The 57,671-nt window shown below is 60.0% G+C and carries 48 protein-coding genes and 1 tRNA gene; 12 read left to right on the top strand and 37 right to left on the bottom strand.

Going from position 1 to position 57,671, the window contains the following annotated elements:
- Positions 1-54 precede the first annotated feature (54 nt).
- A complete protein-coding gene (locus AC07V8_RS18280; protein WP_494679757.1) occupies positions 55-942 on the top strand; it encodes a Dyp-type peroxidase in 888 nt (295 codons plus the stop codon).
- A gap of 12 nt (positions 943-954) precedes the next feature.
- The gene (locus AC07V8_RS18275; RefSeq protein WP_494679756.1) at positions 955-2,175 is read left to right on the top strand and encodes a winged helix-turn-helix domain-containing protein; all 1,221 of its coding nucleotides are present in this window, start codon (positions 955-957) and stop codon (positions 2,173-2,175) included.
- A gap of 37 nt (positions 2,176-2,212) precedes the next feature.
- Here the strand turns inward: AC07V8_RS18275 and AC07V8_RS18270 are convergent, their stop codons facing one another.
- Positions 2,213-4,996: an EAL domain-containing protein gene (locus AC07V8_RS18270; protein ID WP_494679755.1), complete on the bottom strand. Its 2,784-nt coding sequence runs from the start codon at positions 4,994-4,996 to the stop codon at positions 2,213-2,215.
- Between the two features lie 343 nt (positions 4,997-5,339).
- Between AC07V8_RS18270 and AC07V8_RS18265 the strand changes: the two genes are divergently transcribed.
- On the top strand, positions 5,340-9,380 hold the full coding sequence (locus tag AC07V8_RS18265; RefSeq protein ID WP_494679754.1) for a Pls/PosA family non-ribosomal peptide synthetase: 4,041 nt from the start codon (positions 5,340-5,342) through the stop codon (positions 9,378-9,380).
- 134 nt (positions 9,381-9,514) lie between these two features.
- Here the strand turns inward: AC07V8_RS18265 and AC07V8_RS18260 are convergent.
- From AC07V8_RS18260 to AC07V8_RS18225, 8 genes are all read right to left on the bottom strand, one after another.
- Positions 9,515-9,599 (bottom strand) — tRNA-Leu (locus AC07V8_RS18260).
- 168 nt (positions 9,600-9,767) lie between these two features.
- A complete protein-coding gene (gene iolB, locus AC07V8_RS18255) occupies positions 9,768-10,562 on the bottom strand; it encodes a 5-deoxy-glucuronate isomerase (protein WP_494679753.1) in 795 nt (264 codons plus the stop codon).
- Entirely contained in the window at positions 10,559-11,485 is a 927-nt protein-coding gene (iolE, locus tag AC07V8_RS18250; RefSeq protein ID WP_494679752.1) for a myo-inosose-2 dehydratase, read from the bottom strand. The genes iolB and iolE overlap by 4 nt, the downstream gene beginning before the upstream one ends.
- A gap of 33 nt (positions 11,486-11,518) precedes the next feature.
- The gene (gene iolD / locus AC07V8_RS18245; protein WP_494679751.1) at positions 11,519-13,390 is read right to left on the bottom strand and encodes a 3D-(3,5/4)-trihydroxycyclohexane-1,2-dione acylhydrolase (decyclizing); all 1,872 of its coding nucleotides are present in this window, start codon (positions 13,388-13,390) and stop codon (positions 11,519-11,521) included.
- Complete coding sequence (locus AC07V8_RS18240; protein WP_494679750.1) at positions 13,387-15,360, bottom strand: bifunctional 5-dehydro-2-deoxygluconokinase/5-dehydro-2-deoxyphosphogluconate aldolase; 1,974 nt, start codon at positions 15,358-15,360, stop codon at positions 13,387-13,389. Before AC07V8_RS18240 ends, iolD begins: the two co-directional genes overlap by 4 nt.
- Before the next feature lie 11 nt (positions 15,361-15,371).
- Positions 15,372-16,154: an ATP-binding cassette domain-containing protein gene (locus tag AC07V8_RS18235; protein WP_211441122.1), complete on the bottom strand. Its 783-nt coding sequence runs from the start codon at positions 16,152-16,154 to the stop codon at positions 15,372-15,374.
- A gap of 2 nt (positions 16,155-16,156) precedes the next feature.
- Positions 16,157-17,302 carry an ABC transporter permease gene (locus tag AC07V8_RS18230; protein ID WP_494679749.1) on the bottom strand — a complete coding sequence of 382 codons (1,146 nt, stop codon included), beginning with the start codon at positions 17,300-17,302 and terminating at the stop codon, positions 16,157-16,159.
- Between the two features lie 138 nt (positions 17,303-17,440).
- Positions 17,441-18,484: a sugar ABC transporter substrate-binding protein gene (locus AC07V8_RS18225; RefSeq protein WP_494679748.1), complete on the bottom strand. Its 1,044-nt coding sequence runs from the start codon at positions 18,482-18,484 to the stop codon at positions 17,441-17,443.
- Between the two features lie 207 nt (positions 18,485-18,691).
- On the opposite strand from AC07V8_RS18225, the gene AC07V8_RS18220 reads away from it, so the two are divergent.
- On the top strand, positions 18,692-19,558 hold the full coding sequence (locus tag AC07V8_RS18220; RefSeq protein WP_098497175.1) for a MurR/RpiR family transcriptional regulator: 867 nt from the start codon (positions 18,692-18,694) through the stop codon (positions 19,556-19,558).
- 125 nt (positions 19,559-19,683) lie between these two features.
- Here the strand turns inward: AC07V8_RS18220 and AC07V8_RS18215 are convergent, their stop codons facing one another.
- The 3 genes from AC07V8_RS18215 to AC07V8_RS18205 form a co-directional block, all read right to left on the bottom strand.
- On the bottom strand, positions 19,684-20,706 hold the full coding sequence (locus AC07V8_RS18215) for a Gfo/Idh/MocA family oxidoreductase (RefSeq protein ID WP_494679747.1): 1,023 nt from the start codon (positions 20,704-20,706) through the stop codon (positions 19,684-19,686).
- Positions 20,703-21,695, bottom strand: a complete 993-nt coding sequence (gene iolG / locus AC07V8_RS18210) for an inositol 2-dehydrogenase (RefSeq protein ID WP_494679746.1) — start codon at positions 21,693-21,695, stop codon at positions 20,703-20,705. The genes AC07V8_RS18215 and iolG overlap by 4 nt, the downstream gene beginning before the upstream one ends.
- Before the next feature lie 187 nt (positions 21,696-21,882).
- Positions 21,883-23,172 (bottom strand): MFS transporter, encoded by a 1,290-nt coding sequence (locus tag AC07V8_RS18205; protein ID WP_494679745.1) that lies wholly within the window; start codon positions 23,170-23,172, stop codon positions 21,883-21,885.
- Between the two features lie 234 nt (positions 23,173-23,406).
- On the opposite strand from AC07V8_RS18205, the gene AC07V8_RS18200 reads away from it, so the two are divergent.
- From AC07V8_RS18200 to AC07V8_RS18175, 6 genes are all read left to right on the top strand, one after another.
- Positions 23,407-24,414 carry a LacI family DNA-binding transcriptional regulator gene (locus AC07V8_RS18200; RefSeq protein WP_494679744.1) on the top strand — a complete coding sequence of 336 codons (1,008 nt, stop codon included), beginning with the start codon at positions 23,407-23,409 and terminating at the stop codon, positions 24,412-24,414.
- A 2-nt stretch (positions 24,415-24,416) separates the two neighbouring features.
- Entirely contained in the window at positions 24,417-25,925 is a 1,509-nt protein-coding gene (locus AC07V8_RS18195) for a sugar ABC transporter ATP-binding protein (RefSeq protein ID WP_494679743.1), read from the top strand.
- A complete protein-coding gene (locus AC07V8_RS18190; RefSeq protein ID WP_494679742.1) occupies positions 25,906-26,910 on the top strand; it encodes an ABC transporter permease in 1,005 nt (334 codons plus the stop codon). The genes AC07V8_RS18195 and AC07V8_RS18190 overlap by 20 nt, the downstream gene beginning before the upstream one ends.
- An 81-nt stretch (positions 26,911-26,991) precedes the next feature.
- Positions 26,992-27,969: a substrate-binding domain-containing protein gene (locus AC07V8_RS18185; RefSeq protein WP_494679741.1), complete on the top strand. Its 978-nt coding sequence runs from the start codon at positions 26,992-26,994 to the stop codon at positions 27,967-27,969.
- Positions 27,970-28,036: 67 nt separating this feature from the next.
- Positions 28,037-29,089 (top strand): sugar phosphate isomerase/epimerase family protein, encoded by a 1,053-nt coding sequence (locus AC07V8_RS18180; protein WP_494679740.1) that lies wholly within the window; start codon positions 28,037-28,039, stop codon positions 29,087-29,089.
- A 2-nt stretch (positions 29,090-29,091) separates the two neighbouring features.
- Positions 29,092-30,300, top strand: a complete 1,209-nt coding sequence (locus tag AC07V8_RS18175) for a Gfo/Idh/MocA family protein (protein ID WP_494679739.1) — start codon at positions 29,092-29,094, stop codon at positions 30,298-30,300.
- Positions 30,301-30,360: 60 nt separating this feature from the next.
- Here AC07V8_RS18175 and AC07V8_RS18170 read toward each other — a convergent pair whose 3' ends face one another.
- The 16 genes from AC07V8_RS18170 to ndk form a co-directional block, all read right to left on the bottom strand.
- The gene (locus tag AC07V8_RS18170; RefSeq protein ID WP_494679738.1) at positions 30,361-30,897 is read right to left on the bottom strand and encodes a phosphoribosyltransferase; all 537 of its coding nucleotides are present in this window, start codon (positions 30,895-30,897) and stop codon (positions 30,361-30,363) included.
- 7 nt (positions 30,898-30,904) lie between these two features.
- Complete coding sequence (locus AC07V8_RS18165) at positions 30,905-32,218, bottom strand: adenylosuccinate synthase (RefSeq protein WP_494679737.1); 1,314 nt, start codon at positions 32,216-32,218, stop codon at positions 30,905-30,907.
- A gap of 3 nt (positions 32,219-32,221) precedes the next feature.
- Positions 32,222-33,370: an ATP phosphoribosyltransferase regulatory subunit gene (locus tag AC07V8_RS18160; RefSeq protein WP_494679736.1), complete on the bottom strand. Its 1,149-nt coding sequence runs from the start codon at positions 33,368-33,370 to the stop codon at positions 32,222-32,224.
- A 204-nt stretch (positions 33,371-33,574) separates the two neighbouring features.
- Positions 33,575-34,471 (bottom strand): protease modulator HflC, encoded by an 897-nt coding sequence (gene hflC / locus AC07V8_RS18155; protein WP_494679735.1) that lies wholly within the window; start codon positions 34,469-34,471, stop codon positions 33,575-33,577.
- Complete coding sequence (gene hflK, locus AC07V8_RS18150) at positions 34,471-35,775, bottom strand: FtsH protease activity modulator HflK (protein WP_494679734.1); 1,305 nt, start codon at positions 35,773-35,775, stop codon at positions 34,471-34,473. The genes hflC and hflK overlap by 1 nt, the downstream gene beginning before the upstream one ends.
- 133 nt (positions 35,776-35,908) lie before the next feature.
- On the bottom strand, positions 35,909-37,039 hold the full coding sequence (hflX, locus tag AC07V8_RS18145) for a GTPase HflX (RefSeq protein ID WP_494679733.1): 1,131 nt from the start codon (positions 37,037-37,039) through the stop codon (positions 35,909-35,911).
- A 51-nt stretch (positions 37,040-37,090) separates the two neighbouring features.
- Positions 37,091-37,327 carry an RNA chaperone Hfq gene (gene hfq, locus AC07V8_RS18140; protein ID WP_019141241.1) on the bottom strand — a complete coding sequence of 79 codons (237 nt, stop codon included), beginning with the start codon at positions 37,325-37,327 and terminating at the stop codon, positions 37,091-37,093.
- A 147-nt stretch (positions 37,328-37,474) separates the two neighbouring features.
- Positions 37,475-38,821: a ribosome biogenesis GTPase Der gene (der, locus tag AC07V8_RS18135; RefSeq protein WP_211441107.1), complete on the bottom strand. Its 1,347-nt coding sequence runs from the start codon at positions 38,819-38,821 to the stop codon at positions 37,475-37,477.
- A gap of 7 nt (positions 38,822-38,828) precedes the next feature.
- A complete protein-coding gene (gene bamB / locus AC07V8_RS18130; RefSeq protein WP_494679732.1) occupies positions 38,829-39,971 on the bottom strand; it encodes an outer membrane protein assembly factor BamB in 1,143 nt (380 codons plus the stop codon).
- A 19-nt stretch (positions 39,972-39,990) separates the two neighbouring features.
- Positions 39,991-40,641, bottom strand: coding sequence for a YfgM family protein (locus tag AC07V8_RS18125; protein ID WP_211474226.1), 651 nt, complete (start codon positions 40,639-40,641; stop codon positions 39,991-39,993).
- 20 nt (positions 40,642-40,661) lie between these two features.
- Positions 40,662-42,059 (bottom strand): histidine--tRNA ligase, encoded by a 1,398-nt coding sequence (gene hisS / locus AC07V8_RS18120; RefSeq protein WP_494679731.1) that lies wholly within the window; start codon positions 42,057-42,059, stop codon positions 40,662-40,664.
- A 79-nt stretch (positions 42,060-42,138) separates the two neighbouring features.
- Positions 42,139-43,395 (bottom strand): flavodoxin-dependent (E)-4-hydroxy-3-methylbut-2-enyl-diphosphate synthase, encoded by a 1,257-nt coding sequence (gene ispG, locus AC07V8_RS18115; RefSeq protein ID WP_494679730.1) that lies wholly within the window; start codon positions 43,393-43,395, stop codon positions 42,139-42,141.
- Between the two features lie 19 nt (positions 43,396-43,414).
- On the bottom strand, positions 43,415-44,401 hold the full coding sequence (locus AC07V8_RS18110) for a helix-turn-helix domain-containing protein (RefSeq protein ID WP_494679729.1): 987 nt from the start codon (positions 44,399-44,401) through the stop codon (positions 43,415-43,417).
- A complete protein-coding gene (gene pilW, locus AC07V8_RS18105) occupies positions 44,394-45,236 on the bottom strand; it encodes a type IV pilus biogenesis/stability protein PilW (protein WP_494679728.1) in 843 nt (280 codons plus the stop codon). The genes AC07V8_RS18110 and pilW overlap by 8 nt, the downstream gene beginning before the upstream one ends.
- The gene (gene rlmN / locus AC07V8_RS18100; RefSeq protein WP_098497192.1) at positions 45,233-46,408 is read right to left on the bottom strand and encodes a dual-specificity RNA methyltransferase RlmN; all 1,176 of its coding nucleotides are present in this window, start codon (positions 46,406-46,408) and stop codon (positions 45,233-45,235) included. Before rlmN ends, pilW begins: the two co-directional genes overlap by 4 nt.
- Before the next feature lie 93 nt (positions 46,409-46,501).
- Positions 46,502-46,912, bottom strand: a complete 411-nt coding sequence (ndk, locus tag AC07V8_RS18095; RefSeq protein ID WP_211441100.1) for a nucleoside-diphosphate kinase — start codon at positions 46,910-46,912, stop codon at positions 46,502-46,504.
- A gap of 294 nt (positions 46,913-47,206) precedes the next feature.
- On the opposite strand from ndk, the gene AC07V8_RS18090 reads away from it, so the two are divergent.
- Positions 47,207-47,902, top strand: a complete 696-nt coding sequence (locus tag AC07V8_RS18090) for a Bax inhibitor-1/YccA family protein (protein ID WP_494679727.1) — start codon at positions 47,207-47,209, stop codon at positions 47,900-47,902.
- 95 nt (positions 47,903-47,997) lie between these two features.
- Here AC07V8_RS18090 and rlmD read toward each other — a convergent pair whose 3' ends face one another.
- The 5 genes from rlmD to surE form a co-directional block, all read right to left on the bottom strand.
- Positions 47,998-49,347 (bottom strand): 23S rRNA (uracil(1939)-C(5))-methyltransferase RlmD, encoded by a 1,350-nt coding sequence (rlmD, locus tag AC07V8_RS18085; protein WP_494679726.1) that lies wholly within the window; start codon positions 49,345-49,347, stop codon positions 47,998-48,000.
- A 119-nt stretch (positions 49,348-49,466) separates the two neighbouring features.
- Positions 49,467-50,498, bottom strand: coding sequence for an RNA polymerase sigma factor RpoS (gene rpoS, locus AC07V8_RS18080; RefSeq protein WP_211441097.1), 1,032 nt, complete (start codon positions 50,496-50,498; stop codon positions 49,467-49,469).
- A gap of 11 nt (positions 50,499-50,509) precedes the next feature.
- Complete coding sequence (locus tag AC07V8_RS18075) at positions 50,510-51,496, bottom strand: peptidoglycan DD-metalloendopeptidase family protein (protein WP_494679725.1); 987 nt, start codon at positions 51,494-51,496, stop codon at positions 50,510-50,512.
- A 95-nt stretch (positions 51,497-51,591) separates the two neighbouring features.
- A complete protein-coding gene (locus tag AC07V8_RS18070) occupies positions 51,592-52,485 on the bottom strand; it encodes a protein-L-isoaspartate(D-aspartate) O-methyltransferase (protein WP_494679724.1) in 894 nt (297 codons plus the stop codon).
- Entirely contained in the window at positions 52,482-53,219 is a 738-nt protein-coding gene (surE, locus tag AC07V8_RS18065) for a 5'/3'-nucleotidase SurE (RefSeq protein ID WP_494679723.1), read from the bottom strand. Before surE ends, AC07V8_RS18070 begins: the two co-directional genes overlap by 4 nt.
- Before the next feature lie 251 nt (positions 53,220-53,470).
- On the opposite strand from surE, the gene AC07V8_RS18060 reads away from it, so the two are divergent.
- The gene (locus AC07V8_RS18060; RefSeq protein WP_494679722.1) at positions 53,471-53,995 is read left to right on the top strand and encodes a polyhydroxyalkanoate granule-associated phasin; all 525 of its coding nucleotides are present in this window, start codon (positions 53,471-53,473) and stop codon (positions 53,993-53,995) included.
- A 102-nt stretch (positions 53,996-54,097) separates the two neighbouring features.
- Here AC07V8_RS18060 and AC07V8_RS18055 read toward each other — a convergent pair whose 3' ends face one another.
- The 4 genes from AC07V8_RS18055 to AC07V8_RS18040 all read right to left on the bottom strand — a co-directional run.
- The gene (locus AC07V8_RS18055) at positions 54,098-55,021 is read right to left on the bottom strand and encodes a hypothetical protein (protein ID WP_494679721.1); all 924 of its coding nucleotides are present in this window, start codon (positions 55,019-55,021) and stop codon (positions 54,098-54,100) included.
- A gap of 146 nt (positions 55,022-55,167) precedes the next feature.
- Positions 55,168-56,073 carry a hypothetical protein gene (locus AC07V8_RS18050; protein WP_494679720.1) on the bottom strand — a complete coding sequence of 302 codons (906 nt, stop codon included), beginning with the start codon at positions 56,071-56,073 and terminating at the stop codon, positions 55,168-55,170.
- Positions 56,070-57,050 (bottom strand): DUF2515 family protein, encoded by a 981-nt coding sequence (locus AC07V8_RS18045; RefSeq protein ID WP_494679719.1) that lies wholly within the window; start codon positions 57,048-57,050, stop codon positions 56,070-56,072. Before AC07V8_RS18045 ends, AC07V8_RS18050 begins: the two co-directional genes overlap by 4 nt.
- The coding region (locus tag AC07V8_RS18040; RefSeq protein WP_494679718.1) for a DUF2345 domain-containing protein at positions 57,043-57,671 on the bottom strand (629 nt) is incomplete at its 5' end. The genes AC07V8_RS18040 and AC07V8_RS18045, both read right to left, overlap by 8 nt.

The raw sequence follows: 57,671 nt of genomic DNA, 5'->3' as shown, positions 1-57,671 counted from the left end.
CCGGAATCCGCTAATATCAACTCCCTCCTCCCTTCCATCGCTCAAGGAAAAGCAATGCCCGCAACTGCAGATCTCGCCCAACCCGGCATCCTACAGCCGCTTCCGCCACTCGGCCGTTCGCTCACATTTCGCCTGGCCGGCCCCGATCCGCGGGCCGCGCTGCTGCGCTTGCGCGACGCCTTCGAGGCTGACTGGGGCATCGTCGGGCTGGGTTTGCCGCTGATCCAGGCCTTGGATCAGCATGTCGCAGGCTTGCGGGCCTTCCCCGCGCTTGACGGCGTCGGCTGCAGCGCGCCCTCGACCCAGCAGGCGCTGTGGATCCTGCTGCGCGGCGACGACCGCAGCACGCTGTTCGAACGCAGCGCCCAGCTGGTCGCCCTGCTGGCCGGCGCACTGGTGCTGGACAATAGCCAGGACACCTTCCGCTATCGCGACGGCCGCGACCTAACCGGCTATGAAGACGGCACCGAAAATCCGCAGGACAATGCCGCCGCAGAGGCGGCCTTGGTGGCGGAAGGCGCCGGCCGCCAGGGCGCCAGTTTTGTCGCGGTACAGCGCTGGATCCACGATCTGTCGCGTTTCCGCGGGTTTCCGGCAGCGCAGCGCGACGCCACCATCGGCCGCCGCATCGAAGACAATGAAGAAATCGAGGACGCGCCGGAATCGGCCCATGTCAAGCGCAGCGCGCAGGAGAGTTTTACCCCGGAAGCTTATATGGTGAGGCATTCCATGCCTTGGGATAACGGCATGCAGCAAGGCACCGAATTCATCGCTTTCGGCGAATCCAGCGATCGCTATGAAAGCGTCTTGCGCCGCATGCTCGGCCATGAAGACAATATCGTCGACGCCCTGTTCAGCTTTTCGCAGCCGGTGACCGGCGGCTACTACTGGTGCCCGCCGCGCCAGGGCCAGCGCCTCGACCTGCAAGCGCTGGCGATCTAAGGCCGCGCCGGCATGGACGCCATCCAGCTCTCGCTGCCGGCGGCGCGCGCCCTGCAGCTGGCGGCGCAAGGCTTGCTGAATCCGCCGCGCAGGAAAGCCGTCAAGCAGGACGTGCTGGCCGCCATCCGCCAGATGGGCGTATTGCAGATCGATACCATCCACGTGGTGGCGCGCAGCCCCTACCTGGTGCTGTGGAGCCGCCTCGGCAGCTACCCGCAGAACTGGCTGGAAGAATTGCTGGAAGAGCGCCAGCTGTTCGAATACTGGGCGCATGAAGCCAGCTTCCTGCCGATCGAGGATTACGGCCTGTTCCGGCATCGCATGATCGACCCCGGCTCGATGGGCTGGAAATATTCGGCCAAGTGGATGGACGAGCATCGCGCCACCATTGAAAAACTGCTGCTGCACATCCGCGAGAACGGCCCGGTGCGCTCCGCCGATTTCAAGCGCACCGACGGCAAGGGCGGCGGCTGGTGGGAATGGAAACCGGAAAAACGTTCGCTCGAAGTGCTGTTTACCGCCGGCCGGCTGATGATCGCCAAGCGCCATAATTTTCATCGCATCTACGACCTCGCCGAGCGTATCCTGCCGGACTGGGACGATGCCCGCATGCCATCGAACGCCGACACCCTGCGCACGCTGCAGTTGAAAGCGGTACAGGCGCTGGGCCTGGCCAGAGCCAGCTGGATAGGCGATTATTTTCGCACCGCCAAGAGCCGCCCAGATCCGGATCCGGAAACGCTGGTGGCGGACGGCAGCCTGCTGAAAGCCGCCGTGGAAGGCTGGCAGCAGCCTGTCTACATCCACCCGGCCCATCGCCAGCTGGCCCTGGACGCCGCCGCCGGCTTGCTGAAACCGACCGCCACCAGCCTGCTGTCGCCATTCGATCCGCTGGTATGGGACCGCAAGCGGGCGCTGGAACTGTTCGGTTTCGATTACCGGCTGGAATGCTATACGCCCGAGGCCAAGCGCAGCTACGGTTACTTCACGCTGCCGATCCTGCATCGCGGCGCGCTGGCGGGGCGGCTCGACGCCAAAGCGCACCGCAGCCAGGGCATATTCGAAGTCAAGGCGCTGTACCTGGAAACCGATACGCGGCAAACCCAGCGGCTGGCCAGCGAGCTGGCGGCGACCTTGCAGCGCTTCGCCGCCTGGCACGGCACGCCGCAGGTGGCGATAGGCAAATGCACCCCGCGCACGTTCCGCAGCATGCTGAAAGCTGCGCTGGACTAGCGCCCGTTAGCAGGCCTTACGTTTTCATTGCCAATGGCTAGCCGGCTTTCAACAGATTCCTGTCGGTGTCTATGCCGAAGGCCTGCGGCCGGCCGATGCCGTAGCCCTGGGCAAAATCGACGCCGATCTCAGTGAGCGTGGCGATGATCCGCTCATTGACGGCAAATTCCGCAATGGTCTGCTTGCCCATCAAATGGCCGATCTTGTTGATCGCCTCGACCATCGCATAGTCGGTCGGGCTGTTCAGCATGTCTTTCACAAAGCCGCCGTCGATCTTGATGAAGTCGACCGGCAGGTTTTTCAGGTAAGCGAACGAAGACATGCCGGCGCCGAAATCGTCCAGCGCAAAACGATAGCCGACGCTTCTCAGTTCCTGGATGAAGTGGGCAGCCTTGGCGAAATTGGCGATGGCGCTGGTCTCGGTAATTTCAAAGCAGATGATTTCCGGCGCAATCCCGAATTTCACATGCTGCTCCTGCACGAAATGCAGGAAATTGTTGTCGCCTATGCTGGTGCCGGACAGGTTGATGGCGCAGGTCTGTATATCCAGCCCCTGCCCCTGTTTTGTCATCTTCGCCAGCGTCGCGAAGACGGTGGCGACTACCCAGCGGTCGATGGCCGGCATCAGGTTGTAGCGCTCGGCGGCAGGAATGAAGACCATCGGCAGCACCAGGTTGTCATCCTTGTCCAGCATCCGCAACAGGATCTCGAAATGCACGCCGTCGCTGGATTTCTGGCCCAGGGCCACGATTTCTTGCGAGAACAGGCAGAATCTCTCGTGCGTGAGGGCTTCGTTGATGCGCGTGATCCATTCCATCTCGCCATGCCGTATCGACAGCTCGCTATCGTCCAGGCGGTACTCGTGCACCCGGTTGCGGCCCTTTTCCTTGGCCAGGTAGCAGGCGGCGTCGACCGCGCTCATGATCTGCCCTAGCGTATGCATTTCACCGGCCAGGTTGATCAGGCCGATGCTGACGCCGATGCTGAACGGCTTGTTGGACCAGACAAACTGGAAATCGGCGACGGTCTGCCGCAAGCCTTCGGCAATCCGCAGGGAATGTTCGACCGGGCAGTTCTCCAGCAAGACGCCGAACTCGTCGCCGCCCAGGCGCGCGATGGTGTCGGTATCGCGCAAGCGCTGCTTCAGCAAGACGCTGACCTGGCGGATCAGCTCGTCGCCGGCGGCATGGCCGCAGGTATCGTTGACCACCTTGAACTGGTCCAGGTCGAGGTACAGCACGGCATGCTGGCGCTGCTGGTCGCGCGAGGTGATCATCGCCACCGTCAGGCGGCGCTCGAACTCGCGGCGATTGATGAGGCCGGTCAGTTCGTCATGACTGGCCTGATAAGACAGCTGCGCCGCATATTCGCGGTCCTTGCTGACGTCATGCAGCACCAGCACGGTGCCGATGGTCTCGCCGCTCAGGTTGCGGATCGGTTCGGCCGACAGGTTGACCGCGACTTCGCTGCCGTCGTCGCACACCAGCAGCAGGTTGGAGGCGTTTTCGACCGGCATGCTGTTGTCGAGGATCTGGTGGATCAGGTCCGGCACCCGGTTGCCGGAGGCTTCGCCCACCACGTTCAGGATGTTTTCCAGCGGCAGGCCGCGCGCCGACGCTAAAGTCCACCTGGTGAGTATTTCAGCGGTCGGGTTCAGGTATTCGACCAGGCCGTCGGTGCTGAGCGTGATCACCGCGTCGCCTATCGATTCCAGCGTGACCTGGGCCCGCTCCTTGGCTGCGTACAACTGCTCTTCGGCGCGCTTGCGGGCGGTAATGTCGGTAAACGAACCAGCCATGCGCACCGGCTTGCCGGCGGAATTGCTGGTCGACTGCGCACAGGAACGGACCCAGCGCAATTCGCCGGACTTGGTCACCACGCGAAACTCGATGTCGCACGGCGAATTGTCGTACAGATGCGAAGTCAGCTTGGCGCGCACCGCATCCAGGTCCGAAGGATAGATGCAGTTCAGGAATTGCAGCGGCGTCGGCTCGTCGTCTTCCAGCGTATAGCCCAGCAACTCCTTCAGGCGCGGCGAATAGTAGATGTTGTCAGCCTGGATATCCCAGTCCCACAAGCCGTCGTTGCTGCCCAGCATGGCCAGCTGCAGCCGCTCTTCGCTGACCTTCAGCGCCTCCTTGAACTGGTCGCTCTTGATCAGGATAAAGCGCGAAATCCAGCTGCCGAAAATCATCAGTCCGATGGCGATCGCCAGTGTTGCATACAGCAGCAGGCTCTGCACCCGGCGCGATGATTCGCCCAGGCTGGCGGAAAAGCGCAGTTCCAGCGGCGTCAGGCGGGCGTCGATATCACGGATGCGGGCGATGCTGGCGTTCATCGCCACCGGATCGGGATTGCCGGCCGCGATAGCGGCGTGCAGGCTCTGGGCTTCGAGATTGAGTTGCTTGATCAGGCCGTCGCCGGTCTTCCAGTTGGCCAGCGGTTCGCTCAGCAGGCTGAAATTCTTGAAGTGACGATACAGGCTGACGATGCCGTCGATATCGTCGGGATGATTGCCGCCATCGAGAAAACCCTGGCGCACTACCTGCATGTCCGGCCTGGGCTTGTCCAGTTCATTGCGCGCGCGCTGATCGCCCATCGGCACAGCCAGCGCCTTCAAGACTTTCTGATAGTCGGCGTCGGCCTGGGTCACCGCGTACTGGTTCAGGTGGAATACCGCCTCCTTCTGCGCTTTCGACCAAAGGCTCTCGCCACCGACAAAAGCCCGTACCGAAGACAGGACATTCATGCTGAACGCCAGTAGCCCCACCATCAGGGCGACAATCGCCAGGAAAGGCAGGGTCACCTTGATCCAGCGCATGCCGCTATCCAACGTCAAAAATTTCTTCAATCGCTGCATTGCAAGACCTCGCTGTAACAGTTAAACCGTTAGAAAGCTTGAGCCGAATGAGAGACCATGCAAAAAAAGAAACTACTTGCTTATCTTGGTATGAATACCCCATCATACGGCCAATAGTTTCCGATTAGCAAGTTGATCGTGAGGCAGCATGAAATGCGTCTTATGGCCAACTGTAAACACGGTAAAGCGTCGCTAAAATAAAACGGCTCGCAACAACCTTTGCACCAGCACAAAATTGACTGAACGTTACCTATATGCTCCGTGCTAACATCAATGGTTTGCCATCTTTCATCCAGATTCCTCCATGACCCAGTCTTTGCTCGTCGATAGTGTGGCCGCCAGCAGTTTTTCTACTCACCCCGACATCCTGCACGGGGCCGCACAAGCCGAACTGATACGCAATGAAGTACTGGCCGATTTGCTGGAGGCCACCGCCGCGCGCCTGCCGCACCAGGCTGCCCTGATATTCGGCGAGCGCCAGCTGTCTTATCAAGAACTTAACCAGCGCGCCGACCAGGTTGCATCCGGCCTGATCAGCGCCGGGGTGGTTCCCGGCCAGATCGTCGGACTCTGGCTGCCGCGCGGCATCGATCTGCTGGTCATGCAGGCCGGCATCGCCAAGGCCGGCGCCGCCTGGCTGCCGCTGGACGCCGATACGCCGGTCGAACGCATCGCCGTTTGCCTGGAAGACGCCAATTCGCCGGGCATCGTCAGCTGCGCGCAATTCGCGCCGCGCCTGGCCAATCTTGCATGCAAGGTATGGACCGCGGAGCAGCTGCTGGCGCCATCGGCCACGCCGCTGCTGCGCCGCCAGGGAGTTCAACGCAGCGATCCGGCCTATGTGATCTATACCTCCGGCTCGACCGGCAAGCCGAAGGGCATCGCCATCACCCAGGGCGCCATCTGCCATTTCCTGCGCAGCGAGAATTCGGTGCTGGGCGTGAGCGATCGCGATCGCGTCTATCAGGGATTTTCAGTCGCCTTCGACATGTCGTTCGAAGAAATCTGGATCAGTTATCTGGTGGGCGCAACGCTGTGGATCGCGCCGAAGGAGATCGCTTCCGATCCGGAAGCCTTGCCGCTGGCGCTGGCGGCCAACGGCGTCACCGTGCTGCACGCGGTGCCGACGCTGCTGGCCTTGTTCAACCAGGACGTGCCGAGCTTGCGCATCATCAACCTGGGCGGCGAAATGTGCCCGGAATCGCTGGTCAGCCGCTGGGCCAGGCCGGAGGCAGGCCGTCATATATTCAACACCTACGGCCCGACCGAAGCCACGGTATCGGCCAGCCTGGCGGAATTGCGCGCAGGCGAGCCGGTCACCATCGGCCGGCCTTTGCCCAACTACGGCCTGCTGGTGATCAACCCGGCCGTCGAGCACGGCCTGACCTTGCTGCCGCGCGGCGAAGTCGGCGAGCTGTGCATTACCGGCCCCGGCGTCGCCGAAGGCTATCTCGGCCGCCCGGAGCTGAGCGCCGAGAAATTCCTGGCCAATCCATGGTCCGCCAGCGAGCATGACCGCCGCCTGTACCGTACCGGCGACCTGGCGCGGATCGAAGCCGACGGCCGCGTCCAGTGCCTGGGGCGCACCGACGATCAGGTCAAGATCCGCGGCTTCCGCGTCGAACTGGGTGAAATCGAAGAAGTGCTGGCGCGCCAGCCGGGCGTCGGCACCGTCGCCGTGGTGCTGCGCCAGGAAGACGGCATCGACCAGCTGATCGCATTCATCGTGCCGGAAAGCGGCGCTGACGTGGCGCCTGCCGCCTTGCGCGCGGCCCTCGGCGCGCGCCTGCCGCCCTATATGGTGCCGGGCTTCTTTGAAGCGATGACGGAAATGCCGCGCCTGACCTCCGGCAAGATCGACCGCAAGGCGCTCAAGGCAAGGCCGCTGGCCGCCCCTCTGGCAGCGGGCGGCGACGCCGACGTTCCCGAAACGCCGGCCGAAATCGCCCTGTTCGCAGCATTGAACAAGCTCTTCCCCGGCCAGCCCATCCTGCGCAGCGCCGATTTTTTCAACGATCTTGGCGGCCACTCGCTGTTCGCGGCCAAGCTCGCCTCCGCCCTGCGCGCCGATCCGGCCTTCGCCCATGTGACGGTGCGCGACATCTACATGAACCGCACCATCGGCCGCATCGCCCAGGTACTGGCGGAGCCGCCGCTGGCCGGCATCGGCGTCGACACCAGCTGGGCCGCGCCCTCCGATTTCAAGCGCTGGGTCTGTGGCGCGGCGCAAGCCGCCGCCGTGCCCTGGCTGGTGGCGATGCGCATGATGCAATGGCTGGCGCCATTCTTTACCTATCACTTCTTCACCGGCGATCCGGGCGATTCGATCGCGCGCGCGATTGCGGTGTCGGTGCTGGTGTTCCTGCTGGCGACCTTGTTCGAATTCGGCATTGCGATCGCCGCCAAATGGCTGATCGCCGGCCGCCTGAAACCCGGCCGCTATCCGCTCTGGGGCATGACCTACTACCGCTGGTGGCTGGCGGACCGCCTGATCGAAGCCGCGCCGGCCTACCTGCTGAGCGGCTCGACGCTATACAGCTGGTGGCTGCGCGCACTGGGCGCGAAGATTGGTTCGGAAGTCATCATCGGTTCCATGACCTTGCGCGCCCATGACCTGCTGGTGATCGAGGACGGCGTCAGCGTCGGCAATGCTGTCAATTTTGAAAACGCCCGGGTCGAACACGGCGAGCTGCTGCTCGGCAGCATCACCCTGGAACGGGAAAGCTGCATCGGTTCCTATGTGGTGCTGGAAGGCGATACCCGGGTCGGCGCTTTCGGCCACCTGGAAGGCCAGACCGCCCTGAGCGAAGGCCAGTCGGTACCCGCCAGGCGCATCTGGACCGGCTCGCCGGCGCGCGATGCCGGCGCCTTCGATCCGGACAGCAAACAGCCGCGGCCGCCGGTCACGCGCCTGCGCCAGATGGGCGAGTCGGCCTTCTTCCTGTTCGGCGCCCTGCTGATCACTACCCTGTTCTTCATGCCGGTATTCCCCAGCTTCATCCTGATCGACTGGCTGGACGATACCGAGATGTTCCCCTGGCTGCAAAGCAACAATGTCGCCTTCCAGCTGGCCAAATACTTTGTGCTGGCGTTCCCGGCGACCGCCATCCTGATCGTCTGCACCGCCCTGCTCTCGGCCGGCATCCGCTGGACCCTGCTGCCGCGCATGCGCGCCGGCAGCTGGCCGGTGCGCAGCAATGTGTATTGCAGCAAATGGCTGGTCAACCAGATCCAGGAATCCAGCCTGAGCGTATTGCACGGCGTGTATGCGACCGTGTACGCGCCGCTCTGGTACCGCCTGCTGGGCGCGAAAATCGGCCGCCATGCCGAAATCTCGACCGCGCTCGGCGTGGTGCCTGACATGCTGACGCTGGGCGACGATACGTTCATCGCCGACGCCGTCTTGCTGGGCGACGAACAGATCGACGGCGGCTGGATCACCATGAAGCCCACCGTGATCTCGCGCCGCAGCTTCGTCGGCAACGGCGCCTACGTGCCGGATGGCACCATCCTGCCGGAAAACGTCCTGATCGGGGTGCACTCGCGGGTGCCGGACAACAACCGCATGCAGCCGGGGGACACCTGGCTCGGTTCTCCGCCGATCAATCTGCCGGCGCGCGAGGAAACCAGCGGCTTCCCCGAGCACCTGACTTTCCGGCCGTCGCGCCGGCGGCGCCTGGGACGCGCGCTGGTCGAGGGTTTCCGCATTGTTTCGCCGCATGCCATCGTGATCGCGGTCGGCTATACCGTGGTGCTGAACCTGATGCCGCTGGCCGGCGCCGGCCAGTGGGGCGAAGTCATTTCATTGCTGACCAGCGCCGGGCTGCTGTACGGCATCGGCACGTTCATCTTCATCGCCGCCCTCAAGTGGCTGCTGCTGGGACGCTACAAGAAACGCAGCGTGCCGATGTGGACGCCGTTCGTCTGGCTGTCGGAAGGCGTGACCAATCTGTATGAAGGGATTGCGATTCCCAATTTCATGAACTATCTGCGCGGCACGCCATGGCTGCCGCTGGCGTTCAACCTGCTGGGCTGCCGCATCGGCCGCGGCGTGTACATGAACACCACCGACATTACTGAATTCGATTGCGTCAGCATCGGCGACTACAGCGAGCTCAATGCCCAGGCCTGCCCGCAGACCCACCTGTTCGAAGACCGGGTCATGAAAATCGACCACGTCGACATCGGCAGCCGCGTCTACATGGGCCCGCGCAGCTTTGTACTGTACGGCGCCACCGTGGGCGACAACGCCAAGCTGGGGGCGCTGACCCTGGTCATGAAGGGCGAAGCCATCCCGCCAGGATCCAACTGGCGCGGCTGCCCGGCGGCGCCGGCCCGGATCTGACCCGGCGGTAGAGGCCATGTCCGCCAGCTTCGGCCGGCGGCATCCTGTACCCGGAATCCAGTGCCCGGAAAACAAAAAAACCGCATAAACATGACTGTTTATGCGGTTTCTCTACACTTCTCACACCAGTTACCTGGTGCCCACGGAGGGACTCGAACCCCCACACCTTGCGGCACATGGACCTGAACCATGCGCGTCTACCAATTCCGCCACGTGGGCTTAACTGCGAAGCCCCGTAAGACTTGCTGCAATCGCGAAGACAGAATCATAAGGCAACTTGATAGCTTTGGTCAATCAAAGTTTGCAAATTTATTTGACGACAGCAATAAAATAATTGGGGTCGGAGTCAAATTATGGCAAGCTCTCCCGCCGGCCCCGCTCCGCTCTTCATTTGCTCAACATCCATTCATGCGCCGGGTCGTTTTTGAAATGCCATTCACGCTTGGGGCCGGCCATCACGTTCAGGTAATAGCTGTCGTAGCCGTGCGGCGCCACCACCGGATGGTAACCGCGCGGCACCATGACCACATCGTGATTCTCGACCGCCATCGCTTCGTCCAGCGAACGGTCATCGGTATAGACCCGCTGGAAGGCGAATCCTTGCGACGGATTGAGGCGATGGTAGTAAGTCTCTTCGAGGAAGCTTTCCTGCGGCAGGTTGTCGGTATCGTGCTTGTGCGGCGGATAGCTGGAGGAATGTCCTGCCGGCGTCACCACTTCCACCACCAGCAAATGATCGGCCGCCGCGGTTTGCGGCAGGATATCGCAGACATAGCGCGTGTTGCTGCCGCGTCCACGCACTGAACGCGTCGCCATGGCCGGCTCGATCAGGCGCGCGTCCAGGCCGCTGTGTCCCGGCGCGCTGCAGACAGCGATTTCGGCATCCTTATGGGCCGCGATAGTGACCGCGTGATGGTGCGGCACGTACACCGAATAAGGGGAAACCTGATCGAACACGCTGTCGCGCTCGCCGATCTCCTTCCAGGTGTGGCCGGCTGCCTGCACGCTGACGACGCCACGCAGCACCACGATACAGATTTCGCGCTCGGCGGTGTCAAAACGGATACGCTCTTCCGGCGCCAGCCGGTAGGCAGCGAAGCCGACGAATTTCCAGTTCGCCGATTGCGGCGTGACGCTGACGATTTCCCGCCCTTGCGCTTGCCCCTTGACCAGCAGTCTCATGCGGCCTCCTGCCGCCGTCCGGCGCCGGTTTCGATCTCGCGCACCAGCGCGGCCAGATGGCGATAGCCCATGTCGGCGTATTGATAGCTTGGCGCTACCGCCGGATCCTGCTCTGCCTCCACCACCAGCCAGCCTTGATAATCATGCCGATGCAGCACGCGCAACAGGCCGTCGAAATCGATGGCGCCATCGCCCGGCACCGTGAAGGCGCCGTTGATCACGGCTTGCAAAAAGCTCCAGTTGCCGTTGCGCGCCATCTTCACCACTGCCGGCCGCACATCCTTGCAATGCACATGCGACACGCGATCTATATGTTTTTCCAAGACTGCCAGCGGGTCGCCGCCGGCAAAGGTGATGTGGCCGCTGTCGAACAGCAAGCCGACCTCAGGACCGGTCAGCGCCATCAAACGATCGACGTCGGCAGGCGTCTCGACGTAGGCGCCCATGTGGTGGTGGTAGGACAGGCGCACCCCGTGCGACAGGGTAAAGCGCGCGAACGCCGTCAGCTTGTCGGCATATTGCTGCCACTCCGACTCACTGAGGAAGCGCGGGCGCTTGTACAGCGGGTCCGGCCGCCCCTGGATGGCGTTGGCGACCTCGCCATACACCATCACCTTGGAACCGTTTTCCGCCAGCAGCCGCAGATGCGGCCCGACCGCGGCGATTTCATCTTGCACCGTGCCGGTCGCCAGGCGGCCGGAATACCAGCCTGAAATGCAGTCCAGATTATATTTCCCCAGCACCGCGGCCAATGCCGCCGGCTCCTTGGGAAACTTGTTGCCCAGTTCGAAGCCGCGATAGCCGATCTGCGCGCCCTCGGACAAGGCGGTTTCCAGCGGCGTCTCGCCGCCCAGCGAAGGCAAATCGTCGTTCATCCAGGAAATCGGGTTGATGCCGATCTTTACGTTAAATGGTTTTGTCATCGTCTTCTTTCGCTGATCGCTACACTTTTACTGCTACACTTTTTGCCGCTGCCGGGCCTGCTCGTACTCCGCCCGCGCCGCTTGCACCTGCTGGCGCTGCGACACTTCCGGCACCGCCACTTCCCACCAGCAGCCGCCTTCTTCGGTGGTACGCGTGGGATCGGTATCGATGCACACCAGGTAGGTGCGGTCGGCGGCGCGCGCCCTTTGCATGGCGGCCTCCAGCTGGGCGATGGTCTTGACGTTTTCAGCCAGCGCCCCGAGCGAACGGGCGTGCGCGGCGAAATCGATGGCCGGCGCACCGAGCGGGCCTTGCAGGCAATCTTCCAGCATATTGTTGAACGGCGCGCCGCCGCAGGCTTGCTGCAGCCGGTTGATGCAGCCGTAGCCGCGGTTGTCCAGCACCACGATGATCAGCTTGCGGTCCAGCATGACCGAAGTGGCGATTTCCGAATTCATCATCAGGTAGCTGCCGTCGCCCACCATCACGATCACATCGCGGTCCGGCTGCGCCAGCTTGACGCCGAGGCCGCCGGCGATTTCATAACCCATGCAGGAATAGCCGTACTCGACGTGATAGCCGCCCGGCGTCGAAGTGCGCCACAGCTTGTGCAGTTCGGCCGGCAAGGTGCCGGCAGCGCACACCACGATGTCATGCACGGTAGAGTCGATGCTGGAACGCTGCACCGCGCCGATCACCTCGCCGTCATACGGCAGCGCAGGCGCGCTGACTTCGCGCTGGCTGGTGATCCAGTCGACCGTGCTGCGCCAGTTGTTGGCCTGTTCCAGCGCCAGCGCATGCCAGGCGGTGCTGGCGCGCCAGTCCTGCAAACCTTGCGACAAGGCCGCCAGACCCAGGCGGGCATCCGACAGCATCGGCGTGCCTTGCCACTTGATGGCGTCCACCGCATTGACATTGATGCTGAGCAGTTTCGCCTGGCCGAACAGCGAGTGCGAGCCGGTGGTGAAATCCTGCAGCCGCGTGCCTATTGCGATCACCACATCGGCCTTGCCGGCCAGCAGATTGGCCGCCGGCGAGCCGGTCACGCCAAGCGCGCCCAGCTGCAAGGGATGGCGCCAGGCCAGAGCGCCCTTGCCGGCCTGGGTTTCCGCCACTGGCACCGCATGTTTTTCCGCAAAGCTGCGCAACGCTTCCGTTGCTTCGCCGTACAGCACGCCGCCGCCGGCGACGATCAGCGGCTGGCGGGCGTTCTTCAACAGCGCCAGCGCAGCCTGCAGCTCGTCTGCCGCCGGTGGCTGGGCACGAAACTTGACAGTCTGCGGCGCAAAGAATTCCACCGGATAATCGTAAGCCATGGCCTGGACATCCTGCGGCAGAGCCAATGTCACCGGCCCACACTGGGCGGCATCGGTGAGCACCTGGATCGCGCGCGGCAATGCGCTCAGCAACTGCTCCGGATAATAGATGCGGTCGAAATAGCGCGACAGCGGCTTGAAGGCATCGTTGGCGGAAATGCCGCCATCCTGGAAATTCTCCACCTGCTGCAGCACCGGATCGGGCCGCCGCGAGACAAAGATATCGCCCGGCAGCAGCAGCACCGGCAAACGGTTGACGTGCGCCAGCGCCGCCGCGGTCAGCAGGTTGGTGGCGCCCGGCCCGATCGAGCTGGTGACCGCCATCATGCGGCGCCGCATATTTGCCTTGGCGTAGGCGATGGCGGCGTGCGCCATCGCTTGTTCGTTATGCGCCCGGTAGGTCGGCAACTGTTCCCGATACCGATACAAGGCTTCGCCCAGACCCGCCACATTGCCATGGCCGAAAATCGAGAAGACGCCGCCGAACAGCGCCGCTTCGCCATCGGCGGTATCGACGCGCAGGGCCGCCAGGTAACGCACCAGCGCTTGCGCCATGGTCAGGCGGATGGTTTTGCCGGAAGTACTCATGCCGCCCGCTCCTGTTGATTGTCGTTGCCGCCTTTGCCGCGGCTGTCGCGCCAGACGCCGATCAGCCGCTCGAATGTGGTCCGCACCTGCTGAATCAGGGTGGCGTCATCGATCTGTCCCTGCAGCCAGAGTTTAGACGGCTCATGGAAAATCGTCCGGCCGACCATGAAGCCGCGGCAAGTCTTGCTGTGGCGCGACGCGCGGAAACCGGCAGCCAGTTCCTCGACCGGCGCCGCCAGCCCCAGCAGCACCACGCCGCGGCAATACGGATCGCGCTCGGCGATCAGGCCGTCGATCGCATCCCATTGCCCTTCCGACATCGATTCCAGCTTCCACCACTCCGGATAAATGCCCAGGTTATACAAGCGCTTGATGGCGCGCAGCACCGTGTCATCCGCTTTCGGCAAATCCTTGGGCGGGATGATTTCCAGTAACAGTTCATGCCCGCTGACCTGCACCGCGTTGTACAGGGCGCGGATTTGCGCCTCCTGTTCCAGACGCTTTTCAACCGCGTCGTCCGGATGGAACTGCACCAGGCACTTCACCACATGTTCTTTCGGCCAGCTCAGCAGATGCGAACCGATCGACCTGCCGTAATCGAATTCGAGCGGATTGGAAAGCGGCAGCTCGACCGCATGGCCGACCCACCAGCCGCGCCCGCTGGCGGCATTCAAGGCGTCCTGGCCATAACGGTCGTCCGCCAGGATGCCGATTTTCCCCTGCAGGCTCAGCGCTTGTTCGGTAGCGGCCACCGCTTGCACCAATAACTGCTTCAGCTGCGGCAGACGCGCTTCGCTGGCGCCGCCGCCAAATTCGCGCGCCAGCTCGAAGAACTGATTGCGATGATCGAAGGCGAACACGTTGACCTCGCTCCAGGCCTTGCGCGGCACGGTGACCCGGTGCAAGCGCTGCAGATGCGCATCCTGGTCCGGCCGCTGCATGCGCTCGGCGTGTTCCAGGAAATAGGCCAACTCGACCGGCGTCGGCATCGCCGGCGCACAGGCATGGCGCGACACCACCAGCGCGCCGCAAGCGTTGGCATAGCGGCAGCAGCTTTCGTCATCTTCGTTATTCAGCCAGCCTTTCAAAAAGCCGGAGAGGAAAGCATCGCCGGCGCCCAGCACATTCAGCACCTCGACTTGCACGCCTTTGTAATTGAAAGCCTGGTCCAGCGACGCCGGGATCGCGCCATGGATCACAGCGCAGCCAAGCGGCCCGCGCTTGACCACCAGCGTCGCCTGGCTGACCGCCCGCACCGCCCGCAGCGAGGCGATGATGTCCTGGCCGCCGCCGGCGATCATGAACTCCTCTTCGGTACCGACCACCAGGTCGAATTTCGGCAAGATGCCCTGCAAATGGGCGGTGACGCCGTCGTTCGCAATGAAACGGGTTTCGCCGTCGCCCTTTTGCGTCAGCCCCCACAGCACCGGGCGGTAATCGATATCCAGCACCGTGCGGACGTTATGGCGGCGGGCGTAATCCAGGGCCAGGCTGGCGCTGCGATGCACCTGCCCGGTGGAAAAATGGGTGCCGGTAATCAGCAAGGCCTTGCTGGAAGCGATAAACGCCTCGTCGATGTCCTCTTCCGCCAGCGCCATGTCGGCGCAGTTGTCGCGATAGAAAATCAAGGGGAAAGTGTCCTTGTCCTTCAAGCCCAGCATCACCAGCGCCGTCAGCCGTTCCGGATCGACCGTGACATGACTGACATCGCAACCTTCCGCCGCCAGCGCCGCGGTCAGGAACTGCCCGTTGTGCTCATTGCCGACCCGCGCCAGCATCGCCGATTTCAAGCCCAGCCGGGCGCAGCCGAAAGCGATGTTGGCGGACGAGCCGCCCAGGTACTTGGCAAAGCTGGCGACGTCGGCCAGCGGCGCGCCGATCTGCTGCGCATACAGGTCGACCGCCAGGCGGCCGATGCAGATGACGTCGAGCTTGCGGTCTGCGGCAAGTTTGTTGTTGGTATGTTGCATGTGGTATTCCTTTAAACCTGGATGCCTTCTAACTGATTCATCAGCGTCTGCATTTCTGCGCCGCCGGCCATCATGTCCAGCACTTCATCCTTGCTGACATTATCCTTGGTGAAGGTCCCCATCGATTTGCCGCGGTTCAGCAAGGTGAAGGAATCGCCAATCGGATAGGCGTGATGCACATTGTGGGTGATGAAAATCACCGAAATGCCGCGCTCGCGCGCCTTGTGGATCAGCTTCAGCACATTGAAGGACTGCTTGACCCCCAGCGCCGCGGTCGGCTCATCGAGAATCAGCACGCGGGCGCCGAAGTGGATGGCGCGGGCGATCGCCAGGCATTGCTTTTCGCCGCCGGACATGGTGCCGATGGCGTGATGCGGATCGCGCACCATGATGCCCATTTCTGCCAGCTTGGCGCGCGCCGTCTCCGCCGCATAGTTGATGTCCATGACGGTGATGCCGAACACTTTCTTGGTCGGCTCGCGGCCCATGAAGAAATTGCGCGCCACCGACAGCAGGGGCACCAGCGCCAGGTCCTGGTAGACCGTGGCGACGCCGACATCCAGCGCCTCTTTCGGCGAATTGAAGGAAACCGGCTGGCCGTCGACCAGATACTGGCCCTCGGACGGCTTGTGCACGCCCGCCAGGGTCTTGATCAGGGTCGACTTGCCGGCGCCGTTGTCGCCCAGCAGGCAATGCACCTCGCCTTTCCGCAGGCGCAAGGTGACGTTCTGCAAAGCGATCACCGAACCGAAATACTTGCTGACATTTTCCAGCGCCAGAATAGTGTCATCCATGATTACCTCGCTTCCGTCACGCGGCGACGGACATAATTATTGAACAGCACGGCCACCAGCAGCATGACGCCGAGGAAGACGCGGAACCAGTCGGAATTGAGATTGGTGTAGGTAATGCCGATCTGCACCACGCCGAAGATCAGTGCGCCGAAGCAGGCGCCGATCACCGAACCGTAGCCGCCGGTCAGCAAGGCGCCGCCGATGACTGCGGCGATGATGGCTTCGAATTCCTTTTGCAGGCCGCGGTCAGCCGCGGCGGAGCCGACGTCGGCCACCTGCAGCACCGCAAACAGGCAGGCGCAGAAGGCGGTAAAGACGAACAAGGAGGTCTTGACGCGTTTGACCGGCACGCCGACATTCTTGGCGGCATTGGCGTCGCCGCCGACAGCGAAGATCCAGTTGCCGAAACGGGTGCGCGCCAGCACGAAGCTTGCCCCCAGCGCCAGCACCAGCCACCAGACGATCACCTTGGGAATGCCGCCTACCAGCGGCTGGCCATTGGCGGCCGTCGCGATCCAACCTTGCGTGGCCATCCAGTGAAACAGGCCGCTGCCGAGGTTGCCGGTGAACAGCCAGCCGCCCAGCCAGTCCTGCGCCGCCAGGTCGCCGACGCCGCTGACGATGGTGCGGTTGGCAAACATGATCGACAGCGCCAGCGTCAGGCCCCGCAGAATGAACATGAAGGCCAGCGTCACGATGAAAGACGGCAGCCGGGTCTTGACCACCAGGTAGCCGTTCAGCCAGCCCAGCGCCATCGAACCGGCAAAGGCGAACATGACGGCCAGCCAGAACGGCCAGTGGAAATACACGGTGGGAATCGCCACCATCATGCCGGCAAAGCCGATCATCGAGCCGATCGACAGGTCGAACTCGCCGGCGATCATCAGCACGCAGGCGCCGATCGAGATCAGGCCGAGGTAGGCCGCCACCTGCATCCAGTTGACCACGCCGTCGAGGTTGAACATGCCGGAATCGCCGGCGGCAAAACCGAACACGATGAACACCAGGATGGCGCCGGCCAGCGAGGCAAACTCAGGGCGGCCGAGAAAACGCTTCAAAGAGCCTTCCTTGCGGACCCGCTCGTCTTGCGGGGCGATGTTCTGCTGCGCCGGGCTACTGCTGTCGGCGTGCGTACTGCTTGAATTCATGACTCTCTCCTGCTTGTTTTGGGTAGGGTGGGCACGTGTGCCCACGCAGGCATGGAGTGACATGACGATCCGAGACAGACGCCTGTGCGACACTGCGTGGGCACGGCTGCCCACCCTACCCGTGGTAACTCTCAGTAATTAGCGATATTGACCCGCGTATTTCAATACTTTATCCAGATTGTCCTTGGTGATGTAACCCGGGCCGGAACTGATGTGGCGCGGACCGTAGATCGGCGCCAGGCCGTATTCAGCCAGGCGCGCCTGGAATTTCGGATTGGCTTTCAGCTTGGCCTGGATGGCGGCGACATCGGTGATCTTGTCTTGCGTCATGATGGCCAGCACCGCGACCGGGATATAGCCTTGCAGGTAGGGTTGCTGGTCGATGGCGAACTGCACCGAGCCATCCTTGATGCCCTTGGAGATTTCTTCGGAGAGGTCGAAGGTGGCGAACCACATCTTGCCTTTCAGACCCATTTTTTGCAGCGCGCGCAAGCTTGGCGAGGCGGAATCAGGTCCCAGCGCCAGCACCGCCTGGGTGCCAGGGTTGTTGCGCAGATAAGCGCTGACCTTGCTTTCGATGCCGGTCGGATCCTGGCCGGCATCCAGCGTGGCTTTCTTGTAGTCGACGCCGATGGCGTCGGCAAAGCCACGGCAGCGTTCGAAGGAAGACGGGTTGGTGGCGTAATGATTGACGCACAGGAAGGACTTGATGCCTGCCGCCTTGGCTTTTTCTCCGGCGCCATGGCCCGCATCGTATTCCGGCTGGCCGACATGCATGATGGCGCCCAGCTCTTCACTTTGTTTCTGGGTGCCGGAATTGATGGTGACCAGCGGGATTTTCTTCGCCGTGACGTTTTCCATGGCCTTTTTCAGCACGCTGAAATCGGCGATGCTGGCGATCACGCCGTCGTAATGGCGGGCTGCCGCCTGCTCGATCAGGCGCGACATGTCGGCCAGGTCGCCGTTCGGCGGATTGCGGTAGTCAACCGTAACGTTGAAATCCTCGCCGGCCTGCTTGATGGCGTTCTTGATGGTGTTCCACCAGGAATCCGAGTCCGGCGCATGGCCGATCAGGACAAACTTCTCATTTGCTGCATAACCGCTGCTCATCGCGCCAAAGCCCATCGCCAGCGCCGCCACCATCAAGACCTTGGACAGGCCCTTGCATCCGAGTCGTTGCATAGTTATCTCCATTGTTGTTTTATCTACGATGAATCTAGGTTGATCCAGGCCGATCTTTGACGTCGGCAATAAACAATAGAACATGCGGATTCAATATGCAACATTTTTTTCAATTAAATTTAATTTAGAATTTTATTTTCATGTTTTGGCTTCGCCACATGAAATAACTTTATAATTGCCACACAATACATATACAGAAAGCAAGCCATGGCGGACACCCCGACTGTCGACCAGCTGATGTTGCAGATCGCAGAACAATACGCGACGCTTTCGCGCCAGCTGAAGATCATCGCCACCTACGTGGAGCAGCATCGCAGCAGCCTGATGCTGGAACGGATAAGCGACATTGCCGAGCATTGCCAGGTACAGCCCTCTGCCATCGTACGCTTTGCCAAGCAGTTCGGCTTCAGCGGCTTCAGCGAGATGCAGGCGGTTTTCCGCGATGCCTATACGGCGCAAGCGATTCCTTCGCAAAATTACCAGCAGCGCATACGCAAGCTGATCGACGCCAAGCCGACGCCGCTCACCAGCGGCTCGATGGCGCGCGAATTCATCGCCGCCAGCCGCAGCGGACTGGACGAGCTTCTCAATGGCATGGACGACACGCAGTTCGATGCCGCCGTCAAGCTGCTGCAGAAGGCGGAAAACATCTATGTGATCGGAGTGCGGCGCTCATTCCCGATCGCCAGCTACATCGTGTACGCCTTGCAGCACACCAACAAGCGCGTACACCTGCTGTCCGGACTGGGCGGCATGATCCGCGAACAGATCCGCAGCATCGGCAAGAACGACGTCGTGATTGCCATCAGCTTCACGCCCTATGGCAAGGAAACCCAGGCCTGCGTCCGGCTGGCCCACCATCACCAGGCCAAGTCGCTGGTGATTACCGACAGCCAGCTGAGTCCGCTGGCCCGGCATGCGTCGGTATTGCTGACGGTGAAAGAAGGCAGCGCATTTGCGTTTCGCTCGCTGACCAACGCCATGTGCCTGTGCCAGGCCCTGTTCATTGCCCTGGCTTACAGGCTGGAGCTTAATGTGGAGGAAACTGGTGCAATCGAAGGTTACGATGAATAAATGACAAGATGATGGCAGCGATCCCGCCTTCTCCTCCTGGTTTCAGCTGCCCCATCAGATAACCATCAACCATCGCGCCTGAGCGGATACCGCTGCCGGCATTGCCGGCAGCGGCAGTCACAACATCACAACAGCACCGGCTGCTTTGACAGCAGCGATTCGCGCAAGGCAATGCCGATCCGGGTCGCCTCGGTGGCGTCGGCCAATGTCAGATCGAGCTTGCGCCGCTGCCGTATCGCCTCCACGAAGCTGGTGATCTCGGTCAGGAAAGCATCTTCAAAGCGCTCAAAGAAGCTGGGCAGGCACTCATTGCGAACGCCATGCGCATCGGCTATTTCCAGACGGTTCCTGCGCGGATTGCCGCCTACGGTCAAACGCCCTGCCGTACCGGTGATTTCGGTCATGGTGTCATGTCCGTGCGCCATGGTGCGCGACGCATAGAAAGTAGCCAGTTTGCCGTTGTCGAACTCGCAGATGGCGACGCCGTTGTCGACATCCTGGAACTGCTGCAGATCCTGGTGGATGGCGCGGGCGCCGCTGGCGTAGACCCGGACCGGCTGCGGATTGCCCAGCAGCCAGCGCGCCAGGTCGATATCGTGGACGCTGCAGTCGAGGAATATGCCGCCGCTGGTCGCTGCGAACTTGACGAAAAAGCCATCTGGATCGTATTGATCGCAGGTCTGCGAATACACCATGAAGGGCGAACCGATGGCGCCTTGCTGGATCTTCCTGTAAGCGTCCTGGTAGCTGGCGTCGAAGCGCCGCACAAAGCCGATCATGACCTGCAATTGCGGATGCCGCGCCGCTTCAGCTTCAACACGGCGGCAATCCTCCAGGTTGAGCGACAGCGGCTTTTCGCAAAACACGTGCTTGCCGGCCTGCAGGGCCTGGATGATCTGCTGCGGATGCAGGGATGTCGGCGTTACCAGGAATACCGCATCCAGGCCGTCATGCGCCAGCAACGCTGCGTAGTCTTCATACAGATGCGGCACTTGCAAGGTGTCGCGCGCCCACTCCAGCTCGCTTTGCAGCGGACTGCAGGCCGCGACCAGAGTTGCTCCGGCAACGCGCGACATGAGATTTTCCGCATGGCGGCGCCCTAGCCTGCCCAGACCGACGATGCCGACCTTCAGTATTGGCGCAGTCATTTGCTCAGCTCGATGGTACGGTTTTCACGCCAGGACAAGGTCGCCGCTTCCGCCAGCTCCAGCGCCTTGACCCCGTCTTCGATGGTGGTGCGCACCGCCACCTTGTTGACCACCGCATCAAAGAAATGGGCAATCTCGCGGGCATAGGCTGCGCGATAGCGCTCCAGGAAGAAATGCTCCGGCTTGTCCTGGCTGACGTGATGGGTGCCGGAAGCAACTACCTCGGTCGGCTTGTGGTTGCCGGCCTGCAGCATGCCTTTGCTCCCGAGCACTTCAAAGCGCTGGTCGTAGCCATAGGCGGCGCGGCGGCTGGTGTTGATCTGGCACAAACGGCCGCGGCGGCTGCGGATGGTGACGGCGGCGCAATCGATATCGCCGGCTTCGGCAATCGCCGGGTCGGTCAGGCAACTGCCGGTGGCGGAGATGCTGACGGCTTCGTCTTCCAGTATCCAGCGGAAAATATCGAAATCGTGGATCAGCATGTCCTTGAAAATGCCGCCCGAACTTTTGATGTAGGAGACTGGCGGCGCGCCAGGATCGCGGCTGGTGACGATCAGCATTTCCGGATCGCCGATTTCGCCGGCTGCCAGACGCGTCTTCAGTGCATCGAAGGTAGGATCGAAACGGCGCTGGAAACCGATCATGCAAGTCACTCCGGCATCCGCCACCGCGCGCGCGCATGCCTTGGCGCGCTCCAGCGTCAGGTCAACCGGCTTCTCGCAAAAGATCGCCTTGCCTGCCGCCGCCGCGCGCATGATCAGGTCTGCGTGGGTGTCGGTGCTGGAGGCGATCAGCACCGCACCGATGCTCGGATCGGCCAGCACGCTGTCGATATCCGCCACCTGCGCACCATGTTGCCGAGCCAGTTCCTGAGCAGCTTGCGTATTGATGTCGCTGACATATTTCAGATTCGCGCCCGGTTGCAGCACCAGGTTGCCGGCATGGATCTTGCCGATGCGGCCGGCGCCGAATACTGCCACATTGATCATATTCAATCTCCGTTGTAATTGGTTTTGGGCGTAGTTTGTTTTTGTACCGCTTTCTGCCATTGTAGGCACGAATCTCCAAAATAGAAACAATTTTTCGTTTATTTTTTTTATCGAATATTTTTTGCATGACAGGCAAGCAGCGCTGGCGTCGGCTGCCATGCATTTCCCGGACGGGCTGCGCAGAGCGTTAGCGCAGGCGCAACTTGTAACGCGCTGCAAGCGTGGCGATCACGCTCAATAAGGCGCCGCCGATGACATAGAAGGTCACCGCCAGCTTGTTCTCCGTCACGGCGATCAGCCAGGTGATGGTCATGCCGGCGAAGCCGCCGAAAATCATCACCGCGATGTTGTAGCTCAGGGACATGCCGGTGCCCCGCGTCTGCACCGGAAAAATATCCGACAGCAGCGCCGGCATCGAAGCGAAATACATGGTCATCAGCAGGCCGATCACGCCTTGCACCAGCAGCAGGTTGACGAAGCTCGGATTGAACGACAGCCAGGAGAACAAAGGATAAGTCAACAGCACGAACAGCACGCTGCTGACCAGCATGAACGGGGTGCGCCCATAGGCATCGGAGAGCTGGCCGACCACCGGCGCGAACAGCAGCATGATCAGGCCGGCCAGGATGGTGGCGCTGAAGGAAGCGGTCGACGTCATGCCCAGCTGCTTGACCGCATAGGTCGGCATGTAGACCACCAGGTAGACCGACACGGTCGCCATGATGACGCTGCCGGAACCGATCAGCAGCCGCATCTTCTGGCTGGTCATGATGTCGCGCAGCGGCGTGCGGGTAGCGTCGGCCTGGGCGAATTCAGGCGATTCTTCCAGGTTCTTGCGGATGTAATAGCCGGCCGGCCCGATCAGCAAGCCAAAGAAAAACGGCAGGCGCCAGCCCCAGGATTCCAGCTGCTCGACGGAGAGCTGCGACGACAGCAGCGCCCCGGCCAGCGCCGCCAGCACGATGCTCAGCCCCTGGCTGGCGACCTGCCAGCTGGAAAAGAAGCCGCGCCGGTGCGGCGCGTGCTCCACCAGGAAAGCGGTCGAGCTGCCGAATTCGCCGCCGGCGGAAAAACCTTGCAGCAAGCGCGCCACGACTATGCCCGCCGGCGCCCACAAGCCGATCTGGGCATAGGTCGGCATGATGGCGATCAGCAAGGTGCCGATCATCATCAGCAGGATCGACAGCGTCAAGGCAGCCTTGCGGCCGACCCGGTCAGAATAGGCGCCGATCACCACCGCGCCCAGCGGCCGCATGAAAAACGAGACGCCGAAGGTGGCAAAGGTAATCAGCAGCGAAACGGTCTGGTTCGCTGTCGGGAAAAACAGTTTGGCGATGGTGACCGCCATGGCGCTGTACAGCAAGACATCGAACCATTCCAGCGCGTTGCCGATGGACGATGAAATGACGGCGCGCCAGGTCTGCGGGTGCTGTTCGAATGGCGTTGCGACAGTGCTGCGGCTTGCAATGCTGCTCATAGACATATCCTTTTTCGTTGGTTTTGCTTGACCACGGTGAGACCCCGGTTTTGCTTCTCCTGCTTCCTTTCCTGCGCTTCGGCCCTCCCCCTCCTTGCCTTTTCCAAGTCCGGCCCAGTCCGATTTGGATGCTGCACAACAGCATGGATTCATCTTGCCAACCACACAACGGACAGGTATAAAGCAAATGTAATCGATTACATTTAAATTAGCCACAGCAAACGAATTCCTCCCATGCCGCCTAAAACCACGTCCGCCTCGATCTCCGCTGTCGCCCTGCATGCCGGCGTATCGGTGGCTACCGTGTCACGCGTCATGAACGACATGGATGGCGTCCGGCCCGGGACCCGCGACAAGGTCATGGCCTCCGTGACTGCGCTGGGTTACCGCATGAATCACCTGGCGCGCAACTTGCGCACCGCCGCCAGCCGCCTGCTGCTGACCATGGTGCCGGACGTCGGCAACCCGTTTTATTCGGAGATCGTGCGCGGCATCGACAGCGTGGCGCGTGAACACGGCTATTTCGTCATGCTGTGCGACACCGGCGCCGAAGCCGGGCGTGAAAGCGCCTATTTCGACCTGCTGCGCACGCACCGGGCCGATGGCGCGATCTGCCTTGACCCGGACACCGTGCAGCACGCCCTGGCCAACGAATCCGACACCCTGCCATGGGTCGCCTGCTGTGAATTCGACCCCGGCATCGCCGTGCCGTATGTCGGCGTCGACAATTACCACGCCGCCGGCGACGCCGTACGCCACCTGATCGCCCGCGGCCACACCCGGATCGGCCTGATCAATTCGGACCAGCGCTACCGCTATGCACGCGAGCGCCAGCGCGGTTATCTCGACGCCTTGCAGGCGGCCGGATTGCAGGCGCGCCCCGAATGGCGGCGGCAGGTCGACAGCCTCGACTACGATGCCGGCAAACACGCCACGCTGCAGATGATGGCGCAGCCGGAAGCGCCCAGCGCCGTCTTCGCTGTGTCGGACACGCTGGCCATCGGCGCCCTGAGCGCCCTGCGCCAGCTGAACAAACGTGTGCCGGAGGAAGTCGCCGTGGTCGGTTTCGACGATATCGCCATCGCCGCGCAGACCTGGCCGGCACTGACCACCATCGCCCAGCCCATGCGCGCCCTCGGCGAAACCGCGGCGCAGCTGTTGCTGCAGCGGCTGGCGGACCCGGAGGCGACGGTGCAAGGCGTGTTGCTGCCCCACCAGCTGGTCCAGAGAGAAAGCAGTTGACCATGAGCGTCGCCGTCCGCTTCGAGAATATCCGCAAGGATTTTGGCGCGGTGCGAGTACTGCACGGCGTCAGTTTCGACCTTGAGCTGGGCCGGGTCTACGGCTTGCTGGGCGAAAACGGCGCCGGCAAATCGACCTTGATGAAAATACTGGCGGGTTATGAAAGCATCACCGAAGGCGAACTGATGATCGACGGCCAGAGCCGTCATTTCACCGGTTCGCGCCAGGCCGAGGCTTGCGGCATTGTCCTGATCCACCAGGAATTCAACCTGGCCGAGCACCTGACCATCGCCCAGAACATTTTCCTCGGCCATGAAATACACAAAAGCCGCAAGGGCTGGCTGCTGGATGACGCCGCCATGCGCAGCGAAGCCGCAGCCTGCCTGGCCCAGGTGGGGCTGGATTTGAGCCCTGACACCAAGGTCAGCGCCCTGATCGTCGCCGAAAAACAGCTGGTGGAAATTGCCAAGGCTTTGTCGCGCAAGGCGCGCCTGCTGATCATGGACGAGCCCAGCGCAACCCTGACATCGAGCGAGACGCAAAGGCTGTTTGCCCTGATGGCGCGGCTCAAGCAGCAAGGCGTCACCATCATTTACATCTCGCACAAGCTGGATGAAATCGAGAGCCATACGGATGAGGTCATCGTCATGCGCGACGGCCGCTTCATCACCCGCGAACCGACCGCCAGCCTCGACCGTCACCAGATGGCGAACCTGATGGTGGGGCGCGACGTGTCGGACATGTTCCCGCCCAAGCTGATGCCGGCGGCAGATGCGCCGGTGTTGCTCAAGGTGGAAAACCTGGCGGTGCCGGGCTGGATCCCGGACCTCGGTTTTGAAGTGCGCGCCGGTGAAATCCTGGGCTTTGCCGGACTGGTCGGCGCCGGCCGCACCGAAGCCATGGAAGCGCTGATCGGCCTGCGTCCGCGCAGCGGCGGCCGTATCGCCATCGGCGGCAAGCAGCTGGACCTGCGCAGCCCGCGGCAAGCCATGCAGCACGGTCTGACTTACCTGAGCGAAGACCGCAAGGGCAAAGGCCTGCATGTGGATCTCGGCCTGCGCGAAAACCTGACACTGATGACGCTGGAGCGCTACAGCCATCCCCTGCTCGACCTGCAAGCAGAAAAACAGGCGCTCGCGCGCGCCATCGAGGACTTCAACATCCGCACCGGCAATCCGCAAGCGAACGAGCAAATGAAGGCGCGCATGCTGTCCGGCGGCAACCAGCAAAAACTGGCGCTGGCCAAATACCTGCATGCCGACCCGCGCGTCGTCATCCTGGACGAACCGACCCGCGGCGTCGACGTCGGCGCCAAGCGCGACATCTATTTCCTGATCCAGCGCCTGGCCGCCGAAGGCCGGGCGGTGATCGTCGTTTCATCCGAACTGATCGAACTGATCGGCCTGTGCCATCGCGTCGCCGTCATGCGCGCGGGCGTTGTGCAAACCACGCTGGCCAGCGACCAGCTGACCGAAGAGGAGTTGATTTCCCATGCTACCGGCACCCGTTGATTCCCGCGCATCCGCCCGGTTTTTCCAGTACCTCAATCATCTGGAGGGATTGGGCCCGGTGCTCGGACTGGCCGGCCTGTGCATCGCCGGCACCTTGCTCAACGGCGATTTCGCTACCGTCGACAACCTGATGAATGTGCTGACCCGCACCGCTTTCATCGGCATCATCGCGGTCGGCATGACGTTTGTCATCATTTCGGGCGGCATCGACCTGTCCGTCGGCTCCATGGCTGCGCTGATCGCCGGCAGCATGATTTATTTCATGAACATGCTGATGGGCGCAGGCGCCCTCGGGCCGCTGGCCATCGTCGTGACCGGCATCGCGATGGCGCTGCTGCTTGGCCTGGCCTTCGGCCTGCTGCACGGCTTGCTGATCACCAAGGGCAAGATCGAGGCATTCATCGTCACGCTCGGGACCTTGGGCATCTTCCGCTCGGTGCTGACCTACCTGGCCGATGGCGGCGCACTGACGCTGGACAACCAGCTGTCGGACTTGTACAGCCCGGTCTACTACACCAACCTGCTGGGCATCCCCATCCCGATCTGGGTATTCCTGGCGGTGGCGCTGGGCGGCGCGCTGATCCTGAACCGCACCGCTTTCGGCCGCCATGTGCAGGCGATCGGCTCGAATGAACAGGTGGCCCGCTACGCCGCCATCCGCGTCGATTTCGTCAAGACCTGCACCTACATGCTGCTCGGCGTATGCGTCGGCATCGCCACCGTGCTGTACGTGCCGCGCCTGGGCTCGGCCTCGCCGACCACCGGCCTGCTGTGGGAACTGGAAGCGATTGCCGCCGTGGTGGTGGGCGGCACCGCGCTCAAGGGCGGCTCCGGCCGCATCGTCGGCACCGTGGTGGGCGCGATCCTGCTGTCCGTGATCAGCAACATCCTGAACCTGACCAGCATCATCAGCGTCTACCTGAATGCGGCAGTGCAAGGCGTCGTCATCATCGCCGTAGCGTATTTCCAGCGCGGCCGGCATTGAGGGATACAGCCGGCAGTGCAACGTCGTTTGTCGTTTCAACACCGGATGCCGATAGCGGCACCATCAACTGGAGGAGACACCATGCATTCGATCCATCGTATTTTCAGCCGCGGCTTGCTGCCGGCCGCCGCCCTGGCCGCATTTGCCTATAGCGCAGCCCTGCCCGCCCACGCCGCCGACAAGGTCACGCTCGGCGTCGCCATTCCTACCGCCACCCACAGTTTCACGTCCGGCATCGTGTGGTGGGCCAATGAAGCCAAGAAAGAACTGGAAAAAGCCCATCCCGACCTGAAAATCATCGTCAAGACGTCGGCCGCGGCATCGGAGCAGGCCAACCAGTTGCAAGACATGCTGACCGTCAACAAGATCAACGCCCTGGTGATCTTCCCGCTGGAATCGGCCGCGCTTACCCAGCCGGTGGCGCAGGTCAAGAGCAAGGGCGTGTATGTCACGGTGGTTGACCGCGGGCTGACCAATACCGCCGCCCAGGACGCCTACGTCGCCGGCGACAACACCGCTTTCGGCAAGCTGCCGGCCGAGTACCTGGCCAAGCAGCTCAACGGCAAGGGCAACATCGTGGTGTTGCGCGGCATCCCGACCACTCTCGATAACGAACGCTTCGATGCCTTCAGCGCCGTGATGAAAGGACATCCGGACATCAAGATCCTCGACGCCAAATACGGCAACTGGAACCGCGACGACGCCTTCAAGGTGATGCAGGACTACCTGACGCGCTTCCGCCAGATCGACGCAGTCTGGGCGGCGGACGACGACATGGCGGTCGGCGTGCAGAAAGCCATCGACCAGGCCAAACGCAGCGACATCAAGGAGATTTTCGGCGGCGCCGGCGCCAAGGGAGCCGTCAAGAAAATCATCGACGGCGACAAGATGATCAAGGCCGACGTGTCGTATTCGCCGAAATTCATCTACGACGCCATCAAGATGACTGCCGAAGCCCGCCTCAAGGGCGAAAAACTGCCGGCGACCACCATCATCCCGTCGGTCCTGATCACCAACCAGAACGCCAAGCAGTTCTATTTCCCTGATTCGCCGTTTTAACTGCCGGGCCGCGCTGCCGAGACGGCGCGGCTGACATTTCGCATGCTCTGCACGAAAGGATTACACCGTGAAAACGATACTAGGTCCGGCCCTGTTTCTGGCCCAGTACATGGGCGACAAGGCGCCGTTCGACACCCTGGAAAACCTGGCCCGGTGGGCTTCCGCGCTGGGCTACAAGGCGCTGCAGCTGCCTACCGATGTGCGCCTGTTCGACCTCGAACTGGCGGCGCAAAGCCAGACTTATTGCGACGACATCGCCGGCATGCTGGCCGGCCACGGCTTGCAGGTCAGCGAACTGTCGACCCACCTGCAAGGGCAACTGATGGCGGTCCATCCGGCCTACGACCTGCTGTTCGACGGCTTTGCACCGCCGGCGCTGCGCGGCAATGCGGCGGCGCGCACCGCCTGGGCCGAGGAGCAACTGCATTGCGCAGCCATCGCCTCGCGCCGACTTGGCCTGCGCGCGCACGTGAGTTTTTCCGGCGCGCTGGCCTGGCCCTACCTGTATCCCTGGCCGCAGCGTCCGGCCGGGCTGGTGGAAACCGCATTCGCCGAACTGGCGCGGCGCTGGCGTCCTGTGCTCGACGCTTTCGACGATGCCGGCGTCGATCTTTGTTATGAACTGCATCCCGGCGAGGACCTGCATGACGGCGTCACTTTCGAGCGCTTCCTGGAGGCGGTCGATCACCATCCGCGCGCGAATATCTTGTACGACCCCAGCCATTTCCTGCTGCAGCAGCTGGACTACCTGGCGTTCATCGACATCTACCACGCGCGCATCAAAGCCTTCCACGTCAAGGATGCCGAGTTCCGCCCTAACGGCCGGCAAGGCGTCTACGGCGGATTTTCAGACTGGCAGGAACGGGCCGGACGCTTCCGTTCTCTGGGCGACGGCCAGATCGATTTCAAGGCCGTCTTTTCCAAGATGGCGCAGTACGATTTCCCCGGCTGGGCCGTGCTGGAATGGGAATGCGCACTAAAACATCCGGAAGACGGCGCGGCCGAAGGCGCGGAATTCATCCGCCGCCACATCATCCGCGTCAGCGAACGCGCCTTCGACGATTTTGCCGGCAGCCAGGTGCCAACGGCGCAGATTGCACAACTATTAGGATGGGACTAGACATGGGCATCCATCACGGCAAGCAGGAAACCAGGCTGCCACGGCGGTTGCGCCTGGGCATGGTGGGCGGCGGCGACGGCGCTTTCATCGGCGCCGTGCACCGCATGGCTGCGCGGCTCGACGACCATTACGAACTGGTGGCGGGCGCGCTGTCCGGCAACCCGCTGCGAGCGGCATCCAGCGCCGCCGCGATACGCCTGGACAGTAGCCGCAGCTATGCCGATTATCGCGACATGGCGCAGCGCGAAGCCGCCCGCTCGGACGGCATCGACGTGGTAGCCATTGTCACCCCCAACTACCTGCACGCGCCGGTGGCCACCGCTTTCCTGGAAGCCGGCATCCATGTCATCTGCGACAAGCCGCTCGCCGTTTCGCTGCAAGAAGCGCAAGCGCTGGCGGCCCTGGCGCAACGCAAGAACCTGCTGTTCGCCCTTACCCACACATATACCGGCTACCCGATGGTGCGCCATGCCAAGGAACTGGTTGAATCGGGCGCGCTAGGTGAATTGCGCCTGCTGCAGGTGGAGTATTCCCAGGACTGGCTGGCCGATGAGATACCCGCCGCTGCTGCCGCTGCCGACGACGGCACGCAAGATCCGGCGGCGCTCGGCTGGCGTTCCGATCCGGCGCGCAACGGCCCGGCAGGCACTCTGGGCGATGTCGGCAGCCACGCCTACCAGCTGGCGCAATACGTCAGCGGCGCGACGCCGACCCAGCTGCTGGCCGAACTGCATACCTTTGTGCCGGGACGCCAGGTCGATGACCATGTGCAAGTGATGCTGCGCTACGCCAACGGCGCGCGCGGCACGCTGTGGGCCAGCCAGGTCGCCACCGGCTGCGAGAACGCGCTGCGGCTGCGCCTGTACGGCAGCAAGGCCAGCCTGGCGTTCGACCAGGAAAACCCGAACCAGCTGTGGCTCACGCCGCAAGGCGGCCAGGCGCAATGCCTCACCCGCGGCCGTGCGCAGGGCCAGGCAGCGGCGCACGCCACCCGGGTTCCGGCCGGCCATCCGGAAGGTTATCTGGAAGCGTTTGCCCAGCTCTACGTCGACGCTGCCCAGCAGATCGCAGCGCTGAACGACGGCCGCACCATCCCCGATCACAGCCGCTTCCTGACCACCGTCAAGGATGGCGTGCAAGGCATGGAATTCATCGAGGCGGTGCTGCGCAGCCATGCGCAAGATGCCAGCTGGGTGAGCCTGGGACAGTAGGCACGGACGTAAAAAAGCCCCGTTGCATCAGCAACAGGGCTTTTTATCCAGTGCGCTCGATTACCTCGATACGCCCTTTCTACTCCATGCTTCCAGCTGATGCGGACGCAAACTGTCGTATTCTTCAAACGGCTGGTGAATCCACGGATTGGTCGGCAGATAGTCGACGTAGTAATCCGGTTTCAGCGAAGAACAGGCCTTCCACCAGATCACTGCCGACTTGACCTCGGTCACCGGCGCATAGTTTTCTTTCAGGTGATGCAAGACCTTGTCCAGCGTGACGCCGGAATCGACCAGGTCGTCCACCACCAGCACGCGGCCCGCCAGGGCGCCGCGGCTCATGGTGATGTGCTTGCCGATATCCAGCTCGCTGCGCACCGTGCCGGCCTCTTCGCGGTACGAGCTGGTCGACAGGATCGCCAGCGGCACATCGAAAATGCGCGAGAACACGTCGCCCGGACGCAGGCCGCCGCGCGCCAGGCACAGCACCTGGTCGAACTGCCAGCCGGAGGCGTGGACGTTCAGGACAAGTTTTTCAATGATGCGATGATATTCATCCCACGACACCCACAGGTGCTGATCATCAGATTTATTCATATTGTTTTTATTTAAATGGGTGGCGCAAAACGATGGTTTCCTCACGGTCGGGACCGGTCGACACCATATCGATAGGCACGCCTACCAATTCTTCGATACGTTTGATGTAGGCACGCGCCGTGACCGGCAAGGCATCCATCGATTTGGCGCCGACCGTCGACTCGCTCCAGCCTGGCATTTCTTCGTAGATAGGCTGGCACAGCGCCGCTTCTTCGGCGCCGACCGGGAAAATATCCACGGTCTTGCCGTTGAGCGTGTAGCCGGTGCACAGCTTCAGGGTTTCCAGGCCGTCCAGCACATCCAGCTTGGTCAGGCACATGCCGGAAACGCCATTGATCTGCACCGAACGCTTGAGCAAGGCGGCATCGAACCAGCCGCAACGGCGGGCGCGGCCGGTGACGGTGCCGAACTCGTGGCCGACGCTGGCCAGGTGCTTGCCGACGCCCTGGTCGGTCGGCAGCTCGGACGGGAACGGGCCGGAACCGACGCGCGTGGTGTAAGCCTTGGTGATGCCCAGGATGTAGTGCAGCATGTTCGGGCCGACGCCGCTGCCGGCAGCGGCATTGCCCGCCACGCAGTTGCTCGATGTGACGAACGGATAGGTGCCGTGGTCGACGTCCAGCAGGCTGCCCTGCGCACCTTCGAACAACAGGCTGGCGCCGTTGTTGTGGGCGGCGTACAGGTCGCTCGACACGTCAGCCACCATCGGCCGCAGGCGCTCCACGGTCGCCAGGGCATCGTCCAGCGTCTTCTGATAATCGACAGCCGGCGCCTTCAGGTAATTGGTGAGGACGAAATTATGGTATTCCAGATTGGCTTTCAGCTTCTCTGCAAAACGCTTCTCGTTGAGCAGGTCGGCCACGCGGATCGCGCGACGGGCAACCTTGTCTTCATAGGCCGGGCCGATGCCCTTGCCCGTAGTGCCGATCTTGGCATCGCCGCGCGCCGCTTCGCGCGCCGCATCGAGTGCGGTGTGATAAGGCAGGATGATCGGGCAAGCTTCGGAGATCTTCAGGCGCGACGCCACTTCGACGCCGGCAGCCTGCAGCTTGTCGATCTCGCGCAGCAGGTCAGGCACCGACAGCACGACGCCATTGCCGATGTAGCAGGCGACGCCTGGGCGCATGATGCCGGACGGGATCAGCTGCAACGCCGTCTTGTGACCGCCGATGACCAATGTATGGCCAGCGTTATGGCCGCCCTGAAAACGCACAACTGCTTGTGCGTGGTCGGTCAGCCAGTCAACGATCTTGCCTTTTCCTTCGTCGCCCCATTGGGTGCCAATCACGACGACGTTTTTTGCGGTGCTTTTCTGTAACATCACTTAGTCCAAATTTTTGATAATCCAGTTGCCATTTTCGAGTACGACCGCGCGGTCGCAATCGAACTCGTCTTGATCGTTTTCATGACCGGGCAGACTCTGGATCACAACTTCCCCAGCCTTGCGCAATTCAACGATCTTTTCCTTCAAACCTGCTTCAATTCCCCAAGGCGCATGGATCGCGCGCTTGCGGATTGCTACCGGAATCAGTCTTGCCAGCTCTCGCAAATCCATCGAGAAACCGGTCGCTGGCCGCGAACGGCCGAATGCCGCGCCGACGTCGTAGCGGCCGCCGCGCAGTATCGCGTTCGGCAAGCCGGGCACGTAGGCGGCGAAAATCAAACCACTTTCGTAATGATACCCGCGTAAATCCGCTAAATCGACGGTGACGCAATCTTTCCCGGCAGCTTCCGCCAGGGTTTCCAGTTCGTCAAGCGCTTTGGCGATGGCCGGCAAGGCAGGCAGCACCTGGCGCGCCTGCTGCAGCACGCTGGCGTCGCCGTATAAACCCGGCAGTGCCAGCAGCGCGGCCCGCGTTTCCGGCTTGTAATCGACGCTGATGGTGCGCAAGCCTGGCAAATCCTTGGCTTCCAGCAACCCGACCAGTGCGCTTTCATCCACTTTTGCGGCGCGATCGCCGCCGATGATGGTGCGCAGGATGCCAACATGGCACAAATCCAGGCGCACCTGGGTAATCCCGGCCAGGGCCAGGGTCGCCAGCGCCAGTTCCTGGATCTCGGCATCGGCTTCGAGGCCAAGATGACCGTAGATTTCAGCGCCGATCTGCAAAGGCTCGCGGGTGGCATGCAAGCCGATCTGGCGGGTATGCAGGACGCTGCCGACATAGCACAGGCGAGTCACCGACTCGCGGTTCAGCAAATGCGCGTCGATGCGCGCCACCTGGGTGGTCATGTCGGCGCGGATGCCGAGGGTGCGGCCGGACAGCTGGTCGACCAGCTTGAAGGTGCGCAGATCGGTATCCTGGCCGGCGCCGGCCAGCAGCGATTCCAGGTATTCCAGCATCGGCGGCATGACCAGCTCGTAGCCGTACAGGCGGAAGTTGTCCAGGATCAGGCGGCGCAGATCTTCTATCTTGCGCGCCTCGGACGGCAGGACGTCGGCGATGTTTTCAGGGAGAAGCCAATTTGGCATAGGAAAAATGAATCTAAGGAAGGTTACTTTTCACTGGACAGCGGACATCCGCTTGCCAGCAAAACAACATCATTAACTTTAATGGGCCTGGATCTTTGCAAGAACCGTTGCTACAAATTACTGCAAGTACGCCGTCGAAAATAAGGAATGGCGCCTCTATCGAGGGCGCCATTCCCAGACTACTTTATCCTTGCAGCGGCTGGCTTATTTTTTTGCTGGCGCTGCCGCTCCGCCACCGGCCGGACTGCGGAAATATTTAAAGAATTCCGAGTTCGGATCGATCACCATCAAGTCCTGGCGGGTCTTGAAGCTGGCGCGATAAGCTTCAAGGCTGCGATAGAACTTGTAAAACTCCGGATTCTGGCCGAATGCCTGGGCATAGATCTGCGAAGCCTTGGCGTCGCCCTCGCCGCGCATCTTTTCAGCGTCGCGATAAGCCTCCGCCAGGATCACCGTGCGCTGCTTGTCGGCATCGGCGCGAATCTTTTCAGAATCGGCTGAACCGGTGGAACGCAATTCATTGGCGACCCGCAAACGCTCGGATTTCATCCGGTCATAGACGGACGCATTGATCTGGTCGACATAATCGACCCGCTTGAGGCGCACATCGATAATATCGACGCCGATCTGCTTGGCTTCTTCCGCCACCTTGGAGCGAATCGAATCCATGACCTTGCCGCGCTGGCCGGAAATCACTTCGCGCACGGTGCGCTTGGTAATTTCGTCGTTCAGCGCTGCCTTGACGATTTGCGACATGCGGTCTTGCGCGCGCTTTTCATCGCCGCCGAAACTGACGAAATACAGTTTCGGATCGGTAATCCGCCATTTTACAAAGGCGTCGATCAGGATGTTCATTTTTTCCGCGGTGATGAAACGGTCGGTATCCGGCGGATCGATGGTCAGGATGCGCTTGTCCAGGAACAGCACGTTCTGAAACGGCGGCGGCAGCTTGAAATGCAGGCCAGGCTGGTTGATCACCTGCTTGACTTCACCGAAAGCGAAGAGGATCGCATACTGGCGCTGATCGACCACGAAGATCGTCGAAAACAGCAGCCATAGCGCCAGGAAAATGCATATCAGCAATGAGATGAGGCGATTCATTATCGGCCCTCCCGATCGCGGGAGTCGCGGCTATCGCGCGACCGCTCATCCGACTGCGGCCGCTGTTCTACCGTGCTGGCGCCGTCTTTCATCGACGTCGACGGGATCGTGCCGGCGCTTGCGCTGCCGGCGCCGGCGGCCGGTGCAGTGGCGCCGGACACTGACTGCGAAATCAGTTTATCCAATGGCAAATACAATAAATTACTCCCGCTTTTAGCATCAACCATTACTTTTGTCGTATTCGCAAAAATCTGTTGCATCGTGTCCAGATACATCCGGTCCCGCGTCACTGCCGGCGCTTTCTGGTATTCGGCCAGCACCTGCTTGAAGCGTGAGGCGTCGCCTTCGGCATTGGCGGTAACCCGCGCGCTGTAAGCTTCCGCTTCCTGCAGCAAGCGCGATGCCGCGCCGCGCGCCTTTGGAATCACGTCGTTGGCGTAGGCCTGGCCTTCATTCTTTTGACGCTCGCGATCCTGACTGGCCTTGACCGCATCGTCGAACGCCGCCTGCACCTGCTCCGGCGGTTGCACGCCTTGCATGGTGACATTGGTGATCTGCACGCCAACTTTATAGCGATCCAGAATCTGCTGCATCAGCTGACTGGTATCGAGCGCCACTTTTTCGCGGCCCTCGTACAGCACGAAATCCATCTTGCTCTTGCCGACCACTTCGCGAATCGCGGTTTCCGCGACCTGGCGTACGGTCTCTTCCGGATCGCGCACATTGAAAATCCAGTCCGATGCGCTCTTCAGCGTGTATTGCACGGCAAACTGGATGTCGATGATGTTTTCATCATCGGTCAGCATCAGGGCTTCTTTCGGCTGCTTGTTCTTGGCGTTGGCGCGATAGCCCACTTCCACCGTGCGCACCTGGGAAACATTGACGATTTCATGGCTTTGGATCGGATAAGGCCAGCGCCAGTTGAAACCTGGCGTGGTCGCATGGCTGTACTTGCCGAATGTCATCACAACGCCGGTCTGGCCTTCCTGCACGGTAAAGAAACCGCTTGCCAGCCAGAGCAAGGCCACTACCGCGGCAATCGCGCCGACGCCAACGCCGGCGCCCTTCATGCCTGGATTGAAGCCACCACCGCTGGAATCACCGCCTCCACCACCGCTTTTACTGCCAAGCAGGCGGGTCAAACGCTGGTTGAAGTCTTGCCACAGCTTATCCAGGTCTGGAGGGCCGTTGTTTGGCTTTTTGCCATCGTTGTTTTGCTTGTTGTCATTTTGCGAATTGCGGCCCCATTGCGGGTCGTTCAGCGAAAATTTCAAACCAAGTTTTTTGAATAGGGTACCAAGCATTCGATCGTTATCTTTAAGTAAATAAAACAAATAGGTTGGAATGCTCGTGAGAGGCGCATGATTAACGTTGCTTACTTACAATTACCTTTACAGTTACCTTATAAGAACTTGTAAGAATTTGTTTAAAACGGCATCACACCTGTTTAATGTGGTTATCCTCAAGATCCGCAGCCGGTAACGGATAGGCCGTTGCTGTTGGTACCCGGGTAACAAATTCTGTAATGGCCTGGCGCAATAAATCCAGGCCTATGCCCTTTTGCGCGCTGATAAAAACTCGCTGAATTTTATCATACTCATCACGCTCGACCGAAGGCTCCAGTTCCGCTGCATCGATCTTATTCCACACCAGAATCTGCGGGATATGATCGGCGCCGATTTCCTTCAACACCAGGTTTACCTGCTCGATCTGCTCCATGCGCGCCGGACTTGCCGCATCGACCACATGCAACAGCAGGTCGGCATGGATGGTTTCTTCCAGGGTAGCCCGGAATGCAGCTACCAGCTGATGCGGCAATTCACGAATGAAACCAACCGTGTCGGAAATCACGACACTGCCCGCCTCGCCCAGATAAACCCGCCTGGAAGTGGTGTCCAGCGTTGCAAACAGCTGGTCCGCGGCATATACGCCGGCCTTGGCCAGCGCATTGAACAAGGTTGACTTGCCGGCGTTGGTGTAGCCCACCAGCGAAATCGAAATCGTCGCACTGCGGCCGCGCGCCCGCCTTTGCGTTGCGTGCTGCTTGTGCAGCTTGTCCAGCCGCGCGCGCAAGGCCTTGACCCTGTCGCCCAGCAAGCGGCGGTCGGTTTCCAGCTGGGTTTCACCCGGGCCGCGCAGGCCGATACCGCCCTTTTGCCGTTCCAAGTGAGTCCAGCCGCGGATCAGGCGGGTCGCCAGATGCTGCAATTGCGCAAGCTCAACCTGCACCTTGCCTTCATGGCTTTTGGCTCTTTGGGCAAAGATGTCGAGAATCAGACTGGTGCGGTCCAGGACTCTGACTTTGAGTACACGTTCAAGATTGCGCTGCTGGGCGGGCGACAAGGCGTGGTTGAAAATGACGATTTCAAGTTCATCATCAAACACGGCGTCGGCGATTTCCTGTGCCTTGCCGGAACCGACAAACAAGGCGGCGTCCGGGCTGCTGCGCTTTCCGGTGATGGTGACCAACGGCAACGCACCGGCAGACTTGGCCAGCAAGGAAAGCTCTTCGAGACTCGCGGCAAAATCACCTTTGCCGAAGTCCACTCCAACTAGCGCTGCGCGCATAGGAACAATCGAGTAGCCGCCCCGCTCTGTGACAAAGCGGCCGGCAAATGCTTATTCTGCTTCAGATTCAAGATTCAGATTGACAGCGCGAGCAGGAACTACGGTTGAGATGGCGTGTTTGTATACCATTTGGGTAACGGTATTACGCAGTAAAACGACGTATTGGTCGAAGGATTCGATATGGCCTTGCAGTTTGATGCCGTTGACCAGGTAGATCGAAACCGGAACATGTTCTTTGCGCAAGGCGTTCAAAAACGGGTCTTGTAACAATTGCCCTTTATTACTCATGGCTACTCCACTGTGTTGTTGTGATTAGAAGTCAAATGCAAAATGCATGTTAGAACCAATATGATTCTAAGTGAATGACTCGGTGGGTGTTTTACGAATGTAAACGATTTTCAGATTTACTGCTTAGAAAAAAGTATTTTTAAAAAATTATTTTTCCTGGCGCGCGTATGGATTCCGGCTAGATCTGAATTCGATACGTAATGGAGTCCCGACCAGCGAAAAAGTTTCGCGGAAATGTTTTTCCAGATAGCGTTTGTAGTTATCCTCGATCGATTCCAGGGCATTGCCGTGGATGACGACGATGGGCGGGTTCATCCCGCCCTGGTGGGCATAACGCAGTTTCGGACGGATCGAACCCTTGCGCCGCGGCTGCTGGTGCTCCACCGCTTCGATCAGGGCACGCGTCAGTTTCGGCGTGGTCAGGTTGGACATCGCCGCCGCATAGGCGGAATCGATAGACTTCATCAAAGGCGTGATGCCGGTCGACTTCAATGCGGAAATGAAGTGGAATTTCGCAAACGACAGGAAATTCAGCTTGCGGTCCATGTCCATCTTGATTTCATCGCGACGGTCGCTGGTCAGGCCATCCCATTTGTTGACGCCGACCACCAGCGCACGGCCGGTTTCCAGCACGAAGCCGGCGATGTGGGCGTCCTGCTCCGAGATATCCTGCTGCGCATCCAGCAGCAGCAAGACTACGTTGGCTTCCGAAATCGATTGCAAGGTCTTGACCACCGAAAATTTCTCGATGGCTTCAAACACCTTGCCGCGGCGACGGATGCCGGCAGTGTCGATCAAGGTGTATTTCTTGCCGTCGCGCTCGAACGGAATCTCGATCGAATCGCGGGTCGTGCCCGGCATATCGAACGCGATCACGCGCTCTTCGCCCAGCAAGGTGTTGACCAGGGTCGACTTGCCGACATTCGGCCGGCCGACGATGGCGATCTTGATGCCGCGATCTTCCTTGCCTTCCGGCTCTTCCACTTCCGGCGGACGCTGCGCGAACGCCAGGTCCAGCGATTCTTCCACCAGATCGGCGACGCCGTCGCCGTGCGCAGCCGATATGACATACGGATCGCCCATGCCGAGTTCGTAGAATTCGGCGGTGACCGAGGTGTACTTCATCCCTTCGGACTTGTTCACCACGAGCATCACCGAGCGGCCCGATTTGCGCAGGAAGTCGGTGATGGTCTTGTCATGCGGCGTCAGGCCCTGGCGGCCGTCGACGATAAAAATCACGACATCGGCCTCGGCCACGGCCTGCTTGGTCTGCTTGGCCATTTCGTGCATGATGCCTTCTTTGGCCACCGGCTCGAAACCACCAGTATCAATCACCAGGAATGGCCGCTCGCCGACCCGCCCTTCGCCATAGTGGCGATCGCGAGTCAAGCCGGGCAAATCGGCGACCAACGCGTCACGGGAACGCGTCAGGCGATTAAATAACGTCGATTTGCCGACATTGGGACGTCCTACAAGTGCTATTACTGGCTTCATTAAAATCTTACTCTGTCGCAATAGCGATCAATGTTCCTGCTTTGGTTTGAAAAATCACATTAGAGCCAGCCACTACCGGGTTCGGCAGTACTGCGCTGCTATCTGCACGGATCCGTGCTTTCAGTGCGCCGTCTTCGCGAGACAAGAAGTGAATATACCCTTCGAAATCGCCGACAACCACTGCATTGCCCAATACTACCGGAGTAGTCAGGACACGATTGGCCAACTGCTTGTTTTGCCATACTACCGCACCGCTGTCCAGAGTGAACGCGGAGATTGCGCCGCGTTCGTCAGCCGCATAGATATTATGGCCATCGCTGCCGACACCGACGTCGCTGGAGAACGGCTTGACCCAGTGCGCGTTGCCGCTGCCGGCATCGAAACAGCCGACCCGGCCTTGGTAGGCGACGGCGCAAACGTCGCGGCCGACGATCACCGGCATGCCGGAAGCGTCTGCAACCCGTTCCAGCTCGGTGGTGCCGCGCGGATCACCGATCGCCATTTCCCACCATGGGCCGCCGTTAGTCAGGTTCAGGGCCGACAAGCGGCCACCCGGCAAGGACAGGAATGTTGCCTGCGGAACAACCAGGATACCAGGCGCCGAGCGCAGTGTCAGCGTCGGCAAGGTGCGCAGCACGGTCCAGCGGCGTTCGCCGGTTTCAGCATCGAATGCGGAAATGCGATTGTCCTGGCTGCGGACGATCACCAGCCCCTGGCCTACCGCCGGCGCCGACAGGATCTCGCTGGAAGCCTGCGCCTGCCAACGCTTCTTGCCTTCGGCGTCGAACGCCAGCAGCATGCCCTTGTCGCCGGCCACGGCGACAGTCGTGCCGTCAGTGCCGACGCCGCCGGTCAGCTTGCTGCCGGCGCTGATCTTCCAGGCCACCGCGCCGGTAACGGCGTCGATCCGGACCACGGTGCCGTCAGTCGCCGCTGCGTACACGCTGTTGCCGGCAACCGCCGGCGAGAATGTAAAGATGGAAGCGCTGCCGATCGATTGCGTCCAGGCCGGATGCACTTTCAGGCTTTGCGTAAACTCGACCAAAGGTGCCGGCGGATTACTTGGCGCCTTGCCGCTGAACAAGGAACAACCGCCCAATATCAGCAGAGCACCCGCACAGGCAACCGCTCGCATAGTCATAACACGCATATTCTTCCTTTTCGAATTATCAGGCTGCCGCTTTGGCTGGAGCTCCGCCAATCGCATCCAGTTTCAATTGAATCAATTGTTTGCCGGGATTCTTGCTATCCATCTTGTCCAGCGCCAGCTGGTAAGCGGCGCGCGCTTCGTCGAGCTTGTTCTGCGCGACCAGGATGTCGCCCTTGCGGTCAGCGGCGGCGCTGGCGAAAGGTGCGGGCAAGTCGGCCGCCAGCACTTTCAAGCCGTCGTCATAGGCCTTCTGGTCCAGCAAGATGCCCGCCAGGCGGATTCTGGCCAGCGCTTTGTAGTCTGCATCGTGGCCATGATCGACCACCCATTGCAACTGTTCCTTGGCGGCGTTCAGGTCGTTGGCGTCGAACGCTGCCTTGGCGGCAGACATGGCGGCCATGCCGGCATAGGCGGTGCTGCCGAATTTCTGCTGGATATCAGCAGCGGCGCGCTGCACCTTGGCGTTGTCTTTCGCCGTCACGGCCTTTTGCTGTTCGTCGTAGAGCTGCGAAGCCTGCAAGGCCTGGCTGCGCTGGTAGTAGTTCCAGCCGGACCAGCCGGCATACGCCGCCAGCGCGATGATCAGCACCCAGGTGGTCAGATTGCCGTACTTGTCCCACCAGTTCTTGAGCGTTGCCAGTTGTTCCTGTTCGTCGAGATCGAATGCCATATGATTTTTAGTTGTTGATTTTAGTGATGATAATGAACGTGATCGCCATGGTCGTGACCATGATCGTCACCTGCTCCGACGATCTGATCAACCAGATAATCGCTTACAGCATCGAAAGGTACGACACTTTGATTGCCGCCGCTCGCTTTTTCGCCATCGGCCGCGTGATCATGCCCTGCATGACTGTCGGCACGCAAGGTCTTGACGGTCGCGGTATGGTTGGCGACTTCATCGTCGCCGATGATGATGGCATATGCCGCACCGCTGGCGTCGGCCCGCTTCATCTGCGATTTGAAACTGCCGCCGGCATTGGACGAAGCGCAATGTAGCACAACATCCAGCCCCGCATTGCGCAGACGTTCCGCCAGCACGAAAGATTGCAGCTGCGCCGCTTCGCCCTGATGCACCAGATAAACGTCGCACTCGTTGCGTTCAGCCTGTTCGCCGTTGGCGCGCATCAGTTCCAGCAAGCGCTCCACGCCCATGGCAAAGCCGCAGGCCGGGGTCGGCTTGCCGCCGAACATTTCCACCAGCGGATCGTAGCGGCCGCCGCCACAAACCGTCCCCTGCGAACCGAGCTGCTCGGTCACCCATTCGAACACGGTACGGTTGTAGTAGTCCATGCCGCGCACCAGGCGCGGGTTGATGGTGAAAGGAATATTGTTGTGATTCAGGATCTTCTGCACGCCTTCGAAATGCGCCAGCGATTCCGCACCCAGGTAGGACAGCAGCTGCGGCGCGGCGTTGACCATTTCCTGCATCGCGGGATTCTTGGTGTCCAGGATGCGCAGCGGATTGGTATGCAAGCGGCGCTGGGCATCGGCGTCCAGCAGTTCCTGATGCTGTTCGAAGTAAGCGATCAGGTCGGCGCGGTGACGGTTGCGTTCTTCGGCGTCGCCGATCGAATTCAGCTGCAGCTTGACGTCTTGCAAGCCAAGATCGTCCCACAGCCGCTGGCACATCATGATCAGTTCGGCGTCGATATCCGGGCCGGTAAAGCCCAGCGCTTCAGCGCCGACCTGATGGAACTGACGATAGCGCCCGCGCTGCGGCCGTTCGTGGCGGAACATCGGGCCGTTATACCAGAGCCGCTTGGGGCCGTCGTAAGTCAGGTTATGTTCAATGGCGGCGCGCACCACGCCGGCGGTGCTTTCCGGACGCAGGGTCAGGTTGTCGCCATTCATCGAATCGGTAAAGGAATACATTTCCTTTTCGACGATATCGGTGACCGCGCCGAGGCCGCGCGCAAACAAGGCCGTCGGCTCGACGATAGGCGTGCGTATCTTCTGGAAGCCGTAGCTCTTCAGCACCGACTCGACGGTGTTTTCAAACAATTCCCACAAGGCCGCATCGGCCGGCAGGATATCGTTCATTCCCTTTACGCCGACGATTTTTTCGGCTTTCTTATTTTCTGACATTCTTTTTCAATTCACCCGTGGTGACCAATTGTAGCGATCAATGCTATTGATCAGTTTTTCGTAACTATCTTGATGCGGATCAGGCTGCCGGCTGGCCATAGTGGCTCTTCACATAATCCAGCACGACTGCCTGGAATTCTTCGGCAATCCGCTCGCCGCGCAGCGTCAGCTTCTTCTCGCCATCGATGAATACCGGCGCCGCCGGCGATTCGCCGGTGCCCGGTAAACTGATGCCGATATTCGCATGCTTGGATTCGCCAGGGCCATTCACGATGCAGCCCATGACCGCCACATTCATGCCTTCAACGCCCGGATAGGCTTTTTTCCAGACTGGCATCTGATCGCGCAGATAGGTCTGGATCTTGTCAGCCAGGTCCTGGAACACGGTCGAAGTAGTGCGGCCGCAGCCAGGACATGCAATCACCATCGGCGCGAATTTGCGCAAGCCCATGGTCTGCAGGATTTCCTGGCCCACAATCACTTCGCGGGTGCGGTCGCCGCCCGGTTCAGGCGTCAGCGAAATCCGGATGGTGTCGCCTATGCCCTCTTGCAGCAGCACCGACAAGGCCGCGGTCGAGGCGACGATGCCCTTGCTGCCCATGCCGGCTTCGGTCAATCCCAGGTGCAACGGGTAGTCGCAGCGGCGCGCCAGTTCCCGGTATACGGCGATCAGATCCTGCACGCCTGAGACCTTGCACGACAGGATAATACGGTCGGCAGCCAGACCGAGCTCTTCCGCTCTTTGCGCGTTTTCGATGGCCGAAGTCACCAGCGCTTCGTACATCACCGCCTGCGCCGGCCATGGCTGGCTGCGCGCAGCGTTCTCGTCCATGATGCGCGCCAGCAGCGCCTGGTCGAGACTGCCCCAGTTGACGCCGATGCGCACCGGTTTGTCGTACTTGCAAGCGGCTTCAATCATCTGCGCATACTGGGTGTCGCGCTTGGCGCCCTTGCCCACATTGCCCGGATTGATCCGATACTTCGACAAGGCCTGGGCGCACTCAGGATAGTCATTCAGCAAGGTATGGCCGTTGTAGTGAAAATCGCCCACCAGCGGCACATCAATGCCCATCTTGTCCAGCTGCTCGCGGATCGCCGGCACAGCCGCGGCCGCTTCCGGATTATTCACGGTGATCCGCACCAGTTCGGAACCGGCGCGCGCCAGGTCCTTGATCTGGATCGCGGTGCCGATGGCGTCGGCGGTATCGGTATTGGTCATCGACTGCACCACCACCGGGGCGCCGCCGCCAACCATGATCTTGCGCTCGCCGTAGCTGATCACCGCGCCGCGGCTGAGACGTCGTGCAGTAGGGCCTGAGCCGATCGGAAGATTCATGAACGTCTCTCTTTCAAGCTTATTTCAAGGTCAGCCGGGCGACATTGGTCTTGGACCCGGCCTTCAGGTCCAGCGGCGCGCCGCGCAAGGTAGCGTCAACCCCGGCGATATTGCCGATGATGACGCTGACCGGCTGCGACATGTCCACCGTTTCCGTGCTGCCGGCTTTCACCAGACGCGAAATCAGCACGGTGTTGTCAGCGCGCTTGATATCGACCCACGAATCCTGGCGGAAGTTCAGGCTGAGTTCGCCGCCGGCCGCCGGGCTGGCTGTCGTTACAGCTGCAGCTGCAGTTGCAGTTGCTCCACCATTGGCCGCGGCGGCATTGACGCCGGCGCCAGCTGCCCCATCCGCAGCAGGAACGGCCGTGGCCGGAGCAGCCGTCAAGGCTGCATTCGCTTCTTTATCGACGGCCTGGGTATCCATGCTCGCAGACGAAGAGGCAGCAGCCTCTTCGCTAGTTGACGCAGTCGTTGAGGCCGTAGCCGATGCGGCAGCTTTCTCGCTCAACGACTGCAAGGTATTCTGCACCACCGGCAGCACATCGAGCCGTATCGCCACCGCCGCCAGCAACAACAGCACCGCCAGCACGACCAGCCATTTATAGGCGAATTTGCTGCGCCCCATCAAGCTGAAACGGGACTCCGAAAAAGGCGTCGACAACTGGCCATGCGCGGTAGCGCGCACGGGTTGCACCGCGGCTGCGGGTGAAATGGCGGCCAACGCGTCGCTCACGTCGAGGTCCAGCAATTTGGCATAGGAGCGGATAAAACCGCGCGTCATGACCATGGTCGGCAAGGCGGCGTAATTATCCGCTTCCATTGCTTCGATCTGGCGCGGCGCCAGCTTCAGATGGCTGGCGACTTCCGCCACCGACCAGCCAAGCTGCTCGCGCCTGCCGGCCAGCCGGCTGCCGAGCGTGGCGCTCTGCGCCTGCTCAGCCAGATTATCCAGGTGCAGGACTTCGTCGGCAGCAGCCCGCTTCAACTGTTCTGGCTCACTCATTAAACGCTCCGCGCTGGTAAGCGGCGAATTCCGGGGAGCCGGCAAAACGACGGCGTAATTGCGTCACCAAACTTGCTTCTGCAGCTGTGTCACCCAACTTGCGCTCCACCTTGATTGCTGTCCATAATGCTTCCGCATTTTGCACATCTGTTTTCAATACGAGTCCGATATAAAACCGGGCCCGCTCATAGTCGTTGTGGTCATACGCCAGTTGCGCGAGCTTGGCATTGGTCAACGGATTGCTGGCGTCGAACTGGAAGGCTTGCAGCAGATAACGCTCTGCCGCCGCCGTATCGTTCAGTTTGAGGCTGCACACGCCGGCATTGGTCAAGGCCTTTGCCGGCGACTGGTAGGTACGGCTCTTCAAGGCAGTCTCGAAATAAGCTATCGATTCCTTGACGCGGCCGTTCTGGCACAGGAACCAGCCATAATTATTGGCAAAATCCGGATTGTTCGGCGCCAGCCGCAAGGCACGCTGAAAATTTTCGTCGGCCAGGCGGTTCTCGCCCATATCCATATAAATCAGGCCGCGCACACTGTAGGCATCGGCCATCTCAGGATCGGCGGCCAGCGCCTGCTTGATCTCGTCCAGCGCGACTTCCAGCTGGCGCTGCTCGTAATAACCGACCGCCAGCTGTAAACGGATGCCGGCACGGCGTTGCGCCTCGGTCTGGTCGGAGCTGGTCGCCAGCTCGCGGGTGGATCCGCTCTGCTGGTCGCTGCTCAGCGGCGGATTGGCGCAGCCGCTCAGGCCTGCCAGTAATGACACGGCCGTCGCGGCAAACACGATACGGCCACTCCAGCTACCCAGTTTGCTGCTCACTTGATCTGTCACTCAGACACCTCGATGATGCGGCCAAAATTCTTCCCGAATTTCTGCTGATATTCGGTCATTTTCTGCATGCGTTCCTGCACGCGCGTACGGTCTTGCACTTCCCCTGCCAGCTGGCCGCAGGCGGCATCGATATCGTCGCCGCGCGTCTTGCGCACAGTGGTGACGATGCCGGCGTCCATCAGGATCTGGGCAAAGGCCTTGATGCGCGGATTGTTGGAGCGCTTCAGGCCCGACTCGGGGAAAGGGTTAAACGGAATCAGGTTGAACTTGCATGGCACCACCGGACCGCCGCCATGACCCTGCACCAGGGCGATCAGCTCGCGGGCGTGGGCATCGGTATCGTTGACGTCGTCCAGCATGCAGTATTCAAAGGTAATGAAATCGCGCGGCGCGAATTCCAGATAGCGCTTGCAGGCCGCCATCAGCTCACGCAGGGGGTACTTCTTGTTGAGCGGCACCAGGCCATCGCGCAAGGTGTCGTTGGAGGCGTGCAGCGACACCGCCATCGCCACCGCGCAGTCCTGCGACAGCTTGTCGATCATCGGCACCACGCCGCTGGTGGACAGCGTCACGCGGCGGCGCGACAGGCCGTAGGCGTTATCGTCCAGCATCAGCTTCAGCGCCGTCACCGTCGGCTCATAGTTCAGTAAAGGCTCGCCCATGCCCATCATCACCACGTTGGTGATCTGGCGCTCGCCTTTATGGCCGGGCTCGACCCCCTTGGACTTGCGCAATTCGAATTCCGCCATCCACAGCTGGCCGATGATTTCCCCGACCGTCAGATTGCGGCTGAAACCCTGCTTGCCGGTGGAGCAAAAGCGGCAGTTCACGGCGCAGCCGGCCTGGGTCGAAATACACAAGGTGCCGCGGTTTTCCTCGGGGATGAACACCGTCTCGACCGCATTGCCCTGACCGACATCAAGCAGCCACTTGCGGGTGCCGTCGGTTGAGGTGTGATCGCTGATCACAGCGGGAGCGGCGATGATCGCCCGGGTCGCCAGCTTGTCACGCAATGACTTGGCGAGGTCGGTCATCGCATCGAAATCGTGCGCGCCGAATTGATGAATCCAGCGCAATAATTGTTTGGCGCGGAATGGCTTCTCCCCCAACTCGCCGCAATACGCGGTCAGTTGTGCGGGATCCAGATCCAGCAGGTTGGTGAGAGCAGTCATGGCATTTCCAATTTTCTATATTACTCAGGGTGGCAGCGGCATCGTCCTGCCTGCCGCGTCCGCCCTGCTACAACAAAACAACCTTAGTTCAGCTTAGACCGTCGGGAAGAAATAGGCGATTTCAACCTTGCCGGCTTCAACTGCGTCCGAACCGTGCACTGCGTTAGCGTCGATCGAGTCAGCGAAATCAGCACGGATCGTGCCCTTTTCCGCCTTCTTAGGATCGGTTGCGCCCATCAGGTCGCGGTGCTTCAAAACTGCGTTTTCGCCTTCCAGAGCCTGGATCATTACCGGACCGGAGATCATGAAATCAACCAGGTCCTTGAAGAAAGGACGCTCGCGGTGCACAGCGTAGAAGCCTTCGGCTTCAGCGCGTGTCAGGTGCGTCATGCGGGCAGCAACGATTTTCAAGCCAGCGTTTTCGAAACGGGTGTAGATTTGACCGATTACGTTTTTTGCGACTGCGTCTGGTTTGATAATCGACAGGGTGCGTTCAATTGCCATCTGAAAAACTCCAATAGAAAGAAAGGGTTAAGGTGCTTTATGAAAGCATTAAATGAGTGACTGGCCAATAGTTCAATCAACCTTTGATTTTAACACGAAACACCCGTATAGAATCGTCAAAACTAGCCAAAACGCAAGGTGATTACCCCGCAAAACAGATAAAAGCGCCAGGAAAGCGCTCCGAAACCCGCTGAGAACCACTTTGCCGGTTTACTGTCTGATGTAACGACGACGTCAGCAAGTGCTATGATCGCAACAGTTTAATACTTTTGCAATTTTCAAAGGAGTCCTTTCATGAACCCAAACCTGCAATCAACCTACTCACCAGGCAGCACCGCGCTCAGCGCACAGCATCGCGTGCTGCGCAACACATACTGGCTGCTGGCGCTATCCATGCTGCCGACGATTGCCGGCGCCTGGCTTGGGGTCCAGATGGATTTCAGCTTCTTCAGGAACAGCCCTCTGATCGGCTTCATGGCTTTCATGGCGGTCGCCTTTGGTTTCTTCTATGCAATTGAAAAGACCAAGAACAGCGGCTGGGGCGTACTGTTGCTGCTTGGCTTCACCTTCTTCATGGGCCTGATGCTGTCGCGCCTGATCGGCCACACGCTGGTCGGCTTCTCCAACGGCGCCACCCTGATCATGATGGCTTTCGGCGGCACCGCCAGCGTATTTGTCGTCATGGCAAGTATCGCCACGGTGAGCAAGCGCGATTTCTCGAACATGGGAAAATGGCTGTTCGCCGGCGTCGTGGTGCTGTTGCTGGCCTCGCTGGCCAATGTTTTCCTGCAGATTCCGGCGCTCTACCTGGCGGTATCGGTGATCGCGATTGCCATTTTCTCGGCCTACATCCTGTATGACGTGCAGCGCATCATCAATGGCGGCGAAACAAATTACATTTCAGCCACATTGAGCTTGTACCTGGATGTCTATAATATTTTTGTCAACCTGCTGTCCCTGCTAGGCATCTTCGGCGGCAACCGCAACTAAGCAAAACCCTGCTTCAGACACAAAGAAACCGGCTCGAGGGCCGGTTTTTTCATGGGTCGTCCAGCCGTATCAAGCAGCTGAATCACGCCAGCGAATTAAGCGAGATCGAACACCGCAATCGATTCCACATGAGCGGTATGCGGGAACATGTTCACCACCCCGGCCTGGCTCAAGCGATAGCCGCCGGCGGTCAGCAGGCCGGCATCGCGCGCCAGCGTCGACGGATTGCAAGAGACATAGACAATCCGCTGCGGCATGAAACTCTTGTCGATGGCAGCCAGCCCGACGATCGCTTCGCACACAGCCGCGGCGCCGTCGCGCGGCGGGTCGATCAGCATGCGCTCAAACTTGCCCAGGGCGATGAAATCCTGCGCGGTCGCCTCAAACAGGTTGCGGCAGTAAAACGTTGTCTTGTCCGCCAGCTGATTGACAGCGGCATTTTCGCCGGCGCGGTTGATCAGGGCTTGACTGCCTTCGATGCCGACGACTTCGCGCACCTGGGTCGCCAGCGGCAAGGTGAAATTCCCCAGGCCGCAAAACAGGTCGGCCACGCGATCCTGCGGTTGCAAGTCCAGCAGACGCAAGGCGCGCGCCACCAGCACCCGGTTGATCTGGTGGTTGACCTGAGTGAAATCGGTCGGCTTGAACGGCATCCGCACGCCGAATTCCGGCAAGGTGTAATACAAGTCGCCTTGCGCCGGATAAAACGGATACGCGCTGTCCGGTCCCGCGGTCTGCAGCCACCAGTTGACCTGATACTGGTCCGCGAACGCCTTCAGCTTGATCTCATCATCGCCGCTCAAGGCCGCCATGATGCGCAACACCAGCGCCGTCACCTTGCCTTGCGGACCTTCGCCGACCGCCAGTTCGATCTGCGGAATATGGTCGATCAGGCTGAGCGAAGCGATCAGATGGCGCAAAGGGACCAGCATCGCCGATACATTCGACGGCAATATCTCGCACTGCTTCATGTCCGTGATGAAGGATGACTTGCGCTCATGGAAGCCGACCAGCACCCCGCCCTTTTTTGGCACATTGCGCACCGATATGCGGGCGCGGTAGCGGTAGCCCCAGGTCGGGCCATAGATCGGCCGCAGCATGGATTCCGCCTTGACCTTGCCGATATGCCACAGATTATCTTCCAGCACCCGCTGCTTGATCGCCACCTGCGCCGACGGCTCCAGATGCTGCATGGCGCAGCCGCCGCAAATGCCGAACACGGGGCAATGCGGCTTGACCCGCAACACCGATTCCTTGTGCAAGGCGGTCATGCTGGCGGCTTCCCATTTTGCCTTCTTGCGATACGACAGGAAACTGACGCGCTCGCCCGGCAAGGCGCCTTCGACAAAGATCACCTTGCCCTGGGTGCCGTCTTCATTTTGCAAATGGCCGATCCCGCGCGCATCCATGTCGAGGGATTTGATATCGATAATGTCTTGTTGCATAGGAAGCAGTAACTTGCCGTCGGATACGACAGCGTCGAAGTGGAGTGAAGTCAGCCCATGATTATAGCGCCATGCGGGCCGGCTGAGGTCAGCTTAGCGCAATGCCAGCAGACCAGCCCCTAGAGGAAGGAGTCCTTGCCAACACCCTTGGCGCCCAGCAAACGTTTCAGCTTGAGCAAGGCTTCCTGCTGGATTTGCCGCACCCGCTCGCGCGTGACGCCGATTTCGGCGGCCAGCTCTTCCAGGGTGGACGGATCGTCATTATCGAGACCGAACCTGCGCATGATCACATTGCGCTGCTTGTCGGTCAGCTTTTCCAGCCAGACCCGCACCAGGATCGAGGTTTCCTGCTGTTCGGCGCGGGAATCGGGATTTTCTTCGGTGGCGCTGGGCAGCAAATCCATCAAGCTGGCCAGCGGATCCTGGTCCAGCGGCGCATCCAGCGAAGCCGCATGTTCGGACAGCGCCAGCACGTCTTGCACATCCTCCACCGGCCGATCCACCAGATGGGCGATGTCTTCGGCGCTGGCGTCCTTGCCGTCGTGGTGCTGGGCTTCCAGATGATATTTGGCGCGCAGGATCTGGTTCAGCTCGCGCACCATGTGCACCGGCAAACGCACGGTGCGCGCCTGGTTCATGATGGCGCGCTCGATGCTTTGGCGTATCCACCAGGTGGCATAGGTAGAGAAACGGAAACCGCGTTCCGGCTCGAACTTGTCGATCGCCCGCATCAGCCCGAGATTGCCTTCTTCGATCAGGTCGAGCAAGGCGACGCCGCGGTTGATATAGTGCTTGGCGATCGACACCACCAGCCGCAGATTGTGTTCGATCATCTTCTGCCGGGCGTCGAAATTGCCCTGCTTGGCCAAGGTGGCGAAATGCACTTCCTCGGTTACCGTCAGCAGCGGCCGGGTGCCGATCTGGTTCAGGTAATGCTGGGTGGTGTCGGTCGACAGTTCCGCAGCCAGGACCTTCTTCAGTTCCTCGACGCCGTCGACCACCACCACCACGCCGTCAACCACTACCTCGTCGTCGATATCCTGCTCGCCGGCGATAGCATCAACATCGTCGTCATCGCGCCCATCATCGGCCAGCCGCTCCGATGAGACCTCATGCTCTTCGTCTTGATGATCTGCCGGGCGTTTGCTCATTTAGCGCTCATTTAGCGGTTCGGTAGGAATTTCGATGGATCCACAGGTTTGCCTTGCTGACGAACTTCGAAGTGCAACTTGACCACGTCGCTGTCCGAATTTCCCATCTCGGCAATTTTCTGGCCCTTGCTTACAGTCTGGCCTTCCTTCACCAGAATGGTCTTATTATGCGCGTAAGCGGACAACAAGTTGCTAGTATGTTTGATGATAACCAAATTACCATAGCCGCGGATACCGCTGCCGGCATACATCACCTTGCCGCCGGCTGCCGCCACCACCGACTGCCCTGATTTTCCGGCAATATCGATGCCCTTCTTGCCCTGGTCGAAAGCACCTATCTGCTTGCCTTCGGCCGGCCACATCCAGTCCACCTTGTCTTCATCGCCAGAGGCCGCCGCTGCTGACGCTGGCGTAGAAACGGCCGGCGTGCTGGCCGCAACCGCGGCAGCAGGCGCTACAACTGCCGGCGCCACCGCTTTCGGCGCATCGCTGGAGGACGCCGCGTCCGGTTTTTGCAATTCTGCCAGCGCCGCTTCCGAATACGGCCGCTTGTCGCCGCGCGGGCCGTTCTTGTTGGCGGCGCTGCCGCCGCTTGCAGCCGCCGATGGCGCCGATCCCAGCGAGCGCACTTCGACTCCTGAACCGGACCCTACGCTGACGGCCTGGGCGCCGCCCGCAGCGCTGGAACTGCCATCCGGCGGCTGCACGCGCAATACCTGGCCGACCTTGATGTCGTTCGCGTTTTCCAGCTTGTTCCAGGCCACGATGTCGCGATAGCTCTGACCGAATTCCAGCGCGATCCGGTACAAGGTGTCGCCTTGCTTGACGGTGTAAGAACCGCGCCCCTCAGCCACGCGCGGCGCATCGGATACGGTCGTGCCGGTGGCGACGCTGCCGCCTGTGCGGCGCTCGACGACCGGAGCGGGGGTACGCGGAGTGGTACACGCTGCCAGCGTAGCGATCATTACTCCCAAAGCGATAAAGCGAGTTTTCTTCATTCTCATTACATTGATATTAGTATGTGCGACTGAGTCGCTGATTGTTCGTCGATTTATTCGTCAATATGTTTCGCCGGCTGCGGCACAAGCTATCCTCAAACCGTGCCGGCGCGCAAAGGCACAAAATGACAGTCTTCCAGTGTGGTGCTGGTCCAATCAAATTTACTGGTTCGCTGGATGAGCTGCAGTACCTGATGACGGGAACCGACCGGAGCCACCAGGCGGCCGCCGATCGTCATTTGATCCAATAACGCCTGCGGCACTTCGAGTCCCGCCGCAGCCAGGATGATACCGTCGAAAGGCGCCACCTGCGGCAGCCCAAGCATACCATCTCCGTAATGCAAACGGATGTTGGCGATCCGCAGCGGACGCAAGTTGCTGCGCGCCAGTTCATGCAAAGGCTTGATGCGCTCGATCGAATACACTTCCTTCGCCACCAGCGACAGCACCGCCGCCTGGTAGCCGCAGCCGGTGCCGATTTCCAGCACCCGGTTGAGGACGCCGCCCTGCTGGTTATCGCGCATGATCTCGATCATGCGCGCCACGATATACGGCTGCGAAATGGTCTGGTGATGGCCAATCGGCAAAGAGGCGTCGATATACGCCTGGCTCGACAAGCCAGGTTCCATGAACATATGGCGCGGCACGCTTTCCATTGCCGCCAGCACCTTGGCATCCGTCACGCCCTGTTTGGCGACGCGCGCCACCATGGCTTTGCGCACGCCGTCGGACACCATCGAATTCGAGCGCTCGACGTGGCTGGCGCTCTCGCCCGGACGCGCCATCGGCTTGCTGGCGGCGGGCGCAGGTTTCGGCAGCTGCGCTGACGGTACGGCGCCGCTGCGCGGCGCGTTGCGGGAGTTTTCCCAGGCAGCGTTCTTGGTTGCAGTCTGCGGCGTCGCAACGCTGCGGTTGCTGCGGTCAGCGCTGGGTTTCTTGTCGACTACCGATGACAGCTGCAACGGAAAACGCTTCGCCTTGTCGGTCATGACAAGTCTTTCCTCAGGGCGGCCAGCTGGGCCGCATGCGTCAGATCGATCTGCAAAGGCGTGATCGAGACATGGCCGTTGGCGGTAGCGTGGAAGTCGGTGCCCTCGCCGGCATCGCGCGCGCCGCCCGGCGGTCCGATCCAGTAAATGTCGCGGCCATGCGGATCCTGCGCCTTGATCACCGATTCCGATTCATGCCGCTTGCCCAGCCGTGTCGCCAGGGCCGGCTTGAGCCGATCGTAAGGCAGGTTGGGAATATTGACGTTCAGCAGATAAGGCTGCGGCAGATTGTCAAAGCGCCGCTCGACGATATCGCGCGCCACCATGGCTGCCGCCTCAAGCTCATCCCAGCCTTTGTGCAACTGCGAAAAAGCCATCGCCGGGATACCGAATAGATAACCCTCGGTGGCAGCCGCCACGGTGCCCGAATACAGTGTATCGTCACCCATGTTCTGGCCTTGGTTGATGCCGGAAACGATCAGGTCGGGACGGAAATTCAACAAGCCGGTCAAGGCCACGTGCACGCAGTCGGATGGCGTGCCGTTAATGAAATAGAAACCGTTTTCGGCGCGCTGGACAGACAAAGGACGGTCCAGGGTCAAAGAGTTGGACGAGCCGGAACGATTGCTGTCCGGGGCTACCACCACGATTTCCGCAATCGGCGCCAGCGCGTTCGCCAAGGCGATAATGCCCGGCGCCAAGTAACCATCGTCGTTACTGATCAAAATTTTCATACTGGGATTTTACCTGAAGCAATGTTACTGATTTATGAAGATTTGGGAAATTTAACGAACTGCCTTTATGAGACACTTTCATTCTCTGATTAGTTGCTTTTACAGCACGAAAACAGGTCAATTGCAAAATTATGTTGCAACGCCACAAAAAAGCCCCAATCCGGGAATAAAAGCAGGTATTGTTAGCGCTATCAAGACTACTCGGATGAGCACACCGCCGCCTGCCGTCGTCAGACCACCAAGGAGTCACAATGAAATCGTACCGCGTCCGCAATCCTATCGCCAGCAGCCCTGACATTCTCAGCACCCCCACCGCTTCCATCAATGCATGGACCGACCTGATGCTGCAAACCGGAGAGATGATAAGCGCCTCGGCCCAGGTGATCGGCCACCGCACCGCCCGCATGGCCATGGCCGGACCAGCGCCCAGCCTGCGCGACCGCAATGAATTCAACCTGATGAGCCAGGAAAAAATCGAAGCCATCACCGAGTCCGCGCACGCCATGGCGATCCGCTTCATGAGCATGCACCAGGAAGCCGCCCGCCTGGCCATCCAGCAAATGCTGAGCGGCGCCGCCAACCTGATGTCGGTCGCCAGCAGCAGCACCTTGCATCAGTCCGGGCATCGGCAAAGCAAGCTGGCGCATGACACCATGCGCAACTCGGCTGAGGCGGTGTCGCAGTTCAATACTTCGCTGGCGGATATTGCGCAGACGGGATTGCAGCCGATTCATGCGCGGGCTACTGCGAATGCGAAGCGGCTGAAAAAACTCTAAGGCAGCTTGACGAGTCTACGATTCAAAGAGACTCACTTTTTCCCTACCCCCTACTGCCATCCGCCCGCTCTGTAACGCTATCCCAATCATCAGGTTCGTATTTTATTCATCTGGATTGCGATACTCGGCATCAATTTTGAAGCCAAGCGCGCGGAGCTTTTCTTCTGAGCGCATTCGTTCTCTTGCTTGCCTGCTTCTCACGACCGGATACAACTCCTTCCAGCGCGGCCGATCTTCAAACGCCAATTCACTTCGTTGAAAACTGTCGCTGCTCTCTAGTTTCAGCGTAAGAAAATAAGCAGCCGGAAGGCTGGGATCCATCCGTTTCCGGTCCCGCATAAATTGCACATCCATATAAACATCGTTCAAGTAGAATCGCCACCCGCTCATGTCCTTTATTTTCATCCATGCATCCAATGCAGGCATGTCATCGGGATCAAGAGACATCAAACTCGCGGTATTTTCAATACTGCCCATCTGGTAACGCAGCGCATCTGCGCCGCTAAGACGGGGCATGCCAGGGCTGATCCATCGCTTCCAGCCGGCTTGCTGAATAGCCTCGAGCAAGGCATAAAACTTCAGGCGCGCATCGTCATGAGATATATTGTTTCTTGGCGGCAGTCCCATGTTGACAGAAAAGCCGGATATATCTTTCGCCGGATACGTATCATCCGAATCCCCAGTCAGGGAAAGAACGGTATTGATCTCAAACGCACTGCTGCCATTTTTTACGGTAATGCGCCCCTCTGCAGTAGCCGGCCAATGGATACGGTAATAATGCGACCCGGGATTTCGATCATTTTGATCGAACATCGCTTTATATTTCGAGGAAAATTCTTGTCCAGATTCGCCGATTTCAACGACAACGCTGCTGTACACAACAGGCTTCTTCTCAAACAGATCAAACAAGCCTGCTTTAATGTCATTGCCAAATAAAAGCCACAGCGCAACAATCACCGGAAGAATCATCCACCACGCTAAAGCAACTGATACCCAATGCGTCGGGCCGAAATTTTTAAGCTTCATGAAGTGTGCGAATTATTCTCAAAGCTATTGAAACCGATCTCATCGGCTCATCTCGGGATAAATTCATCGGCTTACAGCTACTTTTATCATAGGGGTAGCAAGCCAGATGGCCTTCGCCCGAAGCAAGGCCAATTCAAATTAGGCACTTACTTCGTCTCAGGAATCGGCGGATCTCGATAAGTATCGTCAATCGCGATGCCTTTGGCTTTAAGCTCCGTTTCTTTTTGCGCACGCATTGGCGGCAACTTGGATAGAGCAGCAGGTAACAATTCTTTCCAGCGCTGACGGTCTTCTGGTTTCACATATTCTCTAAACTCTTGAAGTTCGGTCTTGATGTTGAAATTCACTAAGTAAGCGCCGGGTTTGCTGGGATCCGTCAAGGTACGTTCACGAGTGAAATTCACGGTCAGATAGAGATGGTCCGCATAAAAACGCCAGTCAGTCCCACTTTCAATGCGCATCCATTCCTCCAGCGTAGGCGTATAGCTCGGATCAAGATTGAGATATTTGTATGTATTCAATACATAATCCAACCGAGCCTTACCTTTTAGGCGAGGATCGCCAGGCGAGACGATTGGTTTCCATCCCTTGTCTACCAATACCTGCAGCAGTGAGTACATCTTTTGGCGCGCATCGTCGTGTGCAATGAGATCAGAAGCGGTGATGCCCGCATAAATATCAAATTCCGAGAGTCCTTCACTTGCCTGTGGTCCAAGGTCTTGGCCGCCGGATACGCCCAACACGTCTTCAATCACGAACGAGTGTTTACCGTTCTCAATCGTCACGGTGCCATGAGGGCTGGTATCCCAGTCGATTTTGTAGAAATCTATGCCGGCGGGCTGATGAACGATTTTTACGTTACCAGGATAACGCTGTGAGAAATTGGATCCTTGCTCACCTATTTTGATAGATATCTGTTGGGACATGACGTTAGCTTTCTGTTCAATGATTGTGTCAGGGGATTCAGCTTTCTTTTCCTGGCAACCCGCCAATATGATCAAGCCTATGAGCAAGAGCGCTAGCGGGCGGCATATATTGTGCACTTTAGTCATTTATCCGCCATATCAACCCAACTTGCCATTGTCCGGAGCTCACCTTCCATATAAGCCGGATATCGCCCCATCAATGAATGAAAATCTTTTGCGGCGGATCCGATCCATTTCATCCGACTCTTAAAATCCTCCAATTTCGTATCGTCAGGCGCAACTGATTTATATTCCGACTTACCGGTTGAGCAGGCGCTATTGAACACCAGCTCAAGATTAGGTGTAGCCCAACGCACCCACGCTTTACGCTGAAATCCGAGCCAGTACGAAAAATCAGGATCCGTATAGATCAATGGCTGCAGAATTACGCCTTGCTCATGGTCGGCGATATCCAACAAATGATCCAGCTGGATCTTTCTACGTACCGCATCCTTGGTTTCGTTCTCAAACTCTTTCACCTTCGCAAAGCCCGATATGATTTCCTTGGAAACTCTCAAATTATTAATCTTCGGCAAAGCTTCCGCATGCCAAGGCATCTTCGTTGTCTGAACTTGAACTTCAGGAACAAATTTGTCGCTATTGCGTTTGTCCAAGCAACTATCAAATGTATCGGGATACATGCAGTAATACCAATGCCAACCGCTGATGTCGCAAAACAGCCAGAAATTCCCTTTACCTAAACCTTCCTTGGTTTTCTTGGATACCACTGCTGCTTGCGTTTCGACACGCCAATCCTCCAACGTGCAAGCCACAGTTTTACTTGCGAACGCCCCTAGCGCCATCCAGTAAAATCGACCTTTCATGCCAGCTTGGCCGTTTTCTTCCTGCTCCAGATAAAACCGAGCGTACGTAGCCGAAATACGCCGTGCGCGCACCGCATAGTCTCCAATCAACGTGGCTTTGGGGTATGTTTTGACGTTACTTAAACGTAAATAACTGAACTGCTGCGCCAACGACCACATCGTTTCACAGCCGCAATGGACCTTGACACAGGACTCTGGCGTATCGTTGGTCATTGCTTCAATGGTGGTTGCATCAGCCATTGTTATCCTTTGAAGTATTGTTGGAGGTGGCCTGATTCGGGGCCGCCGAGATATCGGCCCATTGCAATGCGAATTTCAATTTTTCAGGAGTGTCGGTATGCACTCTAGGGGTACCGCCCTGAGCTGTAGTCTCCGCAGCATGATTCGCATCATCGGCACCGGTAACCGTATACTTTATATTTTCCAGTGGCTTGCCATTGGGATCCAGCAGAATGAATGTTTCGTTGTAGGCTTTGATCGCCGGAAGGCCGCGTGTATCAACCCCCATGGCTTGCGGCCCCGGCAGACTATGTGAAGCCGCATGCGCCACATAAGCGCCGTTAGTGCCCTTCTCGATTCCGCCGGCATTGAACTTGGTGTAGCTGCCGCCGCCGTTGATCACCACTTCTTCCTTGGCGGTGATCGTGATGCGATTGGCGGTTTGTGTGATATTGAGTTTTGCCAGGAGGTTGATGCTATCGGTCAGCGTCTGGACCTCGATATCGCCAGCTGCCGCCACCATCTTGATGCCGGTCTTTTGCACAAACAAACGGAAGGTATTCCTGATGCTGGCGAACAGGCTGTCGCCGCTGGCAATCGACAAGCTCTTGCCGGTCGTGATGGCCGTGTTCTGGTCACTGG

The sequence above is a fragment of the Collimonas sp. GW821-FHT02H07 genome (genome assembly GCF_059421505.1).
This window is presented reverse-complemented; position numbering and strand designations above follow the sequence as displayed.

Bases quoted from the DNA above. Each gene is read 5' to 3' on its own strand.
- AC07V8_RS18275 (WP_494679756.1), top strand. From the start codon at position 955: ATGGACGCCATCCAGCTCTCGCTGCCGGCGGCGCGCGCCCTGCAGCTG.
- AC07V8_RS18215 (WP_494679747.1), bottom strand. From the start codon at position 20,706: ATGACTGCGCCAATACTGAAGGTCGGCATCGTCGGTCTGGGCAGGCTA.
- AC07V8_RS18050 (WP_494679720.1), bottom strand. From the start codon at position 56,073: ATGACTAAAGTGCACAATATATGCCGCCCGCTAGCGCTCTTGCTCATA.
- AC07V8_RS18195 (WP_494679743.1), top strand. From the start codon at position 24,417: ATGAGCGTCGCCGTCCGCTTCGAGAATATCCGCAAGGATTTTGGCGCG.
- AC07V8_RS18060 (WP_494679722.1), top strand. From the start codon at position 53,471: ATGAAATCGTACCGCGTCCGCAATCCTATCGCCAGCAGCCCTGACATT.
- AC07V8_RS18225 (WP_494679748.1), bottom strand. From the start codon at position 18,484: ATGCAACGACTCGGATGCAAGGGCCTGTCCAAGGTCTTGATGGTGGCG.
- iolE (WP_494679752.1), bottom strand. From the start codon at position 11,485: ATGACAAAACCATTTAACGTAAAGATCGGCATCAACCCGATTTCCTGG.
- iolB (WP_494679753.1), bottom strand. From the start codon at position 10,562: ATGAGACTGCTGGTCAAGGGGCAAGCGCAAGGGCGGGAAATCGTCAGC.
- AC07V8_RS18110 (WP_494679729.1), bottom strand. From the start codon at position 44,401: ATGAGTGAGCCAGAACAGTTGAAGCGGGCTGCTGCCGACGAAGTCCTG.
- rlmN (WP_098497192.1), bottom strand. From the start codon at position 46,408: ATGACTGCTCTCACCAACCTGCTGGATCTGGATCCCGCACAACTGACC.
- AC07V8_RS18175 (WP_494679739.1), top strand. From the start codon at position 29,092: ATGGGCATCCATCACGGCAAGCAGGAAACCAGGCTGCCACGGCGGTTG.
- AC07V8_RS18200 (WP_494679744.1), top strand. From the start codon at position 23,407: ATGCCGCCTAAAACCACGTCCGCCTCGATCTCCGCTGTCGCCCTGCAT.
- AC07V8_RS18270 (WP_494679755.1), bottom strand. From the start codon at position 4,996: ATGCGCTGGATCAAGGTGACCCTGCCTTTCCTGGCGATTGTCGCCCTG.
- AC07V8_RS18185 (WP_494679741.1), top strand. From the start codon at position 26,992: ATGCATTCGATCCATCGTATTTTCAGCCGCGGCTTGCTGCCGGCCGCC.
- AC07V8_RS18075 (WP_494679725.1), bottom strand. From the start codon at position 51,496: ATGAAGAAAACTCGCTTTATCGCTTTGGGAGTAATGATCGCTACGCTG.
- AC07V8_RS18190 (WP_494679742.1), top strand. From the start codon at position 25,906: ATGCTACCGGCACCCGTTGATTCCCGCGCATCCGCCCGGTTTTTCCAG.
- iolD (WP_494679751.1), bottom strand. From the start codon at position 13,390: ATGAGTACTTCCGGCAAAACCATCCGCCTGACCATGGCGCAAGCGCTG.
- AC07V8_RS18240 (WP_494679750.1), bottom strand. From the start codon at position 15,360: ATGCAACATACCAACAACAAACTTGCCGCAGACCGCAAGCTCGACGTC.
- AC07V8_RS18205 (WP_494679745.1), bottom strand. From the start codon at position 23,172: ATGAGCAGCATTGCAAGCCGCAGCACTGTCGCAACGCCATTCGAACAG.
- hfq (WP_019141241.1), bottom strand. From the start codon at position 37,327: ATGAGTAATAAAGGGCAATTGTTACAAGACCCGTTTTTGAACGCCTTG.
- AC07V8_RS18045 (WP_494679719.1), bottom strand. From the start codon at position 57,050: ATGGCTGATGCAACCACCATTGAAGCAATGACCAACGATACGCCAGAG.
- AC07V8_RS18125 (WP_211474226.1), bottom strand. From the start codon at position 40,641: ATGGCATTCGATCTCGACGAACAGGAACAACTGGCAACGCTCAAGAAC.
- rpoS (WP_211441097.1), bottom strand. From the start codon at position 50,498: ATGAGCAAACGCCCGGCAGATCATCAAGACGAAGAGCATGAGGTCTCA.
- der (WP_211441107.1), bottom strand. From the start codon at position 38,821: ATGAAGCCAGTAATAGCACTTGTAGGACGTCCCAATGTCGGCAAATCG.
- AC07V8_RS18070 (WP_494679724.1), bottom strand. From the start codon at position 52,485: ATGACCGACAAGGCGAAGCGTTTTCCGTTGCAGCTGTCATCGGTAGTC.
- hflK (WP_494679734.1), bottom strand. From the start codon at position 35,775: ATGCTTGGTACCCTATTCAAAAAACTTGGTTTGAAATTTTCGCTGAAC.
- ispG (WP_494679730.1), bottom strand. From the start codon at position 43,395: ATGAATCTTCCGATCGGCTCAGGCCCTACTGCACGACGTCTCAGCCGC.
- AC07V8_RS18055 (WP_494679721.1), bottom strand. From the start codon at position 55,021: ATGAAGCTTAAAAATTTCGGCCCGACGCATTGGGTATCAGTTGCTTTA.
- AC07V8_RS18235 (WP_211441122.1), bottom strand. From the start codon at position 16,154: ATGGATGACACTATTCTGGCGCTGGAAAATGTCAGCAAGTATTTCGGT.
- rlmD (WP_494679726.1), bottom strand. From the start codon at position 49,347: ATGCAACAAGACATTATCGATATCAAATCCCTCGACATGGATGCGCGC.
- iolG (WP_494679746.1), bottom strand. From the start codon at position 21,695: ATGATCAATGTGGCAGTATTCGGCGCCGGCCGCATCGGCAAGATCCAT.
- hflX (WP_494679733.1), bottom strand. From the start codon at position 37,039: ATGCGCGCAGCGCTAGTTGGAGTGGACTTCGGCAAAGGTGATTTTGCC.
- ndk (WP_211441100.1), bottom strand. From the start codon at position 46,912: ATGGCAATTGAACGCACCCTGTCGATTATCAAACCAGACGCAGTCGCA.
- hisS (WP_494679731.1), bottom strand. From the start codon at position 42,059: ATGTCAGAAAATAAGAAAGCCGAAAAAATCGTCGGCGTAAAGGGAATG.
- AC07V8_RS18170 (WP_494679738.1), bottom strand. From the start codon at position 30,897: ATGAATAAATCTGATGATCAGCACCTGTGGGTGTCGTGGGATGAATAT.
- AC07V8_RS18160 (WP_494679736.1), bottom strand. From the start codon at position 33,370: ATGCCAAATTGGCTTCTCCCTGAAAACATCGCCGACGTCCTGCCGTCC.
- hflC (WP_494679735.1), bottom strand. From the start codon at position 34,471: ATGAATCGCCTCATCTCATTGCTGATATGCATTTTCCTGGCGCTATGG.
- AC07V8_RS18280 (WP_494679757.1), top strand. From the start codon at position 55: ATGCCCGCAACTGCAGATCTCGCCCAACCCGGCATCCTACAGCCGCTT.
- bamB (WP_494679732.1), bottom strand. From the start codon at position 39,971: ATGCGTGTTATGACTATGCGAGCGGTTGCCTGTGCGGGTGCTCTGCTG.
- AC07V8_RS18090 (WP_494679727.1), top strand. From the start codon at position 47,207: ATGAACCCAAACCTGCAATCAACCTACTCACCAGGCAGCACCGCGCTC.
- surE (WP_494679723.1), bottom strand. From the start codon at position 53,219: ATGAAAATTTTGATCAGTAACGACGATGGTTACTTGGCGCCGGGCATT.
- AC07V8_RS18265 (WP_494679754.1), top strand. From the start codon at position 5,340: ATGACCCAGTCTTTGCTCGTCGATAGTGTGGCCGCCAGCAGTTTTTCT.
- AC07V8_RS18165 (WP_494679737.1), bottom strand. From the start codon at position 32,218: ATGTTACAGAAAAGCACCGCAAAAAACGTCGTCGTGATTGGCACCCAA.
- AC07V8_RS18230 (WP_494679749.1), bottom strand. From the start codon at position 17,302: ATGAATTCAAGCAGTACGCACGCCGACAGCAGTAGCCCGGCGCAGCAG.
- AC07V8_RS18220 (WP_098497175.1), top strand. From the start codon at position 18,692: ATGGCGGACACCCCGACTGTCGACCAGCTGATGTTGCAGATCGCAGAA.